The organism is Eubacterium oxidoreducens (genome assembly GCF_900104415.1).
Taxonomy (GTDB): domain Bacteria; phylum Bacillota; class Clostridia; order Lachnospirales; family Lachnospiraceae; genus Eubacterium_C; species Eubacterium_C oxidoreducens.
On sequence record NZ_FMXR01000005.1, the window covers coordinates 115,343 to 173,013 of the forward strand.

Below are 57,671 nucleotides of genomic sequence, written 5' to 3' on the forward strand. Positions count from 1 at the left end.
CATCGATATTTAATTCGGATTTCTTTAAGACAAATGATGAGAGATTTACAGAAAAAACAATGAATGATCTGGTGCGCGCATGCTTTGACATGGGGAAGGTGAAAACCGGAGCGTTGATTGTTGTAGAGCAGAACAATAAACTGACGGAGTATGAAAGAACAGGTATTACGCTTGATAGTGTTATTTCCTATCAGCTTCTTGTTAATATATTTGAGCACAATACACCATTGCACGATGGTGCGATTATTGTGCGAGAGAATCGTATTATAGCAGCAACTTGTTATCTGCCGTTATCTGAGAATATGCAGTTGAGCAAAGAACTTGGGACGAGACATCGAGCCGCTGTTGGAATCAGTGAAGTTAGCGATTCTTTGACGATTGTCGTATCGGAAGAAACGGGACAGGTATCAATTGCGCATCATGGAAAGATTGAGCGAGATATCGATCCGGAATATTTGCGCAGTGAGTTAAAGAATATCAATACCAATACGACGGAGAATCTTAGAACCGGTCTCTTTCAAAAGCAAAGGAGGTCGGAAGAATGAAGACAGTCTGGAAAGTAATTACAAATAATTGGGGACTTAAGATACTTGCGATTATTCTTGCGGTGATCTTTTGGATGATAGTGGTCAATATTAATGATCCGCAAACGACAAAACAGTTTACCGCAGAAGTAACGGTGGAGAATGAGGATGTTATTACGGACATGGGAAAAGTATATGAAGTCCTAAATGACAGTGATGTATGTGTATTCACGGTAACGGCTCCACGTTCCGTGGTGGAGCAGCTAAGCAGTTCTGACTTTACTGTAACAGCGGATATGGGACAGATTGAAGGTCTTTCGCTAGTGCCGATTGAGGTGACAGCGAATCGTTATGCAAATCAGATTACGATTAATAAGACAACGCAGAATATGCAAGTTAGTGTTGAAGATGCAATGACAAAACAGTTTGTAATCGATGCAAGTGCAACCGGAACACCGGAAGATGGTTATGCGGTTGGTTCTGTTTCCGCGTCGCCAAATGTAATAACGGTAACCGGTGCAGAATCGATTGTGTCGGAAATTAATTCTGTAGTAGCCACAATCAGTGTGGAAGGAATGTCAGAAAATATTAAGGATAAAGTAGCGTTGGTCTTCTACGATAAAGATGGAAATGAAATCAGTAGTGATAATCTTACGCTTTCCCGTGAGAAAGTAACGGTAAAGGCAGAAATTGTAGAACAAAAGTCGGTGCCGATTACGATTGAACCGGAAGGAACGCCGGCTGATGGATATGAGGTGACATCGGTTCTATGCTCGCCGGAGTCGGTTGGCGTACAAGGTGATGAGGAAATATTATCGACATTATCGGAGATTGTATTACCGTCGAGCCTTCTTGATGTGACGGGTGCGGATGAAGATCAATCTGTACAGGTTGATATTACGGAATATCTTCCGGATGGAGTAAGCTTGACGGATGATAAGGAAAAGACGGTTACAATTGCTGTGACGATTGAAAAAATCGCCACAAAGACATATTCGGTATCGACAAAGAACCTATCTGTATTGAATCTTGCAGATGGCCTGGAAAGTACATTTGCTAAGAGTACGGTTAAAATAAAACTAATGGGTAATGAAACAGATCTAGAAGCTTTGACGGCCGGGGATATAACAGGAACGGTTGATGCATCGGGACTTGGAGAAGGGGAATATAAACTTACAATCCAGCTAAGTCTTGATGAGGAAAAATATACGGTGAGTGGTTCGCCGACAGTATCAATCACAATTACTTCGCAGAGTACGGAATCGGAGAGTGAAGAGGATTCAAACCAGGATTCATCAGGAGACTCCGATACGAATACGAGCGAATAGAAATTGGTGGAGGAAATTATGCTAAGCCAGAAGGTAACAATAATTAATACAACAGGTCTGCATCTTAGACCTGCAGGAATCATGTGTGATGTCGCACAGAAATTTAAATCAAAAATCACATTTCAGCATAAGTCGTCTATTGCAAATGCAAAAAGTGTACTGAGCGTACTTGCAGCTTGTGTAAAATGTGGTGACGAAATTGAGATCTGCTGCGAGGGAGTCGATGAAGTCGAAGCGATGAAAGCGATGATTGAACTCGTGGAATCGGGAATGGGTGAAAAAGCCTGACAATTTACTGAATATATTAAGACAGAATGGAGATAGAAAATGATGAATTACAAAAAATATGAAAAGTCTCCGGTTATTACGCTTCCGGATAGACAGTGGCCGAACAGGGAAATTGAAAAAGCGCCAATCTGGTGCAGCGTTGATCTTAGAGATGGAAACCAGGCCCTGATTGAGCCGATGAACGTTGAAGAAAAAATGGAAATGTTCCAATTGCTGATTGATTTGGGATTTAAAGAAATAGAAATCGGATTTCCGGCAGCTTCGCAGATTGAATATGATTTTTTGCGTGAGCTTGTTCGCGAGAACATGATTCCGGATGATGTAACCGTGCAGGTGTTGACACAGTGTAGGGAGCATCTCATCCGCAGAACGTTCGAAGCAATCGAAGGTATCAAAAATGTAGTGGTTCATATTTATAATTCTACTTCGGTAATCCAAAGAAAAGTTGTATTTCATATGGAAAAAGAAGAAATCAAGCAGATTGCCATTGACGGAACAAAGCTTGTAAGAGAACTTGCAGCTGACTTTGATGGAAATATTACGCTCGAATATTCTCCGGAAAGTTTTATGGGAACGGAATTGGAATTTTCACTTGATATCTGCACTGCGGTGCAAGATGCATGGGATCATTTTAATGATAATCCAATTATATTTAATCTTCCTTTGACGGTAGAAATGAATACACCGAATGTTTATGCCGATCAGATTGAATGGATGGATCGTCATTTTAAAGAAAGAGAAAATATTATCATCAGTATCCATCCGCATAATGATAGAGGTACCGGGGTGGCATCTACAGAACTTGCACTGTTAGCCGGTGCGGACAGAGTAGAAGGAACTTTGTTCGGAAATGGGGAAAGAACAGGTAATGTGGATATTCTTACGGTTGCGTATAATATGTTTTCACAGGGCGTTGATCCGGAATTAAATATTGATAATGTAAAGAAAATTGCAGAGGTATATGAGCGCTGCTGTAAAATGGAAATACCGATGCGACATCCGTATGCCGGACAGCTGGTATTTACCGCATTTTCCGGTTCTCATCAGGATGCAATTAATAAAGGAAAACAGTATCTAGAAGAACATGATTGCAAGATTTGGGATGTGCCATATCTGCCAATCGATCCTGCGGATATCGGAAGAGAGTACGAGCCGGTTGTACGAATCAACAGCCAGTCGGGAAAAGGCGGCGTAGCCTTTATTATGGATATGAATTTTGGTTACAAGTTGCCTAAGAGTATGCATCGTGAATTTGCGGATGTTATCCAAAAGATTTCTGAGAAGAAGGGCGGAGAGGTTTCTCCACAAGAAATTAAGAAAGCATTTGATAAAGAATATTTGGATCAGAACACACCATTTACATTTGGCAGAGTTAAGGTTGAAGATGTTGGAGAACATGACGCACATGCCAAATTGGAATTTTCCTATAAAGGCGAGAACATGGTTTCAGAGGCGGTCGGCAACGGTCCGTTAAATGCCGTTAAGGAAGCGATTGCCAAAAAGGTAGATGTCAACGTAAGAGTGCTGGATTATACAGAACATGCGCTTAGTGCAGGTTCTGAAGCAAAGGCAGCAGCTTATATTCATCTAAAAGATCTGAATTCCGGAAAGGATACCTTTGGTGTAGGACTGAGTTCTAATATTACAAGAGCATCTGTACGTGCTTTGTTTAGTGCGTTGAACCGATTGAGTGAGAAATAGTATGGATGAAAGAAGAAGAAATGATGACGTAAAAGCATCAATACGAAAACTGGAAGCCATTATAGAAATCGCGGCACTGGCCCTCTTGTTTTTCCTTGTATGGCGCGGATTCTATCGAGTAGAAGGACATCTTTTTCACGGACGTGGAAAGTATGTTCTTCTTGGGGTGTATGCCCTGCTGACAATCATTTTGTTCTACTACAGCGAGGGATTTAAGTTTGGTTATTTAAGATTGACCGATGTTGTGATCTCGCAATGGGTAGCGCTGGTGATTGTTAATTTTATTACATATTTTCAGTTGTCGCTTATGATTAACAAGATGATCAATCCGCTTCCGCTTGTAGGAATGACATTTCTTGGGATGGCGATATGTCTTGTGATGTCATATATATTTTCCGTGATTTACCATAGGTTATATGTCCCCAGAAATATGGTGCTTATCTATGGCGATATTAAGGCGGTGTCAATCAAACTCAAGCTCGATACCCGTTCTGACAAATATCGGATTACGCGAATGGTTTCCACAGAGGAAGGTCTTGAGAAGATCTGTCGCATTATCGATGAGCATGATGCAGTTGTAATCAATGATGTACACGCAGAAATGCGAAACGATATTATGAAGTATTGTTATAAAACGTGTACAAGAGCTTATATTGTTCCGAAAATTTCGGATATTATCAATCGAGGAGCAAAAGATATTAATCTTTTTGACACTCCGCTTTTGCTGGTAAAAGGAACCGGTCTTACGAGAGCACAATCGGCAGGAAAGCGAATCTTCGATTTGATATTTTCAATAATTGCGTTGATACCGGGACTGCCAATTATGTTGATTGTGGCAATTGCCATCAAACTTGACGATCATGGGCCTGTCTTTTATCGACAGGATCGTGTGACGAAAGATGGAAAAGTATTTGCTATCTTGAAGTTTAGAAGTATGGTTGTAGATGCGGAAAAGGACGGAAAGTCCAGACCTGCAACGCAAAACGATCCAAGAATTACGAGAGTCGGAAAAATAATCAGAGCTTCAAGATTGGATGAACTTCCCCAGGTTCTTAATATCTTTAAAGGGGATATGAGCTGGTGTGGACCTCGTCCGGAGCGTTGTGAACATGTGGAAAAATATACGAAACTGATTCCGGAGTTTGTATATCGAAGTAAAGTGAAGGGCGGCTTGACAGGTTATGCCCAAATCTACGGAAAGTATAATACTTCAGCCTATGACAAATTGAGGCTGGATCTTATGTATATTGAGAATTATTCCATTCTTACTGATCTTAAACTGATGCTGATGACAATCAAAATCATGTTCAAGAAAGAGTCAACGGAAGGATTTGACAAGGTTGTGGATGAACAGGTGCTCAAAGAACTTGTAGAGCATAATGAAGGAAAGAATACGATAGTAAATAAAGCAAAGATACATGAGTAAATCGTTCCGGAATAAAAGTTGTTTTCTTAAAAAAAAAGTGTTAAAGTGTCAATAATGCAATAAAAAAGAAGAATTCCTGGAAAGGAGCATATCGGAATATGAATCAAAATAACGTATATGCAGTAATCCTGGCGGGAGGTAACGGGACTCGTATGGGAGCAGTATCGAAACCAAAACAGTTTCTTTTGCTTGGCAAAAAGCCGATTCTTGTCCATACGGTAGAAAAGTTTTTCTCCAATAAGTTGATTGATACGATTATTGTTTTGACACCGAAACAGTGGATGGATTATACAAAAGAGTTGTTGGCAACATATTTTCCTCAGGGCGATCGGTTGCAGGTGATAGAAGGTGGCGCGCAACGAAATGAGACGATTATGAATGCAATTGCATTTATCGAAAGCGAGTATGGTATGAATGAGCAAACGGTAATTGTAACTCATGATGCTGCGCGACCTTTTGTAACGGGGAGAATTATTATGGAAAATATTGCAAGCATGGAGTCTTTTGATGCATGTGCAACAGCGGTTGCGGCGACAGATACCATTATGCGCAGCAACAAGGAAGGTAGATTTATTGAACAAATTCCGGATAGAAGATATATGTATCAGCAACAAACACCTCAGACATTTAAGGCGCAGAAATTAAAGGAGCAATATGATGCGCTTTCTTTTGAAGAAAAAGATTCTTTGACCGATGCGTGTAAGATTATGGTTTTGTCCGGGGAAAATGTTTGTATAGTAGAAGGCGAACGGGAGAATATAAAAATCACTTATCCGCTTGACCTTAAAGTGGCAGAGGTTATACTAGAACAACAGGTATAAGGTAACTGGATAGGGGAGTTGGCAAAAAGTGTGAGAGAAGAATATAGGTGAAAAGCAAGGGGATAACTTTAGTAGTTGAGGAGGATGTTCTTTTTGTAATTGGTAAAACAGTTATGATATGGAAGAGATAGTTGTTATGAAGCGTTTTATAAAAGATAACAAGAAATTTTGGAGTTATATATTATATGCAGCGAAAGCAAATCTCAAAAAAGATGTTGCAGATTCGTATTTGAATTGGGTATGGTGGGTTTTAGAACCATTTTGCTTCATGCTGATTTATGCCTTTGTATTTGGCGTGATTTTTGAGGCGCGTGAAGATTATTTCCCAATTTTTATTTTTGTTGGTTTGACCGCATGGAACTTTTTTAATGGTTCCGTCAAAGCCTCTGTTCGAATTGTGAAAAAGCATAAAGGAACCGTATCAAAGATATATTTACCTAAGTTTGTCTTGAATCAGGTGGAAATGCTTGTCCGTGCATTCAAGATGCTTTTTTCCATTGCAATTATTGTGATCATGATGTTTGTTTCTCGGTTAGAGCCAAGTTGTTATCTGATTAATGTGATACCGCTTATGCTGTTATTGTTTATTTTGACCTTTGGAGTTATGTGTATTTGTACGCATATTGGAGTGTTTATTTCGGATTTGAAAAATGTGATCAACATTTTACTGAGGGTCGTGTTTTATATGACTGGTATTTTTTATTCTATTGACAATCGTATCGGAAAGACACATGCGTGGTTGGCAACTTTGCTGGGAAAGTGGAACCCGCTGGCATATATTGTACAGGGCTTAAGAAGTTCTATTATCTATAAGGAACCGATATCGTATACGTATCTTTTGATTTGGTATGCAATTTCAATCGGATTGTCTATAGTGGGAGTAGTTTTGATTTACCGAAATGAGAATACTTATGTGAAGGTGATTTAATGAGTGAGAAAGAGATAGCAATCAGTGTAAATGATTTACACGTTAGATATAAAAGCATGAAGGCGCGGTCGTTTAGAGGATCGATTGGCCGAAAAAAGCAAAAGGTAGAAGTCGTTGATGCATTGAAGGGAGTAAGCTTCGATGTGGAAAAAGGACAGATTCTTGGAATCGTAGGAAAAAATGGAAGTGGAAAGTCAACACTTCTTCGGACATTGGCAGGAATCTTTTCGCCGGATGGTGGTAGTGTGGATGTTCATAATAATACAGTATCCTTACTTGCTATTGGCGTTGGATTTCAAAAGGAATTGCCGGGGCGAGACAATATTATTCTGACAGGATTGTTGTTAGGCTTTACTATGGATGAAATCATGGAAAAGATGCCTAAAATCATCAAGTTCTCCGGATTAAAGAAGTTTATTGATAAGCCGGTTAGAACTTATTCATCCGGTATGTTTTCGAAATTATCTTTTTCGATATCAGCAATTTTAGAGCCGGATATTTTATTGGTAGATGAAGTGCTTAGCGTTGGAGATGCTCGTTTTAAGAAAAAGAGTTTTAAGAAGATGCAAGAGCTTATAAGCGATGAGAATCGAACGGTTGTCATTGTATCGCACAATATGAATACGATACAAAAGCTTTGTGATACTGTTTTGTGGATCAATGAAGGGGAATTTAAGGAAATTGGCCCAACGAAAGAAGTGTTAGACCATTACATTGAATTTATGGAACAGGAAGAAGAAGAAGCGTAACTTGTTTTGCAATTGACATGGATGGGATTATCGCAGATGGATGAGGAATTTTTTGGGAAAGGAAAAATCGTGAAGAGTTTTTTGAAAATTCTGATTATCATATGCTTAGTGGTTTTGTTCCCAAGCACTATGAAAGCTATGGCAGGTGAGTCTGCCACAGTGCAATCGGAGCAAGCAACGATTACGGTTTCGGCGGGATCTTCGACGGCAACCGGAGCGGCAATCACATACACCGGTGTACAGCTGATTGAAGTGGAAGGGTTAAGTGAGAACCGTGAAGATATGGAAGAAAATAGAACCATAATGCAAAACTATCTTGATGAAGTGAAAGAAAATCAAGAAGATGGTACCTTATATAGATTGGTTGTGCCAAAGGGAACGTATTATTTAAGTGGATATATAAAGATCTATTCCAATACATGGTTGGATCTGACGGCCGGGGTGACATTTAAGAAAGGGAAAGCCAGTGCCGGATTAGTTCGATGCGGACTTGGAAATGAGGCTTCCCCGACGGGATATAGTTCAGTAGAAAATATTTTGATTGACGGTGGCTGTTTTGACGGAAATATTGCCGAGTTTGATGAGAATTATCTGATTAACAATGGCATAAGCGACAGCTTACTTTATTTCTCGCTTTTTAGAATTTCACATGCACAAAATATTATCCTTCGTAATGTTGAATTAAATGGCGATACAAATGGTCATCATTTGGAAATATGTAGCAGCAAAGGAATAAGTGTATATGGTTGCTCATTCAAAAATTATACAGGATCAAAAGTAAAAGAGGCAATTCAGATTGAAGTGGCAAATAGTGATGATAATGCCAGCTCTTGTGAGGCATTTGATGATACAATTTGTCAGAATATATTGATCTACAAAAATACTTTTTCAAACCTGGCAAAAGGAATTGGCAATCATTTTGTTGTTTATGGTATTTACAATAAAGGAATTGAAATAAAAGATAATACATTTTCAGATATTGCAAATGCGGCAGTAAATCCAATCGGTTCTATCAATGTTGCAATCGAGAATAATACCATGAAAAATGTGGGAAGAGGCGTAAGCTATACTGCCCTAGCAAGTTCGATAAAAACAGCGAACGACCCGTCGAAGGCAAAAATCGTATCATCGGTAAATCTCGTAATTCGGAATAATACGATTACGGTGTCAAACAGCAAATCTGTTTCTTATAATTATAATTATGCCATATATATAAGTGGTAGCGACTATCAAGGAAAGACGTATGCACTAAGTGCTGTCACAATTATGGGAAATACCATCCATTCTTACGATGCCGGAATATATTTGAAATCGGTGTCGAATTCTAGTGTTACTAATAATAAAATTACGGAAAGCAAAAAGAATTCGGCTAATAATTCGATTGCGAATGGAATTGTGATAAAGTCTGCGAGCTCAAATACAGTTTCAGGCAATACCATTGGTTCATCATCCGGCTACAAGATTGAAGGATGCGGAATATATATTCAGGATTGTAAGAGCCATACGGTGTCAAATAATAAAATATATAAGACGAAGACCCACGGCATATATATAGCAGGTGATTCAAATGTAAATCTGTTAAAGGATTATGTAAGCGGAGCAAGTGGGCAAGGTTTGAAAGTGATGGATGGTGCTACGGTATCGGTAACGGGCGGTAGCTATACAAACTGCAAGAAAAACGGAGTGTATCTATCTAAGTCAACACTTAGCATGAAACAAGTGAAGGTTTGTAATAATTCCTCGAATGGAATTTGCGTTGAAGAAAAGTCCGTATTAAATATCCAAAATTCAAAGATTAATGCAAATGGAAATCATGGTGTAGGTGTGTATCATGATTCCCAAGTGAAATTCAGCAAAAATACAATCAGCAAAAATAAGGAAAATGGAATCAGCGTTGTAGGTGCAACTGTAAATATCTATAATAATAAGCTTGAAAACAACAAAGCGAATGGAATATCAATCTCAGAAGCAACAAGCAAGTCTGTCATAGGCGGAAAATCAAAAGGTAACCAGGTGAATAATAACAGTGGTTATGGAATCATTATTTTACAAAAGAGCAATGTGGTAGTTGCGAATAATACCTGTAAAAATAATGAATCCGGAGTTTATATTGGTACAGAGTCAAAAGCATTGCTGAAAAAAAATAAGGTAACAAAAAACAACACCGGAATAACGCTGGTAAGCACAGGACAGGTTACGATTAAGGGAAATACAATCACAAAGAATAAAAGTACCGGATTAAGCCTGTATAGTGTGTCAAAAGCTGTGAAAATGACAAATAATACGCTTTGCAACAAAGGAACGTATGAAATATATAAGAGTTCATCTTCTGGTAAAAACACCAATACGACAATCAAGAAGATGAAGTTAAAAGGAATAAAAGCAAAGTCAAAGACCATAAAAGGCAAAACGCTGAAAAATACAAAGCTTGTCTTATATAGGGGCAATAAGAAAATTGCATCTGTAAAAACAGACAAAGATGGGAAGTTTACGGTAAAACTTAAGAAAAAATTAAAAAAAGGAGAAATCATAAAAGTTAAATTAAAAGATACGAGTGGGAATAGCATTTTACGAACAATAGTAGTAAAATAAAGAAGTTATTCGACTTAATAAAAATCAGCACGTTTTCTAAGCGTTGATTGAAATTATTGAAGGAGAACCATAAATCATGGCTGGAAGAAGTAGAAGAAAAAAGAGAAAAATTAAGGCTATTATTGTAACAATCTTAATTATTGTTGCTGCAGCCTTGGTGTTCGGATATTATTTTGTCAATTCGTACATCCAAAGTAAGTTGGATCAGGTAGAGAGATATGAACTGTCAACAGATACAGAAGAAGAGGAAGTAGTAGAAGAAGGATATACCACAATCGCTTTGTTTGGAGTTGATAATCGAACTTCAGAGAGTCTGCAAAGTGGTAACTCTGATACTATGATTGTTTTAAGTATTGATAATGAGACAAAAGAATGTCGTTTGGCATCGGTTTATCGAGATACTTATCTTAATGTGGGTGAAGATAAATACAGAAAATGCAACTATGCCTATTCGGCAGGTGGACCGTCGAGAACCATTACAATGCTTAATGAGAATCTGGATTTAGATATTCAGGATTTCATTACAATTGATTTTACCGGCCTGGTAGATGTTGTTGATGAACTTGGAGGAATAGAAGTTGATGTGTCTGCAGAAGAAGCAGCAGAGATGCAAGAGTATATTGCGGAAACAGCGAATCTGACAGGTAAGACGGCAAATTATGTATCGGAAGGCACACAGACATTAGATGGTGTTCAGGCATGTACTTATGCCAGAATTCGACAAATTACGGGTGGTGATTTTTCCAGAACGGAGCGTCAGAGAGAGGTTATAGAAAAGATTCTTGAAAAGATGAAGGATGCCAGCTATTCACAGCTAATCAATATCTTTGATTCTATGACGGAGAATAACAGAGTTTTGGTATCGCTAAGTGATGATGAACTGAAGTATTATATTAAGAATGCTTCGAAGTTTGAAATTGAAGATACAACGGGATTCCCTTTTGACTATGCATCGAATACGATAGGTTCTCTCGGATATATCATAATTCCGGTTGACTTAGATAACAATGTAGAAACCCTACATGAATTCTTATATCCGGATGAAGATGATTATGAAGTGTCCGATACAACTGAGTCATATAGTTCGCAGATTATAAGTAATCTTGGACAGTACACGGCAACGGTGATTAACTCAGAAGATGATGAAGATGATGAAGATTCAGATAGTAGTTCAGATTCCGATTCCGATTCAACAACTGAGTAGTTGTTAGATAAAAAAGCAGCATCGATGGAGATAAAGTCGGTGCTGCTTAAAGACGTTTTCCAGGTGAGAGGAGCAACGGATTGGCGAAGAAGAGCACGCGAGGACAAAGTAGGCAGGATAAGTCAAGACAAAATGAAAAAAAAGACCGGACAAAACGTGCAATCAACCAGTGGAGTCAGATTGGAAAGACTGCACAGTATTTAGGACGTGTAAGTGTTAGAGAAGTTCTTTCGCATACATTTGAGGGGAACAGTCATGCCGTACAGTCTTATTCGGAAAATAGCTATCTGTTTATGACATCTGATGCGGAGGTTGCAAGACAGCGCGAAGAAAGATTTGCTTTTGAACCAAAGATCTCCGTTGTGGTTGCAGCTTATGAAACGCCACAGGAGAGATTGATGGCAATGATAGAATCTCTTTATGTGCAGACATATTCAAACTGGGAAGTAATCATTGTGGACGCATCTGAGACGAATGGTGTTTTTCAGATTATTCGAATGATACAAAAGAAGTATCCGAATCTACCAATTGTATATGAACATTCCAAAGAAGACCGAGGGATTGCTTCTACGTTTAACATGGGTCTTAATAGGGTAGAAAGTGATTATGTCGCTTTTGTCGATCATGATGATGTATTAGAACCGGGTGCTTTGTATGAGATTGTAAAGCTTTTAAACGAGGAGAGCGAAGCTGATTTCATTTATACAGATGAAGATATGGTATCAGAGGATTTGAATATTTATCAAAGACCATGCTTTAAACCTGATTACAATGAAGAATTATTAAATACGAATAATTATATAGGACGATTGTTTGTGGTTAAGAGAGAATTAATCGAAACGATTGGTGCATTTCGGGAAGAATTTGAAGGTGCACAGGATTATGATTTTGTACTTCGAGCGACGGAGCAGGCCAGGAAGATTTGTCATATTCCGAAGGTTTTATATCATAAACGATTAAAGAATGTATCGGCTACTTCGAATCCGGTAGGAAAAGTGAAGTCGGCAGAAGTGGCGGCAAAAGCGCTCATGCAGCATTTTGAAAGAATAGGGACGCCTTGTGAAGTGAAGATGAAGCTTGAGCAGGGATATTTTCGTCCGATTTATAAAGCAGACAAATTTAAGCAGCTGCTGGTGATTATTTCGGGAGCGTATTTTGAAGAGACAAAGCAGATAACAGAACTTCGTAAATTTGGTGTTGAAATCTGGCATATGCCAGAGGAAAACTCCGGACAGAAGTATGTTTTTGATAGAAAATATATTTTGATGATAGAAAAGGCTGCTTTTTTGCCAAGTAAGAGTGCGCTAGAAGAGATGATGGGAATTTTGCAACGTCCGGATGTTGGAGCAGTAGGAACAAAATCCGTAAATGCAAAAGGAAAAGTTGTGCAAAACGGTCTGGTTTATTTTGAAAACGGTCTCGTTTGCCCTGCATTTGCAGGACTTAAGAAGAATTATAAAGGATATCAAGGTCGTGGGGAGTTGACACAGTATGTAAGTGGTATTAACCTATATTGTGCGATGCTTAAGAAAGAAGCATTTGAGATGACCGGAGGATTCTTATGGGAGCTTCCACATAGGTATCGGGCTATGGATTTGTGCCTGCAGATGAAAAAAGCAGGATATAAGTTGGTACAAGATCCGTATGTGATTGTGGAAATGGAAGAACCGGAACAATATTCAACCATAGAAGAGAATCGTGCTCGTCTTATTTTGAAAGAAAGATGGGAAAGTGAACTGAAATCTCCGGATCCTTATTATAATATGAATTTTGAAAAGGGGAACGCACGCTATATTGTGCGTCAAAGGTAAGAAAAATTATTATGGCAAGAAGAAGAATGACCGCTAGGCAAAGACGTAAGAGAAAGGTACGTATGTTTCTTATAGAAATGGTGATATTAGCGGTTGTACTGGTAGTACTTTATCTGTTTGTTCAATTTGGAAAAATCAGTCGCAATGGCATTACGACGGATAATGATAATCTAGATCCGGCAACTCTTGAGACACTTGATGGTTACACTGATATTGCCGTATTTGGACTAGACAACCGTACGAGCGGCGAATATGAAAATGGACGTGCAGATGTTCTTATGATTTTTAGTATCAATAATGATACAAATGAAGTAAAGATGGTGTCAGTTTATCGTGATACTTATTTAAATATGACCGATGATGATGAAGATTTTAATAAAGCGAATGCGGCCTATTCTCTTGGAGGTGCGCAGCAGGCAGTCGAGATGCTCAATGAAAATCTCGATTTGAATATTCAAAATTACGTATCGGTAGATTTTGAGGCTGTAATTGATGTCATTGATCAGCTTGGCGGCGTAGAAGAAGTTGAAGTAACGAAGAACGAAGCCAAACTTATGAAAAAGCCGATTAAAGAAGTCTGTAAGCTTAAGGATGTGGATCCGGATACGGAATATGTTTCAGCCGGAACGCAGACTTTAGATGGCATTCAGGCTTTGGCCTATATGAGAATTCGAAAAGATAACGGTGGAGATTTTAAGCGAACCAAAAGACAACGAGAGATTATTTCAAAGGTAATAAAGCAGGCAAAATCATCTAATATCTTTACCTTAAATAGTATGATGAATGATTTGCTTCCGGAGATTTCTACCTCTTTAACCAATTCGGATATGGTAACATTGTTGCTACAGTTATTTTCTTATGAAGTGGCAGATTCCTCCGGATTTCCGTTTGAAAAAACAACGATGGATTTATCGGTTGGAAATTCTGTAATTGCAGCGGACTTGGAGTCAAATGTAATAGAATTACATGAATTTTTGTATGGAACAGAGGATTATACACCGTCTGAAGATGTGCAAAATTTTTCAGATACCATTATTTATCGTACAGGGATTCATGAAGGTGACGGTTACTAATAATTGTAAGAAGGAGACGGATTATGTGTGGAATAGTTGGATATATAGGAAGACAGCAGGCAGCACCAATCTTGTTGGATGGGCTTAGCAAACTAGAATACAGAGGTTATGATTCTGCCGGAATTGCTGTTTATGATGGGACGCAAGTAAATATAAAAAAGGCAGTCGGCAAGCTGAAGGTGTTAAGTGAGTTAACACATGATGGCGCGATGATGCCGGGAGAGATCGGGATTGGTCATACGCGTTGGGCAACACATGGGACACCAACTAAGGAAAATGCTCATCCGCATTATAATAAAGAACAGACAATTGCCGTTGTGCATAATGGAATTATCGAGAATTATTTAAAGCTACGTAATAAACTTGAGTCTAAGGGCTATGAATTTGTTTCGGAGACAGACACGGAGACGGTAGCACATTTGCTTGACTACTATTATGATGGCGATCCGATTGAAGCAATCACGAAAGTGATTCATCGAGTAGAAGGTTCCTATGCTTTGGGAATTGTCTTTTTAGAGCATCCGGACGTTTTGTACGCTGTACGAAAGGATTCGCCTTTAATTGTAGGACAGGGAAAGGATGGCAATTTGATTGCTTCTGATGTTCCGGCGGTATTAAAGTATACAAGAGAAGTCTGTTATATTCAGAATAATGAAATTGCCGTTCTTAAAAAGGATGCGATTGAATTTTTCGGTATTGATTCGGAACCACTTGAAAAAGAATTTTCTCATATTGACTGGGATGCAGATGCAGCTGAAAAGGGCGGCTATGAGCATTTTATGTTAAAAGAGATGAACGAAGAACCAAAGACTGTTCGAGATACTTTAAATCCAAGAATTGTTGAGAATGATGTAGTTATTGAAGAACTGGGAATGAGCGATGAGGAGATTCGCGAAATCAAACAGATTCGTATTGTGGCTTGCGGTTCTGCTTATCATACTGGAGTAACAGCAAGTTATGTGTTTGAAGAAATGGCACGAATTCCGGTAGCAGTAGAAGTGGCCAGTGAGTTTCGATATCGCAATCCGATATTAAATCCAACAGATTTAGTGATTATTGTCAGTCAATCCGGAGAGACTGCAGATTCACTTGCTGCGCTCAGATTGTGCAAGGAGCAGGGAATTCAAACGCTTGGAATTGTAAATGTTGTGGGAAGTTCTATCGCACGTGAGGCAGATCGCGTTATGTATACGTGGGCAGGACCTGAGATTTCAGTTGCAACAACAAAAGCATATAGTGCACAGCTTATTGCCTTATACCTGTTGTCTATTAAGTTCGCAGATGTGAAAGGACTCCTTGCCAAAGAGGAAAAGAAGGAGTTGATTAATGACCTGAAAAAACTTCCGGATCAAATTGAACTTCTTCTTCATAACAAGGAGAATATTCAAAAATTTGCAACGCGTTATATTGCAGCAAAAGATGTGTTTTTTATAGGACGTGGGATTGACTATGCGATTTCATTAGAAGGTTCGTTAAAGCTGAAAGAAATTTCCTATATTCATTCGGAAGCATATGCTGCCGGAGAACTTAAACATGGAACCATTTCACTTATTGAAGAGGGAACTTTGGTTGCCGCTGTGATTACCCAGCAGCATTTGTATCAAAAGACCATTTCCAATATGGTGGAAGTAAAATCGCGAGGCGCATTTGTATTGGCTGTGACCAATGAAGGAAATACGGAAGTGGAAAAGGCGGCAGACTATGTTATTTATGTGCCGGAGACGAGTCATTATTTTACGAATTCACTTGCGATTATTCCGCTTCAGTTATTTAGTTATTATGTGTCCGTTGGAAAAGGCTGCGATGTAGATAAACCAAGAAATCTGGCGAAATCGGTTACAGTTGAATAAAAAGCGAGAGAAATGTTTTTCTGTAAAAGACTGTGTAGGAGAGTTACATGGTCTTTGTTTTTTTTGGATAAAGGGAAAATGTAAGAAAACACAGATAAGACACAAACATTTTATATAGTAGAAGCATAAAATGAAAAGAAGGAGATTGCGTAAAGATGAATGAGAATGAAAAGAACAACCAAAGTGATTCAACTTATTCCTATCGTTATAACAATCAGGATAATCCGGATATGACCTGGAGAGCAGATGACTATGAAACGCAGCAAGGGACAAAGACCACGAATGAGTCGACATCCTGGAGCGCACAGTCAGGTAACGATACGGCGCAGCAAAATGGAACATTTACCAATAACTATACAACCATGAATCAGGGGAAAGAAGCGGAAAAGAAGCGGCGTTTTTCCAAATGGGCCGATCGTCCAAAGAAGAAACCATCGTTCTCCTTTAGAGGAAATGGCAGATCGGGTAATATTGGAAGTATGATTGGAAAATGCGTAATCATTGCAGTAATCTTTGGATTGGTTGCCGGAGGCTGCTTTGCAGCTGTAACAAAACTTACACATGTTGCAGATTATGTAGTCGCATCAGATGAAAATGATAACAAGAGCTCATCAGACTTGGGGAATGATTCTGAGGAGTCGTCATTAAATACAGATGGCACCGTAGCACTGACGGATCTGTCCGAAGCATCGGGAGATGTTTCTAAGATTGCGGCATCGGTGATGCCATCCATTGTAGCAATTACCAATATGGGAGAAACACAAATTGATTGGTTCGGTCAGACCTATACGCAAGAGAGCGAAAGTAGTGGTTCCGGAGTGATCATCAGTCAGGATGATGATTATCTGTATATCGCAACAAACAATCATGTGGTGGAAAGTGCAGTAACGATAACGGTAACATTTATCGATGAATCAACAGCAACAGCGGAAGTAAAAGGAACAGATTCGGCTTCTGATCTGGCCGTTGTAAGTATCGCGCTTGATTCGCTTTCTGAGGATACGCTCTCTTCAATAGCAGTTGCCCAAATCGGAGATTCGGACGAACTATCGGTAGGTGATTCGGCGGTTGCAATCGGTAATGCATTAGGTTATGGACAGTCTGTAACAACAGGTGTTATCAGTGCTTTAGATAGAGAAGTTACTATGGTTGATGAGACTACACAAGAAAGTACGACTTATGAACTTATTCAGACCGATGCCGCAATTAATCCGGGTAATAGTGGTGGAGCTTTATTAAACTCCCGAGGAGAAGTAATCGGAATTAATTCCTCGAAATATTCGGATACAGATGTAGAAGGAATGGGATTTGCAATTCCATCAGCCAAGGCAGAGCCTATATTAAATAATTTAATAACCAGAGAAATTGTAGATGAATCCGAAAGTGCATATCTTGGAATCAGTGGTGTAGATGTAACAACAGAAGCAGCAGAACAATATAATATGCCGGAAGGTGTTTACATTGCCAAGGTAACAAGCGGATCTGCCGCAGAGACAGCAGGACTTCAGGTTGGAGATATCCTGACTCAATTTGATGGCAAGTCGATTACCTCTTATGAATATCTACAGGAACAGATGCAGTATTACAAAGCCGGAGATGAGGTTGACATTGTTGTACAAAGAGCATCAGATGGTACCTATCAAGAGCAGAAAATAACGGTAACGCTGGGAAGTAAAAATTAACACAATTGGAAAACTAAGGTTGACAATCGAGTTAACAATGGCGGAAAAACTTTGAAAAATCAAGGTTTTTCCGCCATTTTCTATATTGTGACTAAAAAATAAATATGGTAATATGGTCATAGATAGACGGTTTTTGATTGTTAACCAAATAAATGTTCGGAAAGAGGAAGACATCATGAAGAAGAAAAGAATAGTAATCGCGCTCGGACGAGACGCTTTAGGCACAACATTACCGCAACAACAAAAAGCAACGCGACGTGTGGCGCAGATTATTGCGGAGCTGATAGCACAGGATTATCAGATTATTATTTCACACAGCAATGGACCACAAGTTGGTATGATACATACTGCAATGACAGAATTTTATAAAATGCATCCGGATTATACGGCAACACCGATGAGTGTATGCTCAGCGATGAGTCAGGGATATATCGGATATGATCTTCAAAATGCAATTCGAAGCGCACTGCTTGGAAAAGGAATCTATAAAACGGTATCGACAATTCTTACACAGGTTACCGTTGATCCATATGATGAGGCATTTTACGAGCCGAGTAAGATTATTGGACGCGTAATGACTTCGGAGGATGCACAGATAGAAGAAAAGAAGGGAAATCATGTCACAAAAGTGGGAAATGGATATCGACGTATTGTTGCAGCGCCAAAACCACTTGATATTATTGAAATTGATGCGATTCGTGCGCTGGCCGATGCCAATCAGGTCGTGATTGCGGCAGGAGGAGGCGGTATTCCGGTATTAAAGCAGGAGAACAATCTGAAAGGAGCAAGCGCCGTGATAGAAAAAGATCTTGCGGCAGGTAGATTGGCTGATCTTTTGGATGCAGATATCTATATGATGATGACCGGTTCTGAAAAAGTAGCTTTAAATTATGGAAAGCCGGACGAAAAGCCGATAGAAGTATTGAAGGTGGAAGATGCCATCAGATATATGGAAGAAGGTCAGTTTGAAGAAGGAACCATGCTTCCAAAGATAGAGGCTGCAGTTGATTATCTTGGTGATTCGGCAGTACGTAAGGTGATTATTACGAATACTGAAAATGCAATCAAAGCAGTAACGCAAAAAGCAGGAACAACAATAATAAAATAAATGATTCATAAAAATAAGAAAGGATTCCGTGAAAGACAATGTTGAAAGTAAAATCAATAGTAGCTTCAATTTTGTGTGCAGGGATGATATTTGCAGGGGTTGGGGAGTATGTTCCGGTGTTGGCCAGTGATAATACGGATGCGAATGAAGAGCAAGCGATTACCTATCTGGTGGTGAATACGCCGGCAGTAGAATATGGCGAAACGCAGGAGATTCTAGTCGGAATTGAGGACGATATAGAAGTTGAGCAGGCACAGTTATATTTTGAAAATACACAAACAAAACAAGAATATCAGATAGATGCACAAACGGTTTCAGACGAGTCGTTGATTTTTTCGTATGATTACGATGACGATAAGATGCAGGGGGAATATCAAATCAGTCGCGTAATACTTACGACAACGTCGGGAGATGAAATCAGCTGCGAATTGAATGAACTGGATATGGAAGCCATCTTCGGATTAGGTGTCGTGGTGGAGACAAAACCGGATGCATATGTAGAAGATGAACAGCTTGCACAAGCTATTGAAAATACCGAGATTGTAGCAACAGATGCAAACGGTAAAGTGCTTTCAGATAGTAGTCTTAGCACGGCATTGGCGGCAGCAGCGTCTGGTCTTACACTAAAGTCGATTGCCAAGGGAGCGAGTACAAATAAGATCGTAGTGCTCGATCCGGGACATGATAGTACACATTGCGGAACACATGCTAATTCTTTGCAGGAAGAGACATTAGTGCTTAAGATTGCCAATTATTGCAAGGAAGAACTTGAGACCTACCAAGGCGTAACGGTGTATATGACAAGAACAAGTGCGCAATGTCCTTATCCGGGAACAACAAGTACAGAAGATAATGCTAAGCGGGTAACATATGCTAATTCCGTAAATGCGGATATCTATGTTTCCTTACATCTTAATTCGGCAGCGTCTACTTCAACAAGTGGTGCGGAAGTGTATTATCCTAATAGTAATGGAGAAAATAGTATACAAAAAGCTGTTGGCACGCAAGGTAAGACTTTGGCACAGCTGATAGAAAATGAATTGGTGGCTGCAGGGTTAACCAATAGAGGAATCAAGATTCGAAACAGTGAATCAGGCGATTCCTTTTCGAATGGAACATTAATGGATTATTATGGGATCATTCGAAAAGCGAAGACATATGGAATACCGGCAGTAATCGTAGAGCATTGCTATCAGTCGAGTACTTCGGATGCCGGCAATTATCTAAAATCAGAAGCAGGATTGAAAAAACTCGGCGTGGCGGATGCGACCGGAATTGCTACTTACCTTGGACTATCGAAGACTTCGACCTTGTCAACGAATACCACGATTACATTATCGAAGGCAGTATCAACGACTACGGGTAAAATAAAACTTAGCTGGTCTCCGGTCAGTACAGCTACCGGCTATAAGATTTATCAAAGCTCGGATAATAAGAAATTTACCAAGGTCTTGACGGTAAAAGGTAATACAACGGATACCGCAACCGTGTCGGTAGCTTCCGGTGTGAAATATTACTATAAAGTCAGAGCTTATAAAAAGAGTGGAAGTACTACGACTTATAGTGCATACAGCTCGGTTCTGGCAGCTGTTTCGCTGGCAAAGACGACAGCAAAACTAACCGTGATAACAGGAACTACTACCGGATTAAAGATTTCCTGGACGAAGGTGACAGGATGTAAAGGCTATCTTGTATATCGTTCCACATCTTCCGATAGCGGATTTACCAAAGTTGCGACGATAAAAGATGCGTCCACGTTAACTTATACCGACACGTCAGCACAAGTAGACACAAAATACTATTATAAAGTGCGCGCTTATAAAAAGTATAGCGGAGGTACGAGCAAAGCATCTGCAAGTAATTGCGTATCCGGCACAATCAAAAGTGAAATATCCATAACGAAGACGAAAGCGACTTCAAGCAATAAAATGAAACTGACCTGGTCAAAAGTTTCAGGAGCAAAAAAGTATGAAGTGTATCGAGCAACTTCGGCAAGTGGAACGTATAAGAAATTAGCAACGATAGCAAGTAGCAAATTAACTTATACCGATCAGACGGCAACGGCAGGAAAGACTTATTATTACAAAGTAAGAGCACAACTTGCAAGTGGATATACAACTTTTTCCGCAACGAAAGCGGCAAAGACGGTGGCGAAAACAGTCATTAGCAAAATCTATGGAAGTGGAGCGACAACGCTTAAGATAAAGTGGGGAAAAGTATCCGGGGCAAGCGGCTATATTGTCTATAAAAGTACATCAAGCAGCAAAGGCTTTACCAGGATTGCGTCTGTGAGTGGAGAAACCACATGTTCCTATACCGATAAGAATCTAACGGCAGGAAAGACTTATTATTATAAAATAAAAGCCTATGTGGTAAATAATTCCTTGACGGGATATGGATCTGTAAGCAAGGCCGTAGGACTTGCAACGTATACAAGTGCGACTTCATTAACGGTAGTAAAATCCGCATCCGGAGCAGATGTATCGTTATCATGGAAGAGTCTTTCGGGAGCAGAAGGATATTATATTTACCGAAGTACCTCTAAGAGCAGTGGTTATAAAAAAGTAGGCACAGTCAGTGGTAAGACAACGGTTACCTATAAGGATACGACGACTAGCGCAGGAAAGACTTATTATTATAAGATTCGTCCATTTAAAACCGGTTATCAGGCTAAGAGCGCCGGAAAGTATTCTTCGGCAGTTGCCGTGGATGTCTTGCAAAAAGCGACCATCAGCAAGATTGAAAATACGGCAAGTGGAATGACGTTAAGCTGGAAAAGCGTAACGGGAGCAGATGGCTATATCGTATATTATTCTACGGATGGCAGCAGTTATAAGACCTTGGCAACCGTAAAGTCCAAAACTTCCTATACGGATACAAAGACATATACCGGAGATGAGCTTTATTATCGGGTGCGGGCATATGCAGCGCAAACCGGAGCAAAAGGCTATGGAAGTTACGGTAAGGTCGGCGGCTACAAAATTATGATGGACAGTTCTGCAAGCACACAAAACGTAACAGTTGCACAGATGGTTGCATTTTATAAAGCAAGTGGTAAATCCTATCCGGCATCGACCTATAAGAATAAAGGCGCAGCAACGATAGAAGAATTTTGTCAGATTGTATATGATGAGGCGACGGCAGAAGGCGTGAAGGCAGAAGTGCTCTTTTCTCAAATCTGCCTCGAGACCGCATATTTGCAATTTGGAGGAGTGATAAAGGCAAGCCAGTGCAACTTTGGCGGGCTTGGTGCTGTCGATTCCGGAGGCAGTGCAACTACGGCAACATTTTCAAGTGTTACAGAAGGTATTCGGGCACAGGTGCAACACCTAAAAGCTTATGCATGCTCGGAAAGTCTGGTAAACACTTGTGTGGACACAAGATTTAAATATGTAACACGTGGGGTTTCCCCATTTATAGAAACACTTTCCATTGCAAAAAATCCAGCAGGAAAAGGTTGGGCTTCTGACTGCGACTATGGAACGAAACTAAAGACGAATATTAACGGAATAAAATCCAAGTAACAAAAAAAGGGGCTGGAACAACAGCCCCTTTTCACATAATGAGGAAGCTTTACAATTGCACAATAAAGATTTGAGGTGGGCGATTATGGGAAATATTCGAAAAACAAAAATTATATGTACACTCGGTCCGGCGACAGATGAAAAGGATACCCTAAAGCAGTTGATGCTTGAGGGCATGAATGCGGCAAGATTTAATTTCTCACATGGGACACACGAAGAACAAAAAAAGAGACTTGATCGTGTTAAGAAATTAAGAAAAGAACTGAATCTTCCAATTGCAACAATCCTAGATACCAAAGGACCGGAGATACGATTAGGAAATTTTAAGAATGGAAAAGAACAATTAAAAGAAGGACAGCTTTTTACACTGACAATGCAGGATGTAGAAGGAACCGGAGAAATCGCATCCGTAACGTATAAGGAATTAATCGGAGATATTAAAGAAGGTCAAAAGATTCTGATTGATGATGGGCTGATTGCGATGCAGGCTGTGAAACTGACGGAAGATGAAATAATTTGTAAAGTGTTGAATGATGGAGAGATATCCAATCATAAAGGCGTAAATGTTCCGGATGTGCATCTTTCGATGCCGTATATCAGTGAAAAAGATTATGAAGATATTTTGTTTGGAATAAAGCAGGAATTTGATTTTATAGCAGCATCCTTTGTGCGTACAGCAAAGGATGTATTAGAGATTCGAAAAATATTAAAAAAACATGATTGTGATACCATTAATATCATATCCAAAATAGAAAATCGAGAAGGTGTTGAGCACATTGATGAAATCATACAGGTCTCCGATGCAATTATGGTAGCCAGAGGGGATATGGGGGTAGAGATTCCATTTGAAGAGGTGCCGGCAATTCAAAAGATGATTATTCGCAAGGTTTATCTGGCAGGTAAGCAGGTTGTGACCGCTACCCAGATGCTTGATTCGATGATGCACAATCCGCGTCCTACCAGAGCAGAAGCGGCAGATGTGGCCAATGCGATTTATGATGGAACAAGTTCGATTATGTTGTCCGGAGAGACAGCAGCCGGAAAGTATCCGGTAGAAGCTTTGCAGACTATGGTAAAGATTGCAAAACAGACAGAAAATCACATAGATTATAAGGATAAAAGCCTAAGAAGAAGATCGCAGGATGAAATTGATATTACAAAGGCGATTTCCCATGCAACCTGTACGACGGCAGCCGACTTGGATGCAGCAGCAATCGTAACGGTCACCAAAAGTGGGTTTACGGCAAGAATGATTTCCAGAAATCGTCCGAATTGTCCGATTGTTGGCTGTTCAACAGAAATCACAACCTGCAGGCAGCTTGCATTATCATGGGGGGTATATCCGCTTTGGGTCGAGCAGGCACAAAGTGAAGAAAGTCTACTTGATACCGGAGTGGATGCGGCACTGAAAGCGGGGCTTGTTCAGCAGGGAGATTTGGTTGTGATTACGGCAGGAATTCCACTGGGAGTTTCCGGAACGACGAACACAATCAAAGTGACAACAGCCGGGCATATTACCCTTAGAGGCACAGGAATCGGAAGTGGCAAGATAGAAGGAAATGTCTGCATCTGTAGAAATATCGAGGAGCTAAAAGATAATTTTAAGAGAGGGGATATTATTGTAGCGAAAGAAACCAACAATGAAATGCTCTATCTTATGAAAGAGGCAGGAGGCATTATTGTAGAAGAAGGTCATGAAGAATGTCATGCCGCAGTAGTAGGACTTACTTTGGAAAAACCGGTGCTAATCGGAGCCAGACATGCCACAAGTATGCTTAAGAATGGTGCTTATATTGTACTTGATGCTATGCAGGGAGTGGTGAAGTATAAAAATAATTAGTCGTTAAGAAATATCTGCAATCAGCCGAAATATAGATTGAAGAAGAAAAAAGGTGGTGAGCAGATGGCAACCTCGTTTAGTATTACAGGTTCAAGTTCTTTAAAAACAGATTATTATCTTCGTAAGTACTATGGAAATGACAGAAATCTTCGAAGCAGTAGCGCTGGACGTTCCGGAGAAAAAGAACGAAATCTTTCCATCGCAGATGCAAAAGCGCTTCGAGCAGCAATTAAGGATTTGAAAAAGGAAGTCGATCACGAAGATGAGGATTCCTTAGTAGAAGTATCTGCTTTTCTCAATACCTATAACAATTTGATGGATGCCACAGGTGATGTGGATGATAAGGATGTTAAGGCAGTAAAGAGTAAATTAAACAAGCTTTTTGATAAATACAAAGAGGAACTTAAAGATATGGGAATTACCCGTAAGAAGTCCGGAGAACTAGACGTAGATAAGGAGACTTTTCAAAAGACCACGATCGAGGAGTTGTCCAATCTGTTTTCAAAAGAAGCCAGGTTTTCGAAAAGTTTTACAGCATTATCGAAAAAGATGGAACAGGCAGCTACGGATTACCGTACAAGAGCAAATCAGATTGAGAAAATGATGAGTCAAAATAATAAAGCAAGCACATCGCAAAGTGATTCTACGGTTGTGGATGTGTCGATATAAAGTAGGGATGAAGTGCCGCGTTGAACACTAGAGTCAGCGTGGTGCTTTTTGTTTGAAAAATTGGATTTAGACTTTGAAAATTAAATAAAAAATAATAAAATAAATATAAGGATTCAGATATCATAGGACGTGGCGAGTGAGGGTAAGTTTATGAAAAATATGGAATACGACAGTTTGACAGGACTGCCTAATATGAGTAGCTTTTTGGAACTTTCTGATAATGGGATGAATAAAATCGTTGACGCAGGAAGTGTTCCGGCAATGCTTTCATTTAATTTAAACGGGCTTAGGATGTTTAATCGAAAGTATGGTATTGAAGAGGGACAAAAACTGCTTGTTTCATTTGGAAAGATATTGGAAAAATATTTTACCAAACATTGTTGTTCACGTTTTGGAGAAGATCATTTTTATGCATATGCGCAAAAGAACGGCATTGAGTTTAAATTGTATCAGATTTTTGATGATATGAGAAATCTTAATGATGGTCGTAGCCTTCCGGTTCGAGTCGGAATCTATATTCCATCAGGGTTTAGCGATCCATTGACCGCTGTGATGGCATGTGACCGTGCAAGAACGGCTTGTGATATGGATAGAAAGACCTATGAATCAAAGTTCGTATATTTCACAAAGCAGATGGAATTAGATGCCAAAGAACGAGATTATATTCTAAATAATATCGATAAAGCAATCAAAAACGGATATATAAAAGCATACTATCAGCCGAAAATCAGAGCATTAGATGGTAAATTGTGTGGTGCGGAAGTATTGGCAAGATGGGATGACCCGGTATATGGATTTATGGCTCCGGCTTCCTTTATTCCAATTCTAGAAGAAAGTAATCTCACATATAAATTAGATCGTTATATATTAGAGAGGTTGTCAAGTGATTTAAAGAAGGCAAGGCAGCGCGGTGACACCATTGTTCCGGTATCCGTGAATCTATCCCGCACGGATTTTAAAATGACCGATCCGGTTCAGGTTATGAAGCGAATTGTGGCAGAATCCAAAGTGCCAAGAAAGTTTTTCCGTGTGGAGATAACGGAGTCAACGGTTATGCAAGATCCGGTAGGAATGAAAGAGTATGTAGATAAGTTCCAGGAAGAAGGATTTGCCGTTGATATGGATGACTTTGGAAGTGCCTATAGCTCACTGGCGATGCTTCGAGAGTTTACATTTGATTCCATTAAGATTGATATGGGATTTCTTCGTAATTTTAATAATCGAAGCAAACGGATTCTACAGTCAATTGTTACGATGTCTAAGAGTCTTGGGATGCATACGGTTGCAGAAGGTGTGGATGATGAGGAGCAATATAATTTCTTAAAATCAATCGGATGCGAGATGATTCAGGGCTATTATTTTGGAGAACCTGCGCCTTTTGAAAAGTTTAATGAAGAAGTAAAAAAACATGGAATCATACCGGAGAAAGAACTGGAATGGAGTTTTTATAATGATATCGGACTAGAAGATGTTATCACGGATGAGGCCATGTCTTTGCAGCTGTTTGATGGACAGCGCTTTTCTTTGGTATACTTTAATTCCGAATATGAACGACTTATTGGAGAACAGGGCTTTACCGTACAGGATGTCCTTGAACGAACGGTAAATACGAAGGAAAAGGCTGTTTCTAGAGCCTACCATGATATTGTCTTTCGTGCCATGCAATATGGACGGGAAGAAGGAATGGCTTTTACGATGGGAATGAAATCGTATTATATCCGGGTTAAGATGTTAGCGTCTTATGAGCATGGATGTATGTTCAAAATAATTTTGGAAGATGTCACATTAAAAAAACAGATAGAGGCATCGCTTGAAAGTCATTCCAATCGAGCACTACGAGTTGAAAAGGATGAAAATGAAATATGGCATTCCTTTGTTGAGAATATCGATATTAAGATATTCTGGAAAGACGACAAGAGAAGATTTCTTGGTGCAAGCAAGGCTTTTTTGGAGTATTACGGAATTGCATCGCTGTCCGAAATTGTGGGAAAGACCGATGAGGATATAGGATGGAATTCAGAAGAAGAAAAATACAAAGCAGACGAGTATCGGGTTTTGAATGGAGAAACAATTCATCGTTCTATAGGAGAGACGATTGCAAAAGGCGCCTTGCATAAGATTCAGGCTACAAAATGCCCAATTGAAAAGGCCGGAAAAGTAGTAGGTCTCATAGGTTATTTTAATGATATAGAAGAATCTGACAACGAGACGTGTCGGAAGAATTCGGATCGTTCTTTGGAAACACACCACAAGGGATTTAGGATGGACGACAGTTCGCTTCTTACTTATGATATGATGGCGGAACTAAGCAAGGATATTCCGGTAGGCTATTCCATATTAAGAGCTGTTATGGATCAGGGAAGCATTGTCGATCTGGAGTATGTCTATGCAAATGAGCGCTTTTGCAATGCCTTTGGAGAAGAACAACAACATATCATCGGTCGCAGATTTTCCGAGGTGTATGGGGAAGGATACGAGCGATGGATGGAACGTGCACGTGTTGTGTTACTTGAAAACCAGCAGATACGAAAGAATGAATATGTAGAGAGATTAGGACATTGGGTAAATTTCGTGATTGCACCGACAAGAATCCCGGGATACTGTTTAAGTATTAATGTTTATACGGATACAAGAAGTAATGAGGAAGAGTTGCTGAAGAAAAATGCAACAAAAGATGATGTGGTCATTCGCATTGCGAAGATGATGAATGTAGAAGTAGATTATGCAAGCCTCATTAATCAGGTCTTAAAGGAACTTAGCCGGGTGGTGGAAGCAGAACGAATACAGATATTTGAGGTACATGAGGGAAGTATAAGGAACTTTTATGAATGGCATGCTCCCGGAGAGAAATCCTTGAAATATCTGACAACGGATATGCCTGAAAAAGAAAGAGTTGCCTGGAGAAGTTTTCTGGTTCAGGCCGGCATTATCGATATCAAAAATGTAGAAAGCCTTAAATACAGCGTGCCGGTAATCTATGAGCGGCTTAAGAAAATGGGGGTTTATAATCTGTATGCGGCGCCGTTTTATAACGGCAGTGAATTGGTTGGTTTCATGGATGTGGTAAATTACAATCAAAACAGCACGGTGGACACAATTGGATTAATTGACTCGGTGGCACCGTTTATTGCAAATAAGATATTAAATTATCAGCTTGTGGAACAGTTAGAACATTTGAGTCATAATGATGTTTTGACCGGTGTGTACAATCGTAATAAGTACCTGGCAAATTGCAAGTCTTATGAGAGAATGCATATTTCGTTGGGCGTGATTTTTACTGATTTGAATGGATTAAAGGAACGAAATGATCGCTATGGTCATAAACAGGGGGATATCTTTTTGATCGATGTTGCCAATCTATTATGTGATTTGTTCAAAGTGGAACGCGTATATAGAGTAGGCGGAGATGAGTTTGTTGTCCTTTTGCCGGGAATTTCAAAAGGCGATTTTGAAAAGGAAAGAAAACGACTTGAAAAAGCTCTTGAAGAAAGTTCGCATATCAGTCTCTCACCGGGATTTGCATGGACAGAGGATACAACATACATCAAAGAAACCATTAACAAAGCAGATCGGGAGATGTATGCTTATAAGAGAAATTATTACAAAACACATGAAAGAAGAAAAGAGCGTTAAAGCCGGATAAAAAGTAACAAAACATCGGCGCACAGGACTTAGCTACGAGTCTTGTGCGCCGTTTGGTTTAGGCGTTTTTCTTTTTTAAAGCTGTGATAATACTAAAAAACCCGGAGGCAGACAATACGATTAGCAAAATAAAAGCATGCATTGTACCCGTTATCGTACCTAGAGTCATGTCGTAAGACGCCTGAGAGGCGGCAACAATTGAGGAGATAATGGAAGTTCCGATTGCACCAAATAGCTGCTGAGCAGTATTATAAACCGCATTTCCATCTGCATTTAATGCTTCGGCAAGTCCCTTGATGCCATGTGTCATGGTATTTCCGATAATCAGACATTGACCAAAGGCAAAGATAAGATATGTTACCATCAGGGTTACAGGCCTTGCATTTTGAATCATCAAAAGAAAAATGATTTGAGAGATTATCACAACTACAATACCGAGTGTTAGTGGGAATTTTGCTCCCACTCGATCATATAGTTTGCCGCCGATTGGGGAAAGCAACATAGTAAGAATGGATCCCGGAAGCATGATTAGTCCGGCAATAAGCGCGCTTTGTCCGATGGCAAGCTGAGAAAAATTAGGAATCAGATAACTGATACTAAGCACCATAAAAAATGTTATGGAAAAAGCGCACAAGGAGCAGGTAAACTGTCTGCTTCGAAAAACCCGAAGATTGATGAGCGCATTCTTTCGGTGTAAAGTGCATTTAACAAAGCCTAAAGCACATAAAAAAGAGGCAGCGAGTAAGAGCAAAGTCGGTGCGCTGATCCATCCAAATGCCCCTGCCATGCTACAGCCGATAATGAGACTGGCAAAGCAGCCGGCAAGAAGCAGATAGCCTCTTAAGTCAAAGGAAGGCTTAGAAATCTTAGTTGACTGACGAATGGAAATGACGCCTACAATGAGAGCAAAGATTAAAAAAGGAAGAAGCACAATAAAGATGGTTCTCCAACCATATGTTTCTACCATGAGACCACCTACGGTTGGACCAATAGCCGGTGCTACGCCGGTAATCATCATTCCAACGCCCATCATCATGCCCAGTTTATCGTAAGGTGTCTGTTGCAAAATGATGTTATACATAAGCGGGAGAGCAAGTCCCGTACCAACACCTTGAATCAGTCTTCCAAGTAACAAAAATATAAAGGAAGGAGCCAGAGCTGACAGCAAGGTGCCGGCGATGAATAAGATAACAGCAAGCAAAAACAGTTGCTTCATTTTAAATTTTTTATTAAGAAAGGAAGAAGTAGGTACAATGGTTGCAAGTACTAACAGATAACCGGTGGTAATCCATTGAACCGTTGAGGTTGTAACAGAGAATTCTTCCATAAGAGTCGGAAAGGTCACATTCATTGCCGTTTCGACTAAAACACCGCAAAAGGACATCAATCCTGTTGCAACGATAGCAAGGACTAATTTTGCATCTAATTTTCTTTCAAATTCCATAATTTCTCTCCTAAATCTGATTGGTTTAAAGTGTCATAGACATCGTTTAACAGCTTAGATGTCTTAAGGATGTCTTCATCGGTGTAAGCACTGAGGATATCTGACATTTCCTTATAATAGTCTTCGATGTAGAGCTTTTGATATTCATGTCCTTTTTTTGTCAGCTGCAAGGTAATGATTCGCTTATCGGAGGTGGATTGTTTTTTATCTACCAGTTTCAGCGATTCGAGTTCATTAATTAATCGGGTGATACTTGGACGCGTTGCATGCATGACATCTGCAACATCGCTGACTTTGACAAGGGAATTGGTTTGTTGCAATTCATGTATGGTACCAAGAATACGAATATGCCTTGGTGTAATATCTTTTGGAAGAGCAGGAAGAAAGCTCAAAATCTTTCGGGCATAGGTACATGCGTCAATAAAAGTTTTTAACGTATCTGGTTTCATAAATAGATCCCTTTCTGCAAAAGTTATGCTAAGTAATTATCTTGGGTAATTATATGGCGGATTTTTGGAGCTGTCAATACATAATTTATACTTTTATGAAAAATAGTTATGACAAGGCGATAACCCATAAGGAATTGCTTGCCTCTTATTTGCAAATGAAAGGGAACAAGTGTATGATATAGAAGAAAAAATCTGGGATATTATAGCGAATAGAATACTAGAATTTAACTCAGTCGGAGTACAAGCTCCGACTGAGTTAAACGCTCCGCGAGGATGCGCACGGATTCGGGCAGGAATTTGTCTGCTGAAGCAGACCCGAATCCGGCGCGCAAGACTCGCGAGCGAGTCTTGACGATAAGTTAGCAGGGAGGTTTCAAATGCATATACCGGAGAATTATCTAAGTCCGGCTACCTGTGCAGTGATGACTGCGGCAATGGTACCGGTGTGGACAAATGCAGTAAGAAAGGTAAAGCCTGAAGTATCAAAAACAAAGATGCCGTTGCTTGGTGTTGGAGCAGCTTTTTCGTTTGTGGGTATGATGTTTAACGTACCGATGCCGGGTGGAACGACAGGACATGCAGTCGGGGGAACCTTGATTGCGTTGATGCTAGGACCGAATGCGGCATGTATATCTGTTACAATTGCGTTGCTGATTCAGGCATTATTATTTGGGGATGGCGGAATTCTTGCTTTTGGAGCCAATTGTTTTAATATGGCATTTGTGTTGCCATACTTAGGATATGCGATTTATTATTTGCTTAGAAAAAGGGTTAAGAGTGATAAAGGAAGATATGTGGCAGCGGGGATTGGCGCCTATATCGGGATTAATGCAGCGGCATTGTGTGCAGCCATCGAATTTGGGGTTCAACCATTGTTGTTTACAGATGCACAGGGGCAGGCTTTGTATTGTCCATATGATTTGACGATTTCAATTCCGGCAATGCTTGGAGGACATCTAAGCGTATTTGGAATTGTGGAAGTGATTTTTACAGTTGCATTGTTTGCATTTATAAAGAAGACATCGCCGGATATTCTGCGTGAAGAAGAGAAAGAAAAAATCAATATAAAACCGGTATGGATTTTGTTGGCTGTTTTGGTTGTTGCTGTTCCGTTAGGATTGCTTGCGCAGGGAACCGCCTGGGGAGAATGGGGAGCCGAGGAAATTGCACAGACGATTTCAAATGGTGATGTGCTGGGTTATACACCGGCCGGTCTGGAAAATGGATTTTCGTTATCGAATATCTTCCCCGACTATACGATGGCAGGGATTCCGGATGTGGTGGCCTATATCTTATCAGCTGTTGTGGGAGTGGCAATTGCCATTATTATATTTAAATTGATTTCAAATCGTATGAGAAATAAGATTGATTTTTCGAGGAATCCTGTTGATGATAAATGAGATACCAGACTGGATGCAGCAAGAGGAATCTTATGCACCGGTAAAAGACCATGATAATTTTATAACCAAAAGTATGTTAAATATACTGACTTTATTAGAACGCTTCCGTGAAAACGGGAGCGTCTATTGTAATGGAATTAATGCATTTGTAAAATTGTTATATACAATCTATGCAATTGTATTGGTATCATGTTCAAAGAATATGTTTTTTACCTATATTTTGCTTGGAAGTTTTTTGATTCGAATCTGCTTTCTTAAAGGAAATCAGTTGTCCAGGGTGATGAGTACAGCTGTTATGGCAGGAATTGTTTCAGCTTTGGTGATGTTACCTTCCGTGTTTTTGGGGAATCCGACAACGATGGTGACAATCGCGCTAAAGGTATTCTTTTCAGTAGGAATGCTTGTTTTGATGTCTGTGACGACCAGATGGAATAGGATTACGGCAGCCCTTAGACTCCTTGGGATTCCGAACCTGTTTATCTTTACGTTTGATCTTACATTAAAATATATTGCATTAATCGGTGAGATGAGCAGGCAATTGCTAATTGCGTTAAAGGTGCGTTCGGTCGGACGAAATCACAAAAAGGCGGATGCTATGGCAGGTGTTTTGGGGGTGATGTTTTTAAAATCCAAGGAAACATCGGAAGAAGTCTTTTTGGCGATGCAGTGCAGAGGGTTTTCTGGCTGGTATCCACCGATGAAAAAGACACCTGTTCGGGGCAGAGATTATTTGGCATTTGTTTTGATGGGTGCTGTTATGGCATTGTTTTTGATTGTTGAAGGGATTGTGAAACTATGAAAAAAAATGAAGCAGTAGAGTTTCCGATTATGGAACTTAAGAATGTATGTTTTGCATATGGCAGACAAGTAGCGCTTCGCAATGTCAGCTTTTCCGTGAATCAAAAGGAGACAGTGGTCATAACAGGACCAAATGGATGCGGTAAGTCAACATTGCTCAAGTTGATGAATGGATTGATTTTTGCACAAGAAGGGAACTATTCATTTGCAAATGATGAAATTACGGAAAAAAAGATGCAAAATCAACTTTATGCAAAGGCATTTCATCAAAAGATTGGTTATGTATTTCAAAATTCGGATGTGCAGCTTTTTTGTGGCAGCGTAAAAGAGGAGATTGAATTTGGTCCTTTGCAGATGGGACTGGATTATAAAGAAGTCGCCAAAAGAAGGGATGATGTGGCAAAGCTGTTTAGAATTGAGCATCTCCTTGAACGAGCACCCTATCATTTAAGCGGAGGGGAAAAGCGTAAGGTTGCCCTGGCCTGTGTGTTGTCCATGAACCCAGAAGTATTAGTGATGGATGAGCCGCTTGCGGGACTGGATAAAAAAAGCCAGATGTGGCTTATGGAATTTTTGCAATACATGAAAAAATCCAAAAAGACGATGATTATTTCTACGCACAATGAGGAACTTACCGATCTTTTAAAGGATCGGGTCGTGGAAATGAATGAAGCGTATACAATCCAAAGAATTTTATAAATGCCCGGCGTTTGTAAAAAAAAGTGTTGACAAGTACAAATTAATTGAGTACAATCGAAACATCAAATCAATTGAATACAATTAAATTGAACGGAGGACTATTTATGGAACGATATGATATTGCCATAATTGGAACCGGACCTGCAGGGCTTGAAGCTGCAATAACGGCGAAGGTTAGAAATAAATCAGTGCTTCTTTTGGGCAGTTTGGGTACGTCGGATAAAGTAGCAAAAGCACATACGATTGAGAACTATTTGGGACTTCCTAAGATTAGCGGAGCAGATATGTCAAAGGCATTTTTAGATCACGCCAAAGACATGGGAGTAGAGATTACACCGGACAAAGTAAATGCAGTATATGCGCTGGGAGATTTCTTTTCCATCCAGGGGCATACAGGTAATTACGAAGCTTCTAGCGTGATTTTGGCAGCAGGTATGAGTGCGATGAAGCCGCTCATTGGAGAGATGGAACACTTAGGACGCGGAGTCAGTTATTGTGCAACTTGTGACGCGGCCTTATATAAAGGCAAGAGCGCTATTATCCTGGCATATAGCGATGAGGATGAAGCTGAGGCACAGTTTTTAGCAGAACGTGCAGATCAGGTATATTATTTGCCACAGTATGATTTTTCCGGGAACCTTGGTGAGAAGATTGAAGTTATAACAGGTGTAAAGCCGTTGTCGATTGAAGTGTCAGATGGCTGGGCAACCTTGGTAACAGATGGCAAGGCACTAGAAGCGGATGGAATCTTTATTCTCAGACAGCAGATTGCACCATCTCAGCTCGTTCCGGGATTGGAACTAGATGGAAATCATGTGGCAGTAGATCGAAGTATGAAGACGAATATTGATGGCTTATTTGCTTGCGGAGATATTACAGGAACGCCATATCAATATATAAAAGCAGCCGGAGAAGGCAACGTGGCAGCACTTTCTGCTGTCGCTTATCTGGCAGAAAAAAAGAAAGCAAAATAGAATTTAGGAGGAAACGAATATGGTAAAGAAGATTAATACAGAAGAATTTAGAGCAATGGATAAAGCCGGAGTACAGGTAATTGATTTTAATGCAACCTGGTGTGGACCATGTAAGATGCTGGCACCGGTATTAGAAGAATTATCGGAAGATTTAGAAGGAAAAGCATCTTTCTTTGCAGTGGATACGGATGAGAATCCGGAGCTTGCACAGGAATTTCGAATCACAAGCATTCCGGCAGTTGCTGTAATCAAAGACGGTACATTGGCAGATATGCATGTGGGATTTGTACCTAAGTCACAGATGCTGGAGTTTGTTCAAAAATATCTCTAGGAAAAAGAGGTTGGATGAATGAGTGAAAATTATGATGAACTAAAGTTATGCAATCAGCTATGTTTTCCGCTGTATGCTTGTTCTAAGGAAATTGTAAAACGTTATAAACCGTTTTTAGATCCGATTGATTTAACCTATACCCAATACATTGCCATGATGGTGATATGGGAAGAAAAGGAAATCACAGTAAAATCCATGGGTGAAAAACTGTTTTTAGATTCCGGAACGCTTACACCGGTTTTGAAAAAACTAGAACAAAAAGGTTATATCAAGAGAGAACGCGCCAAGGATGATGAGCGAAATCTGATTATTTCGCTGACCAAACAAGGTGAAAAATTAAAAGAAAAGGCGGTCAGTATTCCAAAGAATATGGGTGGATGCATCTGTCTTAGTCCGGAAGAAGCATCGACATTGTATCAATTGTTATATAAGATTCTTGGACGTATATCATAAGCATAAGTAAGGCTGCGCTTAAAATGAGAAATCATTTTAAGTGCAGTTTTTTTATGGCGTTTATGGGGGGGTGTACAAAGCGCACAATTTGAGCGTGAAAAAACTGTGAAAAGCATACAATATAAAAAGTGCGTGTGGTAAAAAAGAACTAGAAGATTTAAAAATCACAAAAAAACAAAGGGAAAAAACAAAAAAATTCAATATTTTTTCCATATTCCGAAAAAATCTTAATAAAATCGAAATTTTACCACATAGTATTTTGGTTTTTATTTTTTTAAAATAAATGCAACAGATGAGCAAAGCGCTCTAATGGAGATGGGATCAACAATATTATTTTTAATGACGGAATCAAAAAGTGATTTCGAGAAGGAGAAGGTATGAGTTTATTCAAAAAGAAAAATGCAGTTGATGACGGAAACAAAAGTTCAATTGTAAATTTTGGAGCTGGATGGTTCCCTATTATTTACTGTCTGATGATGTTCTGGTTTTATGTAGGTATGTGTAATGACGGATCGAATGTGTCAGTACCTGCAATCGCAGCGAATCTTCGTGTAGAAAACAGTACATTATTGTCTATGAATTCGATTGCCGGACTTGTTGGCGTACTGTTCTTTATCTTAATGGGACAGTTAAACAGAAAGATTGGTGCAAGATTCTTATCGGGAGTTTTGTGTATCGCAGCAGGTCTTAGTTATTATGGTGTCTGTAATGCAACAAGCGTAGGCATGTATCTGTTCTTTATGTGTCTTGTAACCGGAACAATTATGTCAGCAGGATATATCTGCGGTGGCGCACTTGTTGCACAGTGGTTCCCGAAGAAGAAAGGTGTTGTAATGGGTTATACAACAATGGGTCATAACCTTGGATCTGCTTTCTTCTGTCCGATTTTTTCATTCTTAATCGCAAGATTTTATATCGGTCACGGTGTAATCGTATTAACAGTTGGAATTATGATTCTTGGTGTAGTAGGTATGATCTTTATCAGAAACACACCACAGGAAAGACATCTTAATCCGGATAATGTATCAGATGAAGTATTTAAAAATGAATATAACATGGACGAAGATGATGATGGCGGCTGGACAGTTAAGAAACTGTTAAAGACAAAAGAAGTTTGGACAGTAGCAATTACAACAGGTCTTTTCCAGATTTGCTCTGTAGGAGTAATGAGTCAGCTTGTTCTTAGAAATGAGGAACTTGGATTTTCAGCAAATCAGGCTATGAGCATCATGACAGTACTTGCCTTAATCGGTGTAGTTGGATCTTGGATTATCGGAGTATTTGATGACAAGCTTGGAACTAAGAAGACAATGATTGGATTTGGTGCATGGTATGCAGCAGCACTGGTATTAAACTTTACAAACAATATGCCATGTGTCATCGTGTCACTGTTCATGATCGCAATTGGAATCGGCGGATCAGCAAACTTTACAACATCACTTCCTACATCTGTATTCGGACGTCAGGGATTCAATAAAGTAAACAGTGTTATCTTCCCGATTCAGGGTGCTGTAACAGCAATGCAGTTTATGATTAATGCAGTAGTACAAAAAGCTACTGGCGGACAGATCCGCTACGCTTACCTTGTATTCGTGGCCGTAGCTGTTGTAAATATCTTAATCATCATGAAAGTAGATGAGCATAGATACAACCGTGACTACAAGGATGCGAAAGAAAAACAAGAACAAGAAGCAGAAACTCCTTTGGTTACAGTTCATAACTAATCTTTCTGTAATCAAGATAGTTTTTATAGGTAGTCCTCTTAAAGCGCCATCCTTCGGTTTTGACGAAGGGTGGCGCTTTGATATATGATGAGATAAAAGAGTTGGAGAAGATAAAATGAAAAGAAAGTACAAACAAGTATTGGCGCTTTGTGCAGCAACTGTTTTACTGGGGAGTATGGCAGGTTGTACACAGCCGGCATCGCCTGTCAGCACGGAGGAAACAACTTCCGGTGCGCAGGTTGTTCGCGTAGGATTTGTATATCCAAAGAGTGGAGTATATAGTTCCTATGGGGAATATACAGAAGAAATAACGCAGTATGCGATTAATCAGGTTAATGAAAAAGGGTTTCAAATAGACGGAAAAGATGCGGAAATAGTTCTTGTTACGGCAGATTCTGCATCGGATCCAAAGCAGGCTAAGAAAGCTGCCACAAAGCTGATTCAGGAAAAAGGCGTTGATATCATGATTACGTCTAAGACTGCCGACACGACAGTTCCGGTGTCAAAAGTATGTGAGAAAAATCATGTTGTATGTTTGTCGGTGGATACACCGGATGAGGCATGGGCGGTAGATTCGCATCAATATTCTTTTCACGCAGGATTTGATACGCAGACCGAACTTATGACTTTTTTAAGTGCCTGGGAGCAGACAGATAATACCAATATGCGAGTTGGGATTATGCATCAAAATGATTCCGAAGGAGCTGCAATAGATACGGCGCTTCCGGATTTCGCCGAGGAGTATGGGTATGTGGCATATGATCCGGGAAGTTATCAGGCAGGACAGCAGGATTTTTCCAATATTATCGAAAATCTAAAGAATCAGCAGGTTACGATTCTTGCCGGGGTTATGTCTAACAGTGATTTTCAGACTTTTTATCAGCAGCTTGAGAACAATGGTTATATTGGTGCAATTAAGGTGATTACGATTGGTAAGGCGGCACTGTTTAAGAAGGATATTGAAGATTTGAATCTAAATGGAATCTGTACAGAGATTTGGTGGAATGGAGATTTTCCGACCGAATCTTCGATCAATGGGATGAAAAGTAGTGCGCTTGCAGAAGAATTCACAAGGCTGACCGGAGAAGAAGAAGTTCCTTCTACAGCCGGATATGATTATGCCAATATTGAAATCCTTTACAATGTATTAAAGGAGGCGCAATCATTAAATACAGATAAATTGATTGCGGCGGCAAGTGAGCTGAATGTTGAGACGGTAATCGGGACGGTGGACTATAATGAGCAGCATTATTCCGTACAAGGCCTGGCTTATGGACAATGGGTTTATGATACGATTAACAAGGATTGGAATTTAAATGTGATTTCTGCCGATTTTGTGGAAGGACTAGAGGCAGATGCCGGATTGGACGTGCTAGAGAGTTTTGACTAAGTTCATCACAGGTGAGAACGATTGAACTCAGTCGGGAAAATCTCCCACCTCTAAGCGTTAGCGTAGGTGAGGGTTATGACAAAATATAGGAAAAGGCCGGGACAAGCGTTCCGGCCTTTATCGATGATTCGATTATTCAAGGAAGGCAGAAGCCTTTTGCAAGAAGGTATTTGTGTCATAAGAGCCGGCATACAGATTTCGCGTTAGAGAACGAAGCGAATTAGCATTATCAGAAGGAAGAATCGCATACAAATAAGCGGAAATCTGATCGGCACCATATACTAGTTCGCGCATAGAAGCAACAGGCTCCGGCAGTGCGTCAGGAAGCTGATAATCTTCGGAAGTCATATTAAAATAGCCATACTGTGTGACATTGGATTCATTTACCTGCAGTGCAAAATCAAGGCATAAGGACGCCGCAAGATCGGCATCGTCACAAGTAGAACTGATGCAAAGACCGGGGCGCAATGTATGGTTGATATCAAGAATATGACCGGTAGCATCGCTAGAGCAGGCGGGAAAAGACGAAACGCTAAGGTTATCCTCGCCCATATTACTCATTAAATAATAGACGATGGTAGATTGGTGAGGAAAGAGAAGAGCATTGCCTTCAATAAAATCGGCAACCGCTTCCGTCTCTCCGATTTCCATAAAATCATCGCCAAATGCACCGGCCTTTTCAAGCTCCTTTATATAGGAAGCAGCTTTGGAAAAGGTCTCGTCCGTAATGGAGGCATTACCTTGCAGTAGGTCGGTATAGTCCTGGGGATTTAGGCTGTTAGCAATTGTGTAATAGAGAAGTTCCCCAAGCCAGGCATCTTTATTTCCCAGTTCAATGGCTGCATAGTCTGTTCCATGTTGCTGGTTGTAGGTGTTGACATCGTCGACAAATTTAAGTAGTTCCTCCCAGGTTGTGGGCATACTAAGACCTAATTTGTCCAGCAATGCCGTATTGGCATAAGTAACACCATAAGCTTCAGGAAGACAAGGGATGATATAGTTGTTGCCATCCGTATAAGGTTTGGTGTACGAATCCAGAAAATGCACATCGCAATCGGACAGATATCCCTGAATCGGAGTAGCCAGGGAGGCATCGAATAGATAGTCGGGATAAGTACCGCCCCAGACAAGATAGATGTCCGGAAGCTGACGACCGGCAGCTGCAATCTTAAGTTTATCTTTAATCTGTTGAGTCGAATACGTCTTGACGTTAATGTTGATATTATATTTTTGAGCAAGTTCCTGCCAATAATCAACATAATAATCATCCGGAGTATTCATATCAAAGAATGTCCAGATTTCTATGGTTTTTTGTTCCGTATCTTGCTTACTTGATATAGAATCGTCATTGTAAGGCATTAGATAGGCAAAGATTGCAAGGGCAATGGCAATGATTGCAATAATGACAGCGGAGACGATTCGTTTCTTTGGATTAATCATAATTCACCTCTTAGAACATTATACAATAATTTACAAAAAAACATAGTTGCTGTAAGATAAAATAAAAGAAATTAAAGGGGCAATTATGAGAATCAGACGAGGACCGTTTTACAAAATAAAGAAATTTTTAAATGACAGAAGTAATTACCAGACGGGATTATTTTTGCTGACGATTTTGTTTACGGTTCCATTATGTGCAGTTATTCTTGTGTTGTCTTTTTTCTTTATTCAAAGAGGAACATTTGCAACTGTACAGGAGAGTCAATACGCACAGCTTCAAGAGATTAATGAGAAGATTGCTTATGTTTTGACAGATACGCAGAATATGTCGCAGGAAATCTATTATAATGATGCAGTACAGGAAATCTTAAAGGCCGTTCGGGATGGGGAAGAGTATCCTTCCGATACAGAGACAGCGTATTTTGTTAATAATTTTGTGGCGGATAGAGATTTTGTAGATAGCGTGGTGCTGACCGGAATGAATAGTACAGTGTTTTCAACGGAGAGGGCATTTAGCAATTATTCTTCCTTTTCCTCCATTACGCATAAATGGTGGTATGAGGAGCTAACTGGGGCGGATGCTTCCTATTATTGGTTTCCTATGGCACTTGAGGATAACACGCAGCAAGGTGTCTATACGACGGATGTTGCACAACAAGACAATGAGATCGTTTTTGCCAGACCGATCTATAATATGGATGATTTAAGTGAACAACTTGGCTATATGTTTATTTATATCAGTCCTGATTATTTAGAGGAAATCTGGAGCGAAATCGAATGGGGCAAGAGCGGGAATGTACTCATTTACGATGAAAACAACAATCTGATTACTTCGAATGATGAAACAGCGGATTACTCACAGGCATTAGGGAAAGTAAATCTTGATAACGAAAGCAGCATTGTGCATTTGGGAAGTCAACGATATGTGGTCAGTTCACAGACTTTAGGAAATGATGATTGGACCATATGTATGATCACACCGCTTCGTGAAGTAAGCCGTAATATGGGCACCTTGGCGATGGAGGTGCTGGTTATGGCAGCAGTTGCAATCGTAATGCTTCTTTTGATTTCCAGATTTCATGCTAAGAATATGGCAAGGCCGATTCATGATTTATCTTCCTTGATGGATGCTTATCAGGAGACAGAAGTTAAGGATAAGGGAGCAAGAAAGACGGCGCTCGTATTGCCCAATGATTTATCCAGAGAAAAACTGGAAAATTATCAGGCGCGTGCAGATGAGGTAGGAAGTATCTATCGTTCGTATGAGCAACTGTTAGAAAGAATGCATACGCTTATTCAGGATAATTATATCAAAGACCTTGAAAAAAAGGACGCAGAGCTGGCTTTGCTACAAAGTCAGATCAATCCGCATTTTTTGTATAATACGCTGGATATGGTCAATTGGATGGCACTGGCAAATGATCAGACGGAGATCAGTGAGATGATTACCGCATTATCCGATACGTTTCGCTTAAGTCTGATTCGAAATAATAGTCAGTTTTGCGCAGTGGAGCAAGAACTGCAATATATTAAGAGCTATCTGGTATTGCAACAGTTTCGTTATGGTAAGCGTTTGGTTTATGAGATTGAGGCACCACAGCCTTTGCCCAAGTTGTATATTCCACGATTTATTTTGCAGCCGGTTGTGGAAAATGCGTTAAAGCACGGGATTGATTTGCTAGAGGAAGGTGGACGGCTGAAAATTGCATTAATTGTGGATGAGAAGGTTACCTTTGTAGTGGAAAATGACGGAAATGAGATTGATTTAAATAAAATGAATCGCATACTAGACTTTCATCCGGATAAGACGGAATTATTATCCTTTAAGCCGGAAGGATATGGCGTACAAAATATTAATCGGCGTATCAAAATCTTGTGCGGGTTGCAATATGGTCTGACCTATGAAAAAACACAGGAAAAAACAATCTGTAAAATCATTCTTCCAAAACGGGAAAATGATGATACAAATTAGTGACGATTACGATATTCAGACAGCGTCATACCGGTTTTTTTCTTGAAGATTTGAGAAAAATAAGTATAATCTTGAAAGCCTACGGCATCTGATATTTCATACATTTTCATAGTGGAATCCAAAAGCAGTTCTTTTGCTTTTTCAATACGGAGATTGGTCACATAATTTAAAAATGTGATACCAATCTCTTTTTTAAATATGTCACTTAAATAAGACTTGCTAAGAGCAACGGCCTGTGCTGTTTTCGCAAGAGAAATATTTTCCTTATAATGTTCGCTGACATAATCAAGCACACGTGCAACATTCTTAGAAGGTGCAGAGGAATGTTCCGAAGTCTGATTGCTTAAATGGTCAATAATAGATAAAGATAATTGTTTGGTCAGCTGGTTTTGATCATCAATGGTCGGATAGAGCGAACGAAGATTCTTAATCTGTTGCAGTTCGATCGGGATGAACATCGTGTCATTGGTAAAGGTTGTCTGCACCTGATACATACGAAGTAAAATCAGATAGGTCAGTGTATAACTATAGTTTTCTGCAAGAGGTGACTGTAGCTTACGAGGAATCGCATAGATATTGCGCAGTGTGGAATCGATGGCCTGTTTGTCACCGGCAGCAATTGAGCGGAATAATTCTTCTAGGTCACCATATGGAATGTTAAGATGATTTTTTCGAAGATCCAAAAAAGCATCCTGGGAATCGTCTAGATGGATATGATTCGCCCAAATCTGACGGTTGCATTCCGCATTTGCAGCAAATAATTCTTCGAGCCCTGTGTGTATGTCGCTGATGCCGGCATAGAGATTAAGACCATGTGTGCGATGACGCTCGGCATAGTCAAGAACGGTTTCTCGTATGGCATCGGATAATGCTTCCTCAACATGATACAAAAAGAAGAACAGGTACTCATCGGAAGAAAAATCCTCCACATTTCCAAAGGATTCTAATTCGGTATAGACTTCATCCGTGATGCGTCCCAAAGTAGACATAGGATCGTCGACAAATGACGCATTGGAATAGTCAAATTTAATCAAGACAAAGGGAGCATCCTTAAAGTCGAATGCCAGGTTGTCGTAAATCTTTTGTATACGTGCACTTCCGGTATAGATATCATCAACCAGATCCAAAAAGAAATAATTCTTGATCTCGTTTTGGCTGTCCTGTACGGCTTTTCGCAAATCATGAAAATCTTCTTTTTGCGTCTTTTTCTCTTCGATACGATCATGTACGCGGCGAAGCATAGAAGAATATTCATCTTTTTTGACCGGTTTTAACAGGTAGTCTTGTACGCCGATTTTAACGGCGGCCTGTGCATAAGAAAAATCATCATAGCCGGACATGATGACAATCTCAACATCCGGGAGTAGTTCCTTCGCTTTCTTGGCAAATTCGAGTCCTGTCATACGAGGCATGCGAATGTCCGTAATAATGAGGTCAGGACGAATCTGAACGATTTCTTCTAACGCTTTTGTAGGAGAGGAAAAACACTTTTCAAGAGTGAATCCAAAATCCTCCATATTGTATGTTTTTGTGATACCCATCAATACGATTTCCTCGTCATCTACGAGAACCAGTTTGAAATTAGACATATCTGATACCTAGCCTACCTTCCGTGATTCAAATCTCGCTTCGCACGAAGCGTTTATCCAGGTCCAAAATTGTAATCAGGAACTAGATAAATTCTTTTGCTATTGTAGCAGATTCAAAGGAAAATGACTAGTTTATAAAGCTGAGAAACCAGCTTAAATATGTGGAAAAGGAACCGCTAAGTTATGGACAGATACTTGTATTATAAAGGGAAATATGGTATTAATGTACTAGATATATAGAGCGTGAGATGGGGGAGAGCGCAATGAGCATGGAAAGAAAAAAGAACATACAAAGATGGAAAAGAGGAGTTGTTGTTGCACTGCTGTTGTTTCTTTGTGTTCCAACAATGGTAATGTATGCGGATACAGAGGAGACAACAGATTATCCTGAGAAAGAACAATCACCATCGAAGGAGACTGTAAAGGTAGGATATTATGAAAATGATGTCTTTCAGGTAGGAACTTCCGATGAGGAGGAAAAAAGCGGATATGGTTATGAGTATCTGCAGAAGGTGGCGTCCATTGCAGGATGGGAATATGAATATGTGTATGGTTCATGGAATGAAGTTTATACCATGTTTATTAATGGCGAGGTTGATGTGCTTGCAGGAGTCGGATATTCAAAAGAGCGTGAGGAGGTGATGAATTATCCGGCTTATTCAATGGGGAGCGACGATTATTATCTGTATTGCAATAATGAGGAACAAGAACTGAGTAATGATTTAACGAAGTTAAACGGGAAGAAGATCGGAACGCTTAGCGGTCTTATGAAGGGCGTTCTTGAAGATTGGATGGAAAAAAATGAAATCGATGCAGAAGTTGTTGTATATGATGAGGTGTCAGAACGTGATGAGGATTTGGAACAAGGAAACATCACAGCAATGATTGCGGAGATTTTTTACTCGGATACTACATCTACGTTGTCACCGGTAATCAGTATCGGTGAAAATGAGATGTATTTGTGCGTGACAAAAGAACGGACGGACTTGTTAGAACAACTGAATAAAGCATTGGCTGAAATTAATATTTCCTCTCCGTATTATACGCAGGAATTGGCACAAAAATATCTAAAACAAAATGCCGTTGGTCTTGCGCTTTCGAATAGAGAGACGCAGTGGCTAGAAGAACATGACAATGAAATCGTGATAGGATATCTCAATAATGTTCTGCCGCTCAGTGACACGGATGAGGAAGGCAATGTTACCGGTTTGATATCGAATCTCATGGAAGGGATTGTCAGAGAACTGGGAATTGAAGAGGATGTAACGATAACATATCAAGGCTATGATGATGGTCATGATATTATGAAGGACTTGGGGGAACAGAAAATAGATGTGGCCTTTCCGGTCGGTGACCATACCTGGTATCTGGAACAGTATGATATATTTCATTCGGATGATATTATTTCTTCTTCCATGAACCTGGTAGAACTAGAAAGGGATACTGTGGAAGCACCGGAAAGCCTTGCAGTAAACAAAAATGATGTGATACAAGAAGAAATTACGAAAATGGCATATCCGGATGCTACAATAAAATACTATGCATCCATAGAAGAGTGCCTTGATGCGGTATTGAATCAAAAGGTTGATGCAACTTATTTAAACAATTACTCGGTAAATGGTTATATTAACAGAATGCGATATCATAAATTGCAGGTAGCACCAATGACAGAAGAAAATGCAATCTGTTTTGGCGTCGGCAGTGATAATTCAGCACTATTAGCCTTGCTTGACAGAGGCATTAATGCATTGGATGATGATTATGTTGTTAATGCGACTTATAAATATGAAGGGGATTATTATAAAACCACTTTGCTGGATGTTCTACAAGAACATATGGTGGCAACGATTGTGACATTGATTGTGATTGTGGGCATATTTGTCTGGCTGATGGCGGTCATTATCTACAAGACTGCAAGTCAAAAGAAATTGGATTACATTGCACATCGAGACGCCATGACGGGATTGTTGAATCGGCGCGCTTATGAAGAAAAAATCAAGGATTTGGAAAAACAACCGGTATCGGATAAACAAGGATATTTTTCTATTGATGTGAATGGTTTGAAGCAAGCGAATGATACGCTTGGTCATGAAGCGGGAGATGAATTGATTAAAGCAGCAGCACAATGTATGAAAAAGGCATTTGATACATATGGAGATATCTATCGAACCGGAGGAGATGAATTTGTGGTGCTTTATAAAGCCGATGACAAGACAACGGCGAAAGCAGTGGAAACGTTACAACAGGCAGTTGCGGAGTGGAAAGGCGAGTTTTGCAGCGAGTTATCACTGGCAATCGGTTATGTAAAACAAGTGGAAACGGAAGAACAATCGATTATTTCAGCAGCAAGAATCGCCGATGAACGCATGTATGAAGAAAAAGCAAAGCATTATGCAAGTGTGAAATATGACCGAAGAAGAGGATAAATATGGCTGAGAAAATGATAGCGTTCATTTTCTCAGCCATTTATTTGTTAGAAATTATGATTTTAATACGGGCGACGGATATTGCTTTAGAAAACGATGTCTTCCATCTATAGATTCAAATACTCGAATTTCACAATTGTGTGGTTTGGGACGCCAGACAATACCAAGGCGCTTATCGCAAAGATAACCGCAAAGTGCACGGAGGATTCCGCCGTGACAGGAGATGAGGACATTTTCATAGTTTTTCGTTTCTAATTCCTTTAGGAAAGAACTGCTTCTTGCCGTCATGGAAGCGATGGTTTCTACGCTATCCGGTGCAGGGAAAATCTCTGGAAGTGCCCAATATAAAGACATCGCAACACCAAGATGGTTGTAGTCGGCACATTCATAGCGTCCAAAGTTGGTTTCGATTAGTCGCTCGTCAATGATAACTTCGTCTCCTGGAATATTGCCAATGATGGAAGCAGTTGTGATTGCACGACTTAGAGGGCTGGAATAGACAGCGTCAAAGGCAAGATCGCCAAGATTGTTTCGCGCCATCTTGGCCTGAGCAATTCCGGTTTCGTTAAGCGGTTCATCCGTTAAGCCTTGCATCAGTCGCATTTTATTAAGATTTGTTTGTCCGTGTCTGGTTAGCCAGATTTTCATATCGATCAATTCCTTTCCGTCAGGTGTCATACATTATAGCTTTTTTATGGTACAATAGCAACAAAGAGAGCGATGAGGGTGAAAAATGACGAAGGTAAAGGTTCTTCAATCAATTGATTATGATATGCAGATTTATGAAATGACGAGTGAGCGGGTTCGTGTGGTAATGACGAATGTCGGTTGTCATTTGCTGTCTATTTTTACGCCGGATCGTGAAGGAAAGATGGCGGATATACTTTTGGGATATCAGGAGATTACGCATGGAATGGATGACGGACAATATTTAGGAGCTTTGTGCGGGCGAGTGGCAGGTCGGATTGCCGGAGCGTCTTTTAGGTTAAATGATAAAACTTATCAGCTTTCGGTAAATGAAGGTGAGAATCATCTGCATGGGGGTGCAAGTGGATTTGATAAGAAGATTTTTTCGACCGAAATCCTGCCGAATGGGATTCGCTTTTCTTATATTTCGGAGGATGGAGAAGAAGGATATCCGGGCAGGCTGAAATTGCAGGCGGAGTATATCCTGCGGGATAATATCCTTTATACCAATTTTGTCGCAACCACGGATGAAGATACCATTGTTAATATTGCGGGACATCCCTATTTTAACCTGTCCGGTGGAACAGAAGAAATCTATACGCATGAATTGAAAATTGATGCAAATGAAATCGCATGTATCGATTCTAAGCATCTTCCAACAGGAGAATATATAAATGTAGAGGGGACACCGTTTGATTTTCATGAATATCATGAAATCAAAGAAAATCTGGCAAAACCACATCCTCAGCTTGCTTTGCCGGGAGGCTTCGATCACGCCTTTATGCTTGGAAGCGGATTTGAACAGATTGCACTGCGCCATCGTCTGTCGGGACGTATGGTAGAGATTATGACGAATCTACCTTGTGCGGTTATTTACACCGGAAATCCCAAAGGAATCGCAATAGAAACACAGTATCTGCCGGATTCGATACATATTGAGGAGGAATCGCAGGTGATTTTAAGAAGCAATCAAGAATATCATGCAAGAACGGCATATTGCTTTGAGGTTATGCAAGAAGAAGTGGAAGAGGATTGGAAGATACATTAATGAGAACTGAGGATAAGATTCATATAGTAAAAAGTGCAAGAAAAAGCATTGCGATAGAAATAAAACCGGATTTTAGTATTATCGTGCGAATCCCGCGTTATGTGTCTAAGGCAAGGGCGCTTCGCTTTGTAGAAGAGCAAAGTGAGTGGATTGCGCGTAATATAAATCGAATGAAAAGTGAAAAAAAGAACTTAGATATGCTACCAAAACTTACCGACTTAGAACATCGCATACTTCGGGAAAAAGCAAAAACTTATCTGCCGGTCCGGGTAGCGTATTATGCGACAAAACTCGGCGTCAGTTATGGCCGAATTACGATTCGATGTCAAAAGACAAGATGGGGAAGTTGTTCATCGAAAGGAAATCTTAATTTTAATTATCTCTTGATGCTGACACCGCCGGAGGTGATTGATTACGTAGTGGTACATGAATTATGTCATCGACTCGAAATGAATCATTCCGGGAAGTTTTGGAAACTGGTCGAAAGCGTAAATAAGGATTATAGGGAGCATAGAGCCTATCTAAAAAAACATGGCGCAGCATTGATGCGCCGCGCCGGTTATTAGTCTTCCTTGTCAGAGTCTGTTTCGCTAAGGTGCTTCATAAGGGCACTAAATGCACCGGTGCCGCTAAAGAAGCTTCCGCGAGATTCGATGGCATCCGTAACAACGCGTCTGGAATAAAAAGCACCCTGAATGGTCAGAATCCTGGTTGGTTCCACGTGATCAATAAAGTTCAGTGGATCCTTGGCAATCTCTAAGACTTTAAAATGAATATTATCTTCGTCGGTTATTTCACATCCGGGGGTGATATCGGCTCCGTCTCCTCGAATGGTGACGGCGGTATTCGAACCAACCGGATGTGTATCTAATACTTTATATCTCATAGATTCAGATTAGCAAAGCATAAGGAAAAAAGCAAGAAAATAAGACGGGAATTCGTATGCAATTCCCGCCTTTTCTTTCTTTACTATCGTTTGGGGGTGTTTTATAATTGAGAAAGAAGTACTAATAGGAGAAAAAGGGAGAGCATATGGGGGCATATACAACGGTAGCAAAAAATCATTTTAAATTGAAAAAAGCCGCAAAGGGAGCGAATCTAGAGGCACATAAGATTCAGTCTTTTAGTGAAGAAATGGAATTTCAGTTTCAAGAAGGAGCGAATGTTACATTTGGACGAAATATCGTTTCCGATGGCAGGGGGTTAATTTATGTGGATAAGAATGCAACGCTTATGATCGGAGACGGCGTATATCTAAATGATGGCTTCAAATTAAGCTGCAAGGAGTCGGTGAAGATTGGAAGTGGCTGCTTATTTGGACCGGATGTGAAGATTTATGATAACAATCATAAGTTTACGAAAGAAGAAGGCGTCTTGTTTGAGCATACAACTCGTCCGGTTGTAATCGGTGAGAAATGCTGGATTGCTTCTAATGTAGTGATATTGGCAGGAACCAGGATCGGAGATCATTGCTTAATCGGAGCCGGATGTATTGTGCATGGTGAGATTCCGGCAGGTTCTAAAGTGACACAGAAAAACAATCTTGTAATTGAGGAAATACAGTGAGAAAAAGAGTATTGGTAATCATGCCGTCGATGTTTATCGGAGGCGCAGAAAAAAGTTTACTGGGATTATTGGAAAAATTTGATAAAGAGCGTTTCGAGATTATGTTGTTTTTATTTCGCCATGAAGGGGAATTAATGGACTATATTCCAAAGGATGTACCGCTTCTGGGACAGATTCAGGAATATACCACATTTGATCGACCAATCAAAGACTTACTTAAGTCTTCGCTTATGAAGTATGGGCTGGCAAGACTTAAGTCCAAAAAAGCATTAGCGAAATATTGTAAGGAGACCGGCGAAGAAGCAGAGGTATGGAAATCCATGCAATATACCTCAAAGTATGTAAGTAAACTTCTAGGACCGATTCCGGGAAGTTATGATCTGGCAATTTCTTTTTTGGGAGTTCCGTTTTATATGGACAAAGTAGATGCGAAGGTTAAGATGGCATGGGTTCATACAGATTATCATTCGTTAAAGCCGAATCGAGAGCTTGATCGGGAAGCGTACTCGAAAGTGGATTATGTCGTGAATGTTTCGAAAAAGTGTGAAGCAGCATTTTTGGAGTTTTATCCGGAGCTAAAAGATAAGTCTTTGACCATTGAAAATGTGCTTCCCAAGGCACTGATTGAGTTACAGGAAAAAGAGGAAATAAAACCGCTTAAAGGAGCCGTGAAGCTTTTGTCAATCGGCAGATATAGCGAGGCGAAAAACTTTGATAATGTGCCGGATATTCTAAAGCGAATTCGCAAAAAGGGTGTTGATGCCACTTGGTATATCATCGGATACGGCAAAGAAGAGCAGCTGATTAAAGATAAGATTCGTGAAGCAAATGTAGAAGAATATGTCATCTTGCTGGGGAAAAAAGCGAATCCTTATCCGTATATCAAAGCATGTGATTTATATGTTCAGCCGTCAAGATGGGAAGGAAAATGCGTATCGGTGATAGAAGCGCAGCTCCTTCATAAGCCGGTTGTAATTACGGCGTATGAGACCTCATCTGTACAGCTTATCAATGGAGAAGACGGAATTGTGGTGCCGATGGATAATGAAGGCTGTGCACAAGGAATTGTGGATGTGATAAACAATAAGCAGTTGATGGAGGATTTGGTTGCAAATACTTATCTGCATGATTATACCAATGCAGAGCAGCTTGAAAAGATATACAAATTGATGGAGTGAAAATATGATACCGAAGATCGTTCATTATTGCTGGTTTGGCGGCAATGAGATGCCGGATAAAGTAAAAAGGTGTATGGATAGCTGGCATGAAAACCTGCCGGACTATCAGTTTATTGAGTGGAATGAAAAGAATTTTGATGTGTATTCTTCTGCCTATGTAAAGGAAGCCTATGAGAACAAGAAATATGCTTTTGTATCGGATGTGGCGCGGGCACAGGCGTTAAAAGAATACGGGGGCATATATCTAGATACGGATGTGATGGTGTTTCAAAGCTTTGATAAGATATTAGATCACAGATGTGTCTTTGGATTTGAATACGGCAACTGGATTGCAACCAGCTTTATGGCATGTGAGAAGAATCATCCGGCACTTGATATCTTTGTTTCTTCTTATGAAGGGGCACATTTTATGAATGCAGACGGGACGATGAATACCACAACGAATGTGCAAAGGCTTACGCATATTCTAGAAGGACGTGGACTCAAAAGAAATAATGAAAAGCAGGAGATTCAAGATGGGATTGTGATTTATCCGATTGAGTATTTCTCGCCGTATGATTATGTGAATTGCATTATGGAAAAGACGGACAATTCTATCTGTGCGCATCTGTTTTTTGTATCCTGGATGTCGAAAAAAGAACAAACGAAAAAAGTTGTGAAAGGGCTTATTTCAAAGACCTTGGGAAAAAATGTACTGGAAAAAATCAGAAAAAACAAGGAAGGATAAGAAGATACGATGATAAGCATTATAGTTCCGGTGTACAATTCGCAGGAGAAACTAAAAAAGTGTATAGAGTCCATTTGTGCAAATCAGGATGTGGATTATGAGGCAATTTTTGTAGATGATGGTTCGACAGATGAAAGCGCAGACATATTGGATGAATACGCAGCTCGGAATGATAATCTCAAAGTCATTCATCAGGAAAATGGCGGTGTGTCAAAAGCGAGAAATACCGGACTAGAACATGCAATGGGGGATTTTGTTACATTTATAGATAGCGATGATTACGTGGAAGCAAATTATTTAAAGACGTTATATGAACAGATGACAGATGATGTGGACCTTACCATTGCATCGACACAAAACGAATATCCGTCTCGTTCGCAAAGCATTGCTTATCAGGACTGTAAGATTTCATTTGGAAATGTAACAAAAGAAGCGCAAAAGGATTTTTTGGAACTGAATAAGCGTTACTATCTGTATGGGCCTTGGAACAAATTATTTCGAAGAACCATCATCGAAGAACATAAGATCCGTTTTCCACTGACGACTTCTTATGGAGAAGATTTGATGTTTAATATGCAATATCTTAGCTATGCAAAAGGTATTTGTTATAAAAATAAACCGTTATATCACTATGTGATTGATGATCAGGAAACTTTGTCAACGAAGTATCGAAAGGATCGTTTTGATAATGGCATCATGATCAATAAGGCTATGGTGCAATGCTATAAAAAGCTTGGAATGTATACCGAAGAAATGGAGGCTTATATCGCGCATCGTATTTTTGATGATGCATATAATTCGTTGTTTGAATTATTTTCAAATAAAAATGAGATGGACAAAAAGCAAAGACAAAAGGCGATTCGCTATATTATGGATCATGATGAGGTCGCAGTAGCTGCTGCGAAAGCAGATACCACATCTTATCCAAAGAAATTCGTTGATATGATTGTAAAAAAGAAGTATAAAGGATTCTATCTGTATATGACATTACGTAAGTAGCAGGGAGGAAGGCAGATGAAAAATATTGTATTATTTCCGCATGGCGGAAGTGGGAATCATGGTTGTGAAGCACTTGTTCGTACAACTGCCGGCTTAATGAATAAGTATCCCGGGCAGGTATTTTCCGACCGGCCGGAGGAAGACTATCGTTATATCGGAGAAGATTTAATTGAGATTCATAAATCCAAAAAGACGATATCAAGATTGTCAAGTGAGTATGTAAAAGGGTTTATTGGTACGAGAATAAAAAAGAATCCGTTGGCATTTGATGAAATCGGATATCAGCCGGTTATTGATGCATGTAATCAGGATACGTTACTGCTTTCCATTGGAGGAGACAATTATTGCTACGGCGATAACGACTACTTATATATGGTGAATCGGATTGTAAGAGCGAAGGGAACGAAGACCGTTTTATGGGGGTGTTCAATCGGACCTGAGAATCTGACCGACAAGATGAGAGAAGATTTAAAAGGTTACGATATGATTGTTACAAGAGAGTCGCTTTCTTATGAGAATCTAAAACAGATTAATCCGAATACCGTGCTATGCGCAGATCCGGCATTTACCATGGAAATGCAAGAGGCGGTGATACCAGACGGTCTAGGGAATAATCCATACATCTGTATCAATGTCAGTCCGATGATTCAAAGCAAGGAAGCAAAAGAAGGTATTACGCTTGCCAATTATCGAACGCTGATGCAGGGGATTTTGGATCATACGAACTTCGATATAGCGCTGCTCCCACATGTTGTCTGGGAGGCAAATGACGATCGAAAACCTTTGATGCAGTTATATGAAGAGTATAAAGACAGCGGTCGCATCTATATGATTGAAGACCAAAACTGTCTGCAGCTGAAAAGTATCATTTCAAAAAGTGAAGTTACGGTAGCGGCAAGGACGCATGCTTCGGTTGCGGCTTATTCAACGGCGGTACCGACGCTGGTGGTAGGATACTCGATTAAGGCGAGAGGAATTGCAAAAGACTTATTTGGAACGGAAGAAGGTTATGTCATTCCGGTGCAAAGTTTAGATCAGGAAGAGGATTTGTATCAGGCTTTTGTGCAGATTCTAAATCGTAAGGAAGAAATTCGAGACCATCTTACAAAGATACTTCCGGAATATGTGAAACGAGCACGAAGCGCGGCAGAACTTGTATGGAAAGAGGTGGAATAATGGGAGTTATCATTGTACTGGTTATCTTGATTATTTACGCTGTTATTACCATTGCGTTTTGGGGAACGGATGCATCGGCCAATCTTAAAAGAAATATGAGACGACGCGGAATTGGCAGATGGGGTGAGCGTGGTTCCTGGAAGAGGGCGGTTGTAGAGTGTGCCTATGATTGGTTGTTTCATACACCGGTTGTGCAGCAGACCGACAGCCAAAGATATGTATTGCTTGATAAGTTACAAGGAAAATATAAAAATGCAACGATCCAAAGCTGGCAGACGGCCTGCCTGGTACTTGGTCTGGATCATTTGCAGTCTGAGCGTGCGTGTCAGGAAATTGCCAAATGGAGAGAACGTGTACTAAGTGCGGATGGAAGCTGGAAGCAGCAGGTGGACAAGGTGGATTATGCAATGCTTGCCTATGCGGTATTAAAGACGTCGCCGCATCCGGAGCAGGTCAGACCTGCGATGAATCGAATGGTAGAAGTGCTTGAGAATAATCTCTGTGAAGATGGTATGATCAGTTATTCACAAGGAAAACATTCTCTGGTTCGATTTGTTGATACACTTGGAATGGTATGTCCATTTCTGGCATTATACGCAAAGGTATATCAGGAACCCAAATATATTGAGCTTGCCGTTTCACAGATTCGAAAGTTTCGGGAATTTGGGATGTATGAGGGAACGCAGCTTGCCTGCCATGCATTTCAGGTTAAGAAAGGATTACCGCTTAGTATTTATGGATGGGGAAGAGGTCAGGCCTGGTATATTCTTGGCTTGATGGATACGTATCTGGAACTGGAGGACGGACCGGATAAGCTAGAACTTAGAAGTTATATTTACGAAGCTGCGCAGTGCTATCGTAAGTATCAAAATAAAGATGGAAGTTTTGGAAGTATTATTCAAGGCGGTGGACAGCCGGAAAGTTCGGCTACGGCTGCGCTTGCATATTTCTTTAGACAGGTTTATTACATTTTTGAAAATGATATCTATCGACAGGTTGCGGATGGAGCGCTGAGTTATTTGATGAGTAGAACCATGAAGGATGGAGCGATTGATGGTTGTCAGGGTGATACACATGGAATTGGCAGTTTTTCACAGGTGTATGATGTGATGCCGTTCGCACAGGGATTGACAGTAAGAGCATTTTTCTAACTTTGGCTAAGAGAAATGCTCTGTGAGAATGCACACGTATATTTCGTATCGAAAGGATGCTATCCGCGATGTAAGATATGCTTAATCTTTCCGCCAATCAGAGAAACTGCATGCTTTAACATACCGATTCCGTCCTTGTATTCCGCTTGTTTATGTAAGAAAATCCAAAAAACAAGGTTAGGAACAATCGAACAAATAATAAATTTGACGATAATATCAATAAGCAAAGTAATCTCTACCAGCGAGCACAAAAAATAACAGATGCCGCCGGAAATCAGCAAAATGATCAAATAGAAAAGATAGCGTTTTAGATACAAAGCAGGCTTTACATGTAGACCGTGCTTAAAAACGGCATAAGGTTCATACCAGGTATTGGTAACGGCGCGTGAGATAGCAGTAGCCAAAAGAACGCCAAATACGCCCCAAAAGTGTCCAAGCAATAAGGATAAGCCAATGTTGATAAGCGCAGTTATAATCAAGATATATTGACCATATTTAAACAATCCGAGAGTCGTCTTAAAGGATAGGACGGCATTTTGCATTCCAACCATATAGAAGTTAAATGCAAGAATAATCGGAATCGCGAGATTCATCATATAGTCTTCGCCAAAACATAGATGTACCAGTTGACTTGACACAAAAGCAATGCCGATTGCACACCAGCCGAATAACCAGAAATTGGCCAGATTAATCGTGTGAAACAGGTGGAGCTTTCGTTCGTCGGATTCTTGGGCATTGAAATTACCGATGCTGGCAGTGAGGCCATTGAAGACAAATCCCAGCATAGAATTTAAGATACCGGAGAATAAGGTATAGTTCGATAAGAGTCCCACTTGAACAAGACCTCTTATAGAAGTAATGATAATATTATCCGTATTGTTTACGAGAACACCGCTAAGTTTGTAAAAGAGAAGGGACTTGGTATCCTTTGCAATTTGCATACGTTCCTCTTTGGGAAGCGGTGTAATCTTTTTGCCGACAATAAAAGGATATTGTTTTTTGGCAATATAGGATATCGTAAAATTATAAAGTAAAGTAGCAATTAGTTGAATCAGCAGATATAATAAGAAATTGTGTGTGACAATTAATAATATAATCTGCACAATATTTTGCGCAATAATAAAGACGTAATGAACGCCAACAACCAGATAATTCTTTTGATCGGCAGTAAGAAGCGTTGTCCGGTAGGTAAAGAAATACGAAGACGCTGTATTAAAAAGGAAAATCAGATAAATGACATAGAGATTTTCCGGAATGGTCCAGCTACCGTTCATAAGCGCAGGAAGAAAAGGAATAAGGCAAAGTCCGATACCGGCAACCACGAGTCCGATGATACGATAGACTTTACCAAAGAATTGCACCAAAGAGGCAATCTTATCTTCGTTTTTGTCGGCAAGTGGTTTGTAAAGGGCATAGACAATTGCAGTACCGATTCCAAGGTCTGCGAGAGAAAGCATGGTAAGGATGTCTCCGAATAAACCGTTAACACCCAGATACTCAGCTGTTAAAGTTCTGGTAAAGATGATTCGGCAGATAAAACTAAGTAGCAGATTTAATCCATAACCACCGAAACCAACCATAATATTAAGTATAGAGTTATGCGTTCTTGATTTTTCGTTCATATGATGAAATCCTTATTGATGTATTTTGTATTTTCTATTATCTTAGCATATAATAAGACTATATTACCATTAAATTTACCATTGGGGGTAAGAAGAATAGATGAAAAAGGTATTGTTTGTGATTGAAAGTCTCGCGGGTGGAGGAGCGGAAAAGATTCTTACAACGATCGTAAAGAATCTAGACAAGACGAAATATGATGTCAGTGTTCTTACGATTGTTAAGACAGGGATTTATGTGAAACAGGTAGAAGAAGCTTGTAATCTGCTATATATATTAGAGGATTATGAGACTATGACCAGTCCGCTAAAAAAGATGCAATATAAGTCTGCATATAAAAAGATTTATCATGCAGATCCGCAAAAGGTATATGAAAAATATATCACCGACGATTATGACGTGGAAATTGCATTCGTAGAAGGATTTGCAACAAAACTTGTAGCGGCATCGAACCGGCCGTCTAAGAAATATGCGTGGCTTCATATTGATATGATTGAAAATGCGCATGCGGATACCCATTATCAAAATCTAAAGGAGCACCAAAATGCTTATCATAAATACGATGGTATCTATGCGGTATCCGATTTTGTAAGACAGCAGTTTATCCGAAAGTTTGGGGATGATTATCCGGTAGAAGTGCAATTTAATCCGGTAGATTCAGAGGAAATCATAAAGAAAGCACAAGAGCCGATTGAGGTGGTGCGTAGAAAGCCGGTAGAATTTATTACAGTAGGCCGATTGGTGGAACAAAAAGGTTACGATCGCCTTGCAGCGGTGACACTTCGCTTGAAGGAAGAAGGCTATGATTTTGTGATTCGTATACTAGGACAAGGACCTATGGAAGACGAATTAAAAAACTATATTAGCCGGAATGAATTGGAAGATTATATCGAGCTTTTGGGATTTAAAAAGAATCCGTATCCATATATGAAGATGGCGGATGCATTTGTATGCTCTTCACGTTCGGAAGGATTTAGCACGGTTGCAACAGAGGCGCTGATATTAGAGAAAATGATTCTTACAACGGAATGTTCAGGAATGAGAGAGTTATTTGGCGAGTGTGAATGTGGCATCATTGAAGAAAATTCGAAAGAGGGAATCTATCGAATGATAAAGGCGTATTTGGATCAAAAACCGGATTTTGAGAAGATTCAAAAGGAACTTACTGTTCGAAAAGAGGCATTTGATTTGCGAGTGCGAATGGAAGAATTAGGACAGATACTTTAAGCATAGGAGTATGGGGGAATATGGGAGCAAAGAGTACACTTACAATATTTACGCCAACTTATAACAGGGCATATATCATTACAAAATTATATGAATCGTTAAAACATCAAACTTCCAGGGAATTTTCCTGGCTGGTGATAGATGACGGTTCTGCAGATGATACAAAAGAAATATTTCAAAGGATTCTGTTAGACGATCATGACTTTCCGATCCGTTATGAAAGGATTGAAAATGGTGGAAAGCAAAGAGCGATTAATCGTGCCTTGCAGATGGTGGATTCGGAATATTTGTTTATCGTGGATTCAGATGATTATCTGTTGAATCATGCAGTAGAACATATCCTTGCGTGGATAGAAGAGCTTACGGAAGAAGAAAGAAAAACGCTAGCAGGCATATCCGGAGTCAGAGGACGTTACAGGGATGGCAAGCTGCAACCAATCGGC

General features: G+C 39.9%; 46 protein-coding genes (2 of these 46 running past the window's edge). 39 read left to right on the forward strand and 7 right to left on the reverse strand.

What is annotated here, in order from left to right; genetic code table 11:
• The 19 genes from cdaA to BLS20_RS02295 form a co-directional block, all read left to right on the forward strand.
• Nucleotides 1-545, forward strand: partial view of a diadenylate cyclase CdaA gene (gene cdaA, locus BLS20_RS02205; RefSeq protein ID WP_090171736.1) — the 3' portion only. It extends 337 nt beyond the left edge of the window; 545 of the gene's 882 nt are visible here — the last part of the coding sequence; its start codon lies off the left edge, out of view; the stop codon is at nt 543-545.
• Nucleotides 542-1,852 (forward strand): CdaR family protein, encoded by a 1,311-nt coding sequence (locus BLS20_RS02210; protein ID WP_090171738.1) that lies wholly within the window; start codon nt 542-544, stop codon nt 1,850-1,852. Before cdaA ends, BLS20_RS02210 begins: the two co-directional genes overlap by 4 nt.
• Before the next feature lie 18 nt (nt 1,853-1,870).
• On the forward strand, nt 1,871-2,140 hold the full coding sequence (locus tag BLS20_RS02215; RefSeq protein ID WP_090171740.1) for an HPr family phosphocarrier protein: 270 nt from the start codon (nt 1,871-1,873) through the stop codon (nt 2,138-2,140).
• Between the two features lie 39 nt (nt 2,141-2,179).
• A complete protein-coding gene (gene leuA, locus BLS20_RS02220) occupies nt 2,180-3,841 on the forward strand; it encodes a 2-isopropylmalate synthase (protein ID WP_090171742.1) in 1,662 nt (553 codons plus the stop codon).
• 1 nt (nt 3,842) lies between these two features.
• The gene (locus BLS20_RS02225) at nt 3,843-5,267 is read left to right on the forward strand and encodes a sugar transferase (protein ID WP_090171744.1); all 1,425 of its coding nucleotides are present in this window, start codon (nt 3,843-3,845) and stop codon (nt 5,265-5,267) included.
• Between the two features lie 98 nt (nt 5,268-5,365).
• Nucleotides 5,366-6,088: an IspD/TarI family cytidylyltransferase gene (locus tag BLS20_RS02230; RefSeq protein ID WP_090171746.1), complete on the forward strand. Its 723-nt coding sequence runs from the start codon at nt 5,366-5,368 to the stop codon at nt 6,086-6,088.
• Between the two features lie 118 nt (nt 6,089-6,206).
• Complete coding sequence (locus tag BLS20_RS02235; RefSeq protein ID WP_242870512.1) at nt 6,207-7,016, forward strand: ABC transporter permease; 810 nt, start codon at nt 6,207-6,209, stop codon at nt 7,014-7,016.
• Nucleotides 7,016-7,765: an ABC transporter ATP-binding protein gene (locus BLS20_RS02240; protein WP_090171748.1), complete on the forward strand. Its 750-nt coding sequence runs from the start codon at nt 7,016-7,018 to the stop codon at nt 7,763-7,765. Before BLS20_RS02235 ends, BLS20_RS02240 begins: the two co-directional genes overlap by 1 nt.
• A gap of 21 nt (nt 7,766-7,786) precedes the next feature.
• Nucleotides 7,787-10,357: a right-handed parallel beta-helix repeat-containing protein gene (locus tag BLS20_RS02245; RefSeq protein WP_090171750.1), complete on the forward strand. Its 2,571-nt coding sequence runs from the start codon at nt 7,787-7,789 to the stop codon at nt 10,355-10,357.
• 76 nt (nt 10,358-10,433) lie between these two features.
• Nucleotides 10,434-11,561 (forward strand): LCP family protein, encoded by a 1,128-nt coding sequence (locus BLS20_RS02250; protein ID WP_090171752.1) that lies wholly within the window; start codon nt 10,434-10,436, stop codon nt 11,559-11,561.
• Between the two features lie 80 nt (nt 11,562-11,641).
• Nucleotides 11,642-13,372 carry a glycosyltransferase gene (locus tag BLS20_RS02255; protein WP_090171754.1) on the forward strand — a complete coding sequence of 577 codons (1,731 nt, stop codon included), beginning with the start codon at nt 11,642-11,644 and terminating at the stop codon, nt 13,370-13,372.
• 11 nt (nt 13,373-13,383) lie between these two features.
• A complete protein-coding gene (locus BLS20_RS02260; protein WP_090171756.1) occupies nt 13,384-14,445 on the forward strand; it encodes an LCP family protein in 1,062 nt (353 codons plus the stop codon).
• Nucleotides 14,446-14,468: 23 nt separating this feature from the next.
• Nucleotides 14,469-16,295: a glutamine--fructose-6-phosphate transaminase (isomerizing) gene (gene glmS, locus BLS20_RS02265; protein WP_090171758.1), complete on the forward strand. Its 1,827-nt coding sequence runs from the start codon at nt 14,469-14,471 to the stop codon at nt 16,293-16,295.
• A gap of 155 nt (nt 16,296-16,450) precedes the next feature.
• A complete protein-coding gene (locus tag BLS20_RS02270) occupies nt 16,451-17,977 on the forward strand; it encodes a S1C family serine protease (protein WP_090171760.1) in 1,527 nt (508 codons plus the stop codon).
• Between the two features lie 175 nt (nt 17,978-18,152).
• Nucleotides 18,153-19,085, forward strand: coding sequence for a carbamate kinase (gene arcC, locus BLS20_RS02275; RefSeq protein WP_090171762.1), 933 nt, complete (start codon nt 18,153-18,155; stop codon nt 19,083-19,085).
• A gap of 38 nt (nt 19,086-19,123) precedes the next feature.
• Nucleotides 19,124-22,609: an N-acetylmuramoyl-L-alanine amidase gene (locus tag BLS20_RS02280; protein WP_090171764.1), complete on the forward strand. Its 3,486-nt coding sequence runs from the start codon at nt 19,124-19,126 to the stop codon at nt 22,607-22,609.
• 94 nt (nt 22,610-22,703) lie between these two features.
• Nucleotides 22,704-24,449, forward strand: coding sequence for a pyruvate kinase (gene pyk / locus BLS20_RS02285; RefSeq protein WP_341443178.1), 1,746 nt, complete (start codon nt 22,704-22,706; stop codon nt 24,447-24,449).
• A gap of 36 nt (nt 24,450-24,485) precedes the next feature.
• A complete protein-coding gene (locus tag BLS20_RS02290; protein ID WP_143010215.1) occupies nt 24,486-25,118 on the forward strand; it encodes a hypothetical protein in 633 nt (210 codons plus the stop codon).
• Nucleotides 25,119-25,268: 150 nt separating this feature from the next.
• Entirely contained in the window at nt 25,269-28,751 is a 3,483-nt protein-coding gene (locus BLS20_RS02295) for an EAL domain-containing protein (protein ID WP_090171770.1), read from the forward strand.
• 67 nt (nt 28,752-28,818) lie between these two features.
• Here the strand turns inward: BLS20_RS02295 and BLS20_RS02300 are convergent, their stop codons facing one another.
• Nucleotides 28,819-30,204 carry a DHA2 family efflux MFS transporter permease subunit gene (locus BLS20_RS02300; RefSeq protein WP_090171772.1) on the reverse strand — a complete coding sequence of 462 codons (1,386 nt, stop codon included), beginning with the start codon at nt 30,202-30,204 and terminating at the stop codon, nt 28,819-28,821.
• Entirely contained in the window at nt 30,183-30,653 is a 471-nt protein-coding gene (locus BLS20_RS02305; RefSeq protein ID WP_090171774.1) for a MarR family transcriptional regulator, read from the reverse strand. The genes BLS20_RS02300 and BLS20_RS02305 overlap by 22 nt, the downstream gene beginning before the upstream one ends.
• Nucleotides 30,654-31,030: 377 nt before the next feature.
• On the opposite strand from BLS20_RS02305, the gene cbiM reads away from it, so the two are divergent.
• The 8 genes from cbiM (at nt 31,031) to BLS20_RS02345 (ending at nt 38,422) form a co-directional block, all read left to right on the forward strand.
• Nucleotides 31,031-32,053 carry a cobalt transporter CbiM gene (gene cbiM, locus BLS20_RS02310; protein WP_090171776.1) on the forward strand — a complete coding sequence of 341 codons (1,023 nt, stop codon included), beginning with the start codon at nt 31,031-31,033 and terminating at the stop codon, nt 32,051-32,053.
• Nucleotides 32,043-32,852 carry an energy-coupling factor transporter transmembrane component T gene (locus BLS20_RS02315; protein WP_090171779.1) on the forward strand — a complete coding sequence of 270 codons (810 nt, stop codon included), beginning with the start codon at nt 32,043-32,045 and terminating at the stop codon, nt 32,850-32,852. Before cbiM ends, BLS20_RS02315 begins: the two co-directional genes overlap by 11 nt.
• A complete protein-coding gene (locus BLS20_RS02320) occupies nt 32,849-33,550 on the forward strand; it encodes an energy-coupling factor ABC transporter ATP-binding protein (RefSeq protein ID WP_242870513.1) in 702 nt (233 codons plus the stop codon). The genes BLS20_RS02315 and BLS20_RS02320 overlap by 4 nt, the downstream gene beginning before the upstream one ends.
• 104 nt (nt 33,551-33,654) lie before the next feature.
• Nucleotides 33,655-34,524, forward strand: coding sequence for an NAD(P)/FAD-dependent oxidoreductase (locus tag BLS20_RS02325; protein WP_090171781.1), 870 nt, complete (start codon nt 33,655-33,657; stop codon nt 34,522-34,524).
• A gap of 19 nt (nt 34,525-34,543) precedes the next feature.
• A complete protein-coding gene (gene trxA, locus BLS20_RS02330; protein ID WP_090171783.1) occupies nt 34,544-34,855 on the forward strand; it encodes a thioredoxin in 312 nt (103 codons plus the stop codon).
• Nucleotides 34,856-34,873: 18 nt separating this feature from the next.
• Nucleotides 34,874-35,308: a MarR family winged helix-turn-helix transcriptional regulator gene (locus tag BLS20_RS02335; protein WP_090171785.1), complete on the forward strand. Its 435-nt coding sequence runs from the start codon at nt 34,874-34,876 to the stop codon at nt 35,306-35,308.
• A gap of 377 nt (nt 35,309-35,685) precedes the next feature.
• Nucleotides 35,686-37,032, forward strand: coding sequence for an MFS transporter (locus BLS20_RS02340; RefSeq protein ID WP_090171787.1), 1,347 nt, complete (start codon nt 35,686-35,688; stop codon nt 37,030-37,032).
• Between the two features lie 115 nt (nt 37,033-37,147).
• Nucleotides 37,148-38,422: an ABC transporter substrate-binding protein gene (locus BLS20_RS02345; protein ID WP_090171789.1), complete on the forward strand. Its 1,275-nt coding sequence runs from the start codon at nt 37,148-37,150 to the stop codon at nt 38,420-38,422.
• A 132-nt stretch (nt 38,423-38,554) separates the two neighbouring features.
• On the opposite strand, the gene BLS20_RS02350 is transcribed toward BLS20_RS02345, so the two are convergent.
• Nucleotides 38,555-39,862: an ABC transporter substrate-binding protein gene (locus tag BLS20_RS02350; RefSeq protein WP_090171790.1), complete on the reverse strand. Its 1,308-nt coding sequence runs from the start codon at nt 39,860-39,862 to the stop codon at nt 38,555-38,557.
• Between the two features lie 85 nt (nt 39,863-39,947).
• Here BLS20_RS02350 and BLS20_RS02355 point away from each other — a divergent pair, with 85 nt between their 5' ends.
• Nucleotides 39,948-41,834 (forward strand): cache domain-containing sensor histidine kinase, encoded by a 1,887-nt coding sequence (locus tag BLS20_RS02355; protein ID WP_090171792.1) that lies wholly within the window; start codon nt 39,948-39,950, stop codon nt 41,832-41,834.
• Here the strand turns inward: BLS20_RS02355 and BLS20_RS02360 are convergent.
• Complete coding sequence (locus BLS20_RS02360; protein ID WP_090171794.1) at nt 41,831-43,423, reverse strand: helix-turn-helix domain-containing protein; 1,593 nt, start codon at nt 43,421-43,423, stop codon at nt 41,831-41,833. The genes BLS20_RS02355 and BLS20_RS02360 overlap by 4 nt on opposite strands.
• A gap of 263 nt (nt 43,424-43,686) precedes the next feature.
• Between BLS20_RS02360 and BLS20_RS02365 the strand changes: the two genes are divergently transcribed.
• Nucleotides 43,687-45,849: a transporter substrate-binding domain-containing diguanylate cyclase gene (locus tag BLS20_RS02365; protein ID WP_176762254.1), complete on the forward strand. Its 2,163-nt coding sequence runs from the start codon at nt 43,687-43,689 to the stop codon at nt 45,847-45,849.
• A gap of 54 nt (nt 45,850-45,903) precedes the next feature.
• Here BLS20_RS02365 and BLS20_RS02370 read toward each other — a convergent pair whose 3' ends face one another.
• Nucleotides 45,904-46,527, reverse strand: a complete 624-nt coding sequence (locus tag BLS20_RS02370; RefSeq protein ID WP_242870514.1) for a histidine phosphatase family protein — start codon at nt 46,525-46,527, stop codon at nt 45,904-45,906.
• A 55-nt stretch (nt 46,528-46,582) separates the two neighbouring features.
• Here BLS20_RS02370 and BLS20_RS02375 point away from each other — a divergent pair, with 55 nt between their 5' ends.
• Both BLS20_RS02375 and BLS20_RS02380 read left to right on the forward strand, forming a co-directional pair.
• The gene (locus tag BLS20_RS02375; protein ID WP_090171798.1) at nt 46,583-47,584 is read left to right on the forward strand and encodes an aldose epimerase family protein; all 1,002 of its coding nucleotides are present in this window, start codon (nt 46,583-46,585) and stop codon (nt 47,582-47,584) included.
• The gene (locus BLS20_RS02380; protein WP_176762255.1) at nt 47,584-48,150 is read left to right on the forward strand and encodes a M48 family metallopeptidase; all 567 of its coding nucleotides are present in this window, start codon (nt 47,584-47,586) and stop codon (nt 48,148-48,150) included. Before BLS20_RS02375 ends, BLS20_RS02380 begins: the two co-directional genes overlap by 1 nt.
• Here the strand turns inward: BLS20_RS02380 and BLS20_RS02385 are convergent.
• Nucleotides 48,147-48,470, reverse strand: a complete 324-nt coding sequence (locus BLS20_RS02385; RefSeq protein ID WP_090171800.1) for a hypothetical protein — start codon at nt 48,468-48,470, stop codon at nt 48,147-48,149. The two genes, BLS20_RS02380 and BLS20_RS02385, sit on opposite strands and share 4 nt — an antisense overlap.
• A 146-nt stretch (nt 48,471-48,616) precedes the next feature.
• Between BLS20_RS02385 and BLS20_RS02390 the strand changes: the two genes are divergently transcribed.
• From BLS20_RS02390 to BLS20_RS02415, 6 genes are read left to right on the forward strand one after another with little or no spacing between them, the layout of a single operon-like run.
• On the forward strand, nt 48,617-49,150 hold the full coding sequence (locus BLS20_RS02390) for an acyltransferase (RefSeq protein WP_090171802.1): 534 nt from the start codon (nt 48,617-48,619) through the stop codon (nt 49,148-49,150).
• Nucleotides 49,147-50,328 carry a glycosyltransferase gene (locus BLS20_RS02395; protein WP_090171804.1) on the forward strand — a complete coding sequence of 394 codons (1,182 nt, stop codon included), beginning with the start codon at nt 49,147-49,149 and terminating at the stop codon, nt 50,326-50,328. Before BLS20_RS02390 ends, BLS20_RS02395 begins: the two co-directional genes overlap by 4 nt.
• Nucleotides 50,329-50,332: 4 nt before the next feature.
• Nucleotides 50,333-51,055, forward strand: a complete 723-nt coding sequence (locus BLS20_RS02400) for a glycosyltransferase family 32 protein (protein WP_090171806.1) — start codon at nt 50,333-50,335, stop codon at nt 51,053-51,055.
• Between the two features lie 9 nt (nt 51,056-51,064).
• Nucleotides 51,065-52,054: a glycosyltransferase gene (locus BLS20_RS02405; protein ID WP_090171808.1), complete on the forward strand. Its 990-nt coding sequence runs from the start codon at nt 51,065-51,067 to the stop codon at nt 52,052-52,054.
• A 15-nt stretch (nt 52,055-52,069) separates the two neighbouring features.
• The gene (locus BLS20_RS02410) at nt 52,070-53,230 is read left to right on the forward strand and encodes a polysaccharide pyruvyl transferase family protein (protein WP_090171810.1); all 1,161 of its coding nucleotides are present in this window, start codon (nt 52,070-52,072) and stop codon (nt 53,228-53,230) included.
• Nucleotides 53,230-54,381, forward strand: a complete 1,152-nt coding sequence (locus tag BLS20_RS02415; protein WP_176762256.1) for a glycoside hydrolase family 88 protein — start codon at nt 53,230-53,232, stop codon at nt 54,379-54,381. The genes BLS20_RS02410 and BLS20_RS02415 overlap by 1 nt, the downstream gene beginning before the upstream one ends.
• 59 nt (nt 54,382-54,440) lie before the next feature.
• On the opposite strand, the gene BLS20_RS02420 is transcribed toward BLS20_RS02415, so the two are convergent.
• On the reverse strand, nt 54,441-56,003 hold the full coding sequence (locus BLS20_RS02420) for a lipopolysaccharide biosynthesis protein (protein WP_090171813.1): 1,563 nt from the start codon (nt 56,001-56,003) through the stop codon (nt 54,441-54,443).
• A 100-nt stretch (nt 56,004-56,103) separates the two neighbouring features.
• Between BLS20_RS02420 and BLS20_RS02425 the strand changes: the two genes are divergently transcribed.
• Both BLS20_RS02425 and BLS20_RS02430 read left to right on the forward strand, forming a co-directional pair.
• Nucleotides 56,104-57,228 carry a glycosyltransferase gene (locus BLS20_RS02425; protein ID WP_090171815.1) on the forward strand — a complete coding sequence of 375 codons (1,125 nt, stop codon included), beginning with the start codon at nt 56,104-56,106 and terminating at the stop codon, nt 57,226-57,228.
• Nucleotides 57,229-57,248: 20 nt separating this feature from the next.
• Nucleotides 57,249-57,671: the 5' end (the start) of a glycosyltransferase family 2 protein gene (locus tag BLS20_RS02430; RefSeq protein ID WP_090171816.1), read on the forward strand. The gene runs 501 nt beyond the window's last position; only the first 423 of its 924 coding nucleotides appear in the window; it begins with the start codon at nt 57,249-57,251; its stop codon lies beyond the right edge, outside the window.

Bases quoted from the DNA above. Each gene is read 5' to 3' on its own strand.
- BLS20_RS02210 (WP_090171738.1), top strand. From the start codon at position 542: ATGAAGACAGTCTGGAAAGTAATTACAAATAATTGGGGACTTAAGATA.
- BLS20_RS02215 (WP_090171740.1), top strand. From the start codon at position 1,871: ATGCTAAGCCAGAAGGTAACAATAATTAATACAACAGGTCTGCATCTT.
- leuA (WP_090171742.1), top strand. From the start codon at position 2,180: ATGATGAATTACAAAAAATATGAAAAGTCTCCGGTTATTACGCTTCCG.
- BLS20_RS02225 (WP_090171744.1), top strand. From the start codon at position 3,843: ATGGATGAAAGAAGAAGAAATGATGACGTAAAAGCATCAATACGAAAA.
- BLS20_RS02230 (WP_090171746.1), top strand. From the start codon at position 5,366: ATGAATCAAAATAACGTATATGCAGTAATCCTGGCGGGAGGTAACGGG.
- BLS20_RS02235 (WP_242870512.1), top strand. From the start codon at position 6,207: ATGGAAGAGATAGTTGTTATGAAGCGTTTTATAAAAGATAACAAGAAA.
- BLS20_RS02240 (WP_090171748.1), top strand. From the start codon at position 7,016: ATGAGTGAGAAAGAGATAGCAATCAGTGTAAATGATTTACACGTTAGA.
- BLS20_RS02245 (WP_090171750.1), top strand. From the start codon at position 7,787: ATGGGATTATCGCAGATGGATGAGGAATTTTTTGGGAAAGGAAAAATC.
- BLS20_RS02250 (WP_090171752.1), top strand. From the start codon at position 10,434: ATGGCTGGAAGAAGTAGAAGAAAAAAGAGAAAAATTAAGGCTATTATT.
- BLS20_RS02260 (WP_090171756.1), top strand. From the start codon at position 13,384: ATGGCAAGAAGAAGAATGACCGCTAGGCAAAGACGTAAGAGAAAGGTA.
- glmS (WP_090171758.1), top strand. From the start codon at position 14,469: ATGTGTGGAATAGTTGGATATATAGGAAGACAGCAGGCAGCACCAATC.
- BLS20_RS02270 (WP_090171760.1), top strand. From the start codon at position 16,451: ATGAATGAGAATGAAAAGAACAACCAAAGTGATTCAACTTATTCCTAT.
- arcC (WP_090171762.1), top strand. From the start codon at position 18,153: ATGAAGAAGAAAAGAATAGTAATCGCGCTCGGACGAGACGCTTTAGGC.
- BLS20_RS02280 (WP_090171764.1), top strand. From the start codon at position 19,124: ATGTTGAAAGTAAAATCAATAGTAGCTTCAATTTTGTGTGCAGGGATG.
- BLS20_RS02295 (WP_090171770.1), top strand. From the start codon at position 25,269: ATGAAAAATATGGAATACGACAGTTTGACAGGACTGCCTAATATGAGT.
- BLS20_RS02300 (WP_090171772.1), bottom strand. From the start codon at position 30,204: ATGGAATTTGAAAGAAAATTAGATGCAAAATTAGTCCTTGCTATCGTT.
- BLS20_RS02305 (WP_090171774.1), bottom strand. From the start codon at position 30,653: ATGAAACCAGATACGTTAAAAACTTTTATTGACGCATGTACCTATGCC.
- cbiM (WP_090171776.1), top strand. From the start codon at position 31,031: ATGCATATACCGGAGAATTATCTAAGTCCGGCTACCTGTGCAGTGATG.
- BLS20_RS02315 (WP_090171779.1), top strand. From the start codon at position 32,043: ATGATAAATGAGATACCAGACTGGATGCAGCAAGAGGAATCTTATGCA.
- BLS20_RS02320 (WP_242870513.1), top strand. From the start codon at position 32,849: ATGAAAAAAAATGAAGCAGTAGAGTTTCCGATTATGGAACTTAAGAAT.
- BLS20_RS02325 (WP_090171781.1), top strand. From the start codon at position 33,655: ATGGAACGATATGATATTGCCATAATTGGAACCGGACCTGCAGGGCTT.
- trxA (WP_090171783.1), top strand. From the start codon at position 34,544: ATGGTAAAGAAGATTAATACAGAAGAATTTAGAGCAATGGATAAAGCC.
- BLS20_RS02335 (WP_090171785.1), top strand. From the start codon at position 34,874: ATGAGTGAAAATTATGATGAACTAAAGTTATGCAATCAGCTATGTTTT.
- BLS20_RS02340 (WP_090171787.1), top strand. From the start codon at position 35,686: ATGAGTTTATTCAAAAAGAAAAATGCAGTTGATGACGGAAACAAAAGT.
- BLS20_RS02345 (WP_090171789.1), top strand. From the start codon at position 37,148: ATGAAAAGAAAGTACAAACAAGTATTGGCGCTTTGTGCAGCAACTGTT.
- BLS20_RS02350 (WP_090171790.1), bottom strand. From the start codon at position 39,862: ATGATTAATCCAAAGAAACGAATCGTCTCCGCTGTCATTATTGCAATC.
- BLS20_RS02355 (WP_090171792.1), top strand. From the start codon at position 39,948: ATGAGAATCAGACGAGGACCGTTTTACAAAATAAAGAAATTTTTAAAT.
- BLS20_RS02360 (WP_090171794.1), bottom strand. From the start codon at position 43,423: ATGTCTAATTTCAAACTGGTTCTCGTAGATGACGAGGAAATCGTATTG.
- BLS20_RS02365 (WP_176762254.1), top strand. From the start codon at position 43,687: ATGAGCATGGAAAGAAAAAAGAACATACAAAGATGGAAAAGAGGAGTT.
- BLS20_RS02370 (WP_242870514.1), bottom strand. From the start codon at position 46,527: ATGACACCTGACGGAAAGGAATTGATCGATATGAAAATCTGGCTAACC.
- BLS20_RS02375 (WP_090171798.1), top strand. From the start codon at position 46,583: ATGACGAAGGTAAAGGTTCTTCAATCAATTGATTATGATATGCAGATT.
- BLS20_RS02380 (WP_176762255.1), top strand. From the start codon at position 47,584: ATGAGAACTGAGGATAAGATTCATATAGTAAAAAGTGCAAGAAAAAGC.
- BLS20_RS02385 (WP_090171800.1), bottom strand. From the start codon at position 48,470: ATGAGATATAAAGTATTAGATACACATCCGGTTGGTTCGAATACCGCC.
- BLS20_RS02390 (WP_090171802.1), top strand. From the start codon at position 48,617: ATGGGGGCATATACAACGGTAGCAAAAAATCATTTTAAATTGAAAAAA.
- BLS20_RS02400 (WP_090171806.1), top strand. From the start codon at position 50,333: ATGATACCGAAGATCGTTCATTATTGCTGGTTTGGCGGCAATGAGATG.
- BLS20_RS02405 (WP_090171808.1), top strand. From the start codon at position 51,065: ATGATAAGCATTATAGTTCCGGTGTACAATTCGCAGGAGAAACTAAAA.
- BLS20_RS02410 (WP_090171810.1), top strand. From the start codon at position 52,070: ATGAAAAATATTGTATTATTTCCGCATGGCGGAAGTGGGAATCATGGT.
- BLS20_RS02415 (WP_176762256.1), top strand. From the start codon at position 53,230: ATGGGAGTTATCATTGTACTGGTTATCTTGATTATTTACGCTGTTATT.
- BLS20_RS02420 (WP_090171813.1), bottom strand. From the start codon at position 56,003: ATGAACGAAAAATCAAGAACGCATAACTCTATACTTAATATTATGGTT.
- BLS20_RS02425 (WP_090171815.1), top strand. From the start codon at position 56,104: ATGAAAAAGGTATTGTTTGTGATTGAAAGTCTCGCGGGTGGAGGAGCG.